General features: G+C 69.2%; 49 protein-coding genes (2 of these 49 only partly in view). 23 read left to right on the top strand and 26 right to left on the bottom strand.

The features are described 5' to 3' along the window. Window positions 1-313: the end of a sulfite exporter TauE/SafE family protein gene (locus M2351_RS41270; RefSeq protein ID WP_264661753.1), read on the top strand. It extends 437 nt beyond the left edge of the window; only the last 313 of its 750 coding nucleotides appear in the window; its start codon lies beyond the left edge, outside the window; the stop codon is at window positions 311-313. Window positions 314-328: 15 nt separating this feature from the next. On the opposite strand, the gene M2351_RS41265 is transcribed toward M2351_RS41270, so the two are convergent. The 3 genes from M2351_RS41265 to M2351_RS41255 are packed head-to-tail and all read right to left on the bottom strand — an operon-like array spanning window position 329 to window position 5300. Beyond that, window positions 329-3460 carry an efflux RND transporter permease subunit gene (locus M2351_RS41265; protein ID WP_264661752.1) on the bottom strand — a complete coding sequence of 1044 codons (3132 nt, stop codon included), beginning with the start codon at window positions 3458-3460 and terminating at the stop codon, window positions 329-331. Window positions 3461-3466: 6 nt separating this feature from the next. Further along, window positions 3467-4642 (bottom strand): efflux RND transporter periplasmic adaptor subunit, encoded by a 1176-nt coding sequence (locus M2351_RS41260; RefSeq protein ID WP_264661751.1) that lies wholly within the window; start codon window positions 4640-4642, stop codon window positions 3467-3469. After that, window positions 4635-5300 carry a TetR/AcrR family transcriptional regulator gene (locus tag M2351_RS41255; protein ID WP_264661750.1) on the bottom strand — a complete coding sequence of 222 codons (666 nt, stop codon included), beginning with the start codon at window positions 5298-5300 and terminating at the stop codon, window positions 4635-4637. The genes M2351_RS41260 and M2351_RS41255 overlap by 8 nt, the downstream gene beginning before the upstream one ends. A 442-nt stretch (window positions 5301-5742) precedes the next feature. On the opposite strand from M2351_RS41255, the gene M2351_RS41250 reads away from it, so the two are divergent. Continuing rightward, a complete protein-coding gene (locus M2351_RS41250; protein WP_264661749.1) occupies window positions 5743-6708 on the top strand; it encodes a lytic transglycosylase domain-containing protein in 966 nt (321 codons plus the stop codon). Between the two features lie 26 nt (window positions 6709-6734). Then, window positions 6735-7727: a small ribosomal subunit Rsm22 family protein gene (locus tag M2351_RS41245; protein ID WP_264661748.1), complete on the top strand. Its 993-nt coding sequence runs from the start codon at window positions 6735-6737 to the stop codon at window positions 7725-7727. Window position 7728: 1 nt separating this feature from the next. Here M2351_RS41245 and M2351_RS41240 read toward each other — a convergent pair whose 3' ends face one another. After that, complete coding sequence (locus tag M2351_RS41240) at window positions 7729-9630, bottom strand: alpha-amylase family glycosyl hydrolase (RefSeq protein ID WP_264661747.1); 1902 nt, start codon at window positions 9628-9630, stop codon at window positions 7729-7731. Between the two features lie 196 nt (window positions 9631-9826). Between M2351_RS41240 and fbaA the strand changes: the two genes are divergently transcribed. Next, the gene (gene fbaA / locus M2351_RS41235) at window positions 9827-10918 is read left to right on the top strand and encodes a class II fructose-bisphosphate aldolase (protein WP_264661746.1); all 1092 of its coding nucleotides are present in this window, start codon (window positions 9827-9829) and stop codon (window positions 10916-10918) included. 74 nt (window positions 10919-10992) lie between these two features. Further along, window positions 10993-11433, top strand: a complete 441-nt coding sequence (locus M2351_RS41230) for a DUF1772 domain-containing protein (RefSeq protein ID WP_264661745.1) — start codon at window positions 10993-10995, stop codon at window positions 11431-11433. A gap of 10 nt (window positions 11434-11443) precedes the next feature. On the opposite strand, the gene M2351_RS41225 is transcribed toward M2351_RS41230, so the two are convergent. Together M2351_RS41225 and M2351_RS41220 are read right to left on the bottom strand one after the other, a co-directional pair. Continuing rightward, the gene (locus tag M2351_RS41225; RefSeq protein ID WP_264661744.1) at window positions 11444-11827 is read right to left on the bottom strand and encodes a hypothetical protein; all 384 of its coding nucleotides are present in this window, start codon (window positions 11825-11827) and stop codon (window positions 11444-11446) included. 96 nt (window positions 11828-11923) lie between these two features. Then, window positions 11924-14089 (bottom strand): putative bifunctional diguanylate cyclase/phosphodiesterase, encoded by a 2166-nt coding sequence (locus tag M2351_RS41220; RefSeq protein ID WP_264661743.1) that lies wholly within the window; start codon window positions 14087-14089, stop codon window positions 11924-11926. 219 nt (window positions 14090-14308) lie between these two features. Between M2351_RS41220 and recO the strand changes: the two genes are divergently transcribed. The 3 genes from recO to M2351_RS41205 all read left to right on the top strand — a co-directional run bounded on the left by recO (window position 14309) and on the right by M2351_RS41205 (window position 18827). Beyond that, entirely contained in the window at window positions 14309-15031 is a 723-nt protein-coding gene (recO, locus tag M2351_RS41215) for a DNA repair protein RecO (protein WP_264661742.1), read from the top strand. A gap of 18 nt (window positions 15032-15049) precedes the next feature. Then, a complete protein-coding gene (gene parC, locus M2351_RS41210) occupies window positions 15050-17308 on the top strand; it encodes a DNA topoisomerase IV subunit A (protein ID WP_264661741.1) in 2259 nt (752 codons plus the stop codon). Between the two features lie 421 nt (window positions 17309-17729). Beyond that, window positions 17730-18827 carry a TRAP transporter substrate-binding protein gene (locus tag M2351_RS41205; protein ID WP_264661740.1) on the top strand — a complete coding sequence of 366 codons (1098 nt, stop codon included), beginning with the start codon at window positions 17730-17732 and terminating at the stop codon, window positions 18825-18827. Between the two features lie 105 nt (window positions 18828-18932). On the opposite strand, the gene M2351_RS41200 is transcribed toward M2351_RS41205, so the two are convergent. The 6 genes from M2351_RS41200 to M2351_RS41175 form a co-directional block, all read right to left on the bottom strand. Beyond that, window positions 18933-20444: a TRAP transporter large permease gene (locus tag M2351_RS41200; protein WP_264661739.1), complete on the bottom strand. Its 1512-nt coding sequence runs from the start codon at window positions 20442-20444 to the stop codon at window positions 18933-18935. 18 nt (window positions 20445-20462) lie between these two features. Next, window positions 20463-20999 carry a TRAP transporter small permease subunit gene (locus M2351_RS41195; protein WP_264661738.1) on the bottom strand — a complete coding sequence of 179 codons (537 nt, stop codon included), beginning with the start codon at window positions 20997-20999 and terminating at the stop codon, window positions 20463-20465. A 255-nt stretch (window positions 21000-21254) separates the two neighbouring features. Continuing rightward, the gene (locus tag M2351_RS41190; protein WP_264661737.1) at window positions 21255-21995 is read right to left on the bottom strand and encodes an arginyltransferase; all 741 of its coding nucleotides are present in this window, start codon (window positions 21993-21995) and stop codon (window positions 21255-21257) included. 40 nt (window positions 21996-22035) lie between these two features. After that, the gene (locus M2351_RS41185) at window positions 22036-23013 is read right to left on the bottom strand and encodes an alpha-E domain-containing protein (RefSeq protein ID WP_264661736.1); all 978 of its coding nucleotides are present in this window, start codon (window positions 23011-23013) and stop codon (window positions 22036-22038) included. Beyond that, window positions 23010-24509 carry a circularly permuted type 2 ATP-grasp protein gene (locus M2351_RS41180; RefSeq protein ID WP_264661735.1) on the bottom strand — a complete coding sequence of 500 codons (1500 nt, stop codon included), beginning with the start codon at window positions 24507-24509 and terminating at the stop codon, window positions 23010-23012. The genes M2351_RS41185 and M2351_RS41180 overlap by 4 nt, the downstream gene beginning before the upstream one ends. 162 nt (window positions 24510-24671) lie before the next feature. Further along, window positions 24672-25790 carry a flagellar motor protein MotB gene (locus tag M2351_RS41175; protein ID WP_264661734.1) on the bottom strand — a complete coding sequence of 373 codons (1119 nt, stop codon included), beginning with the start codon at window positions 25788-25790 and terminating at the stop codon, window positions 24672-24674. 193 nt (window positions 25791-25983) lie between these two features. Between M2351_RS41175 and M2351_RS41170 the strand changes: the two genes are divergently transcribed. Continuing rightward, the gene (locus tag M2351_RS41170) at window positions 25984-26463 is read left to right on the top strand and encodes a flavin reductase family protein (RefSeq protein WP_264661733.1); all 480 of its coding nucleotides are present in this window, start codon (window positions 25984-25986) and stop codon (window positions 26461-26463) included. Window positions 26464-26646: 183 nt separating this feature from the next. On the opposite strand, the gene M2351_RS41165 is transcribed toward M2351_RS41170, so the two are convergent. The 3 genes from M2351_RS41165 to M2351_RS41155 all read right to left on the bottom strand — a co-directional run bounded on the left by M2351_RS41165 (window position 26647) and on the right by M2351_RS41155 (window position 32755). Next, the gene (locus tag M2351_RS41165; RefSeq protein ID WP_264661732.1) at window positions 26647-27900 is read right to left on the bottom strand and encodes a threonine ammonia-lyase; all 1254 of its coding nucleotides are present in this window, start codon (window positions 27898-27900) and stop codon (window positions 26647-26649) included. After that, window positions 27897-30296 (bottom strand): penicillin acylase family protein, encoded by a 2400-nt coding sequence (locus M2351_RS41160; RefSeq protein ID WP_264661731.1) that lies wholly within the window; start codon window positions 30294-30296, stop codon window positions 27897-27899. The genes M2351_RS41165 and M2351_RS41160 overlap by 4 nt, the downstream gene beginning before the upstream one ends. Before the next feature lie 209 nt (window positions 30297-30505). Then, entirely contained in the window at window positions 30506-32755 is a 2250-nt protein-coding gene (locus M2351_RS41155) for a hybrid sensor histidine kinase/response regulator (protein ID WP_264661730.1), read from the bottom strand. Window positions 32756-32916: 161 nt separating this feature from the next. On the opposite strand from M2351_RS41155, the gene M2351_RS41150 reads away from it, so the two are divergent. The 4 genes from M2351_RS41150 (at window position 32917) to rsmA (ending at window position 36172) form a co-directional block, all read left to right on the top strand. Continuing rightward, complete coding sequence (locus M2351_RS41150) at window positions 32917-33453, top strand: hypothetical protein (RefSeq protein ID WP_264661729.1); 537 nt, start codon at window positions 32917-32919, stop codon at window positions 33451-33453. A gap of 75 nt (window positions 33454-33528) precedes the next feature. Beyond that, window positions 33529-34371: a lytic transglycosylase domain-containing protein gene (locus M2351_RS41145; protein ID WP_264661728.1), complete on the top strand. Its 843-nt coding sequence runs from the start codon at window positions 33529-33531 to the stop codon at window positions 34369-34371. 54 nt (window positions 34372-34425) lie between these two features. After that, window positions 34426-35277 (top strand): alpha/beta fold hydrolase, encoded by an 852-nt coding sequence (locus tag M2351_RS41140; RefSeq protein ID WP_454464607.1) that lies wholly within the window; start codon window positions 34426-34428, stop codon window positions 35275-35277. 31 nt (window positions 35278-35308) lie between these two features. Then, entirely contained in the window at window positions 35309-36172 is an 864-nt protein-coding gene (gene rsmA, locus M2351_RS41135; RefSeq protein WP_264661727.1) for a 16S rRNA (adenine(1518)-N(6)/adenine(1519)-N(6))-dimethyltransferase RsmA, read from the top strand. A 198-nt stretch (window positions 36173-36370) separates the two neighbouring features. On the opposite strand, the gene gmk is transcribed toward rsmA, so the two are convergent. Together gmk and M2351_RS41125 are read right to left on the bottom strand one after the other, a co-directional pair. Continuing rightward, a complete protein-coding gene (gmk, locus tag M2351_RS41130) occupies window positions 36371-37009 on the bottom strand; it encodes a guanylate kinase (protein ID WP_264661726.1) in 639 nt (212 codons plus the stop codon). A gap of 21 nt (window positions 37010-37030) precedes the next feature. After that, window positions 37031-37897, bottom strand: coding sequence for a YicC/YloC family endoribonuclease (locus tag M2351_RS41125; RefSeq protein WP_264661725.1), 867 nt, complete (start codon window positions 37895-37897; stop codon window positions 37031-37033). A 119-nt stretch (window positions 37898-38016) separates the two neighbouring features. Here M2351_RS41125 and M2351_RS41120 point away from each other — a divergent pair, with 119 nt between their 5' ends. Further along, entirely contained in the window at window positions 38017-38778 is a 762-nt protein-coding gene (locus tag M2351_RS41120; RefSeq protein ID WP_264661724.1) for an SDR family NAD(P)-dependent oxidoreductase, read from the top strand. Window positions 38779-38932: 154 nt separating this feature from the next. Here the strand turns inward: M2351_RS41120 and M2351_RS41115 are convergent, their stop codons facing one another. The 3 genes from M2351_RS41115 to M2351_RS41105 all read right to left on the bottom strand — a co-directional run bounded on the left by M2351_RS41115 (window position 38933) and on the right by M2351_RS41105 (window position 42234). Then, window positions 38933-39400: a class I SAM-dependent methyltransferase gene (locus M2351_RS41115; RefSeq protein WP_264661723.1), complete on the bottom strand. Its 468-nt coding sequence runs from the start codon at window positions 39398-39400 to the stop codon at window positions 38933-38935. Between the two features lie 300 nt (window positions 39401-39700). Continuing rightward, entirely contained in the window at window positions 39701-40345 is a 645-nt protein-coding gene (locus tag M2351_RS41110; protein WP_264661722.1) for an exopolysaccharide biosynthesis protein, read from the bottom strand. After that, the gene (locus tag M2351_RS41105; RefSeq protein WP_264662438.1) at window positions 40342-42234 is read right to left on the bottom strand and encodes an ABC-F family ATP-binding cassette domain-containing protein; all 1893 of its coding nucleotides are present in this window, start codon (window positions 42232-42234) and stop codon (window positions 40342-40344) included. Before M2351_RS41105 ends, M2351_RS41110 begins: the two co-directional genes overlap by 4 nt. 182 nt (window positions 42235-42416) lie before the next feature. On the opposite strand from M2351_RS41105, the gene ndk reads away from it, so the two are divergent. Together ndk and M2351_RS41095 are read left to right on the top strand one after the other, a co-directional pair. Beyond that, window positions 42417-42839: a nucleoside-diphosphate kinase gene (ndk, locus tag M2351_RS41100; RefSeq protein ID WP_014197473.1), complete on the top strand. Its 423-nt coding sequence runs from the start codon at window positions 42417-42419 to the stop codon at window positions 42837-42839. A gap of 173 nt (window positions 42840-43012) precedes the next feature. Then, window positions 43013-43489, top strand: coding sequence for a hypothetical protein (locus tag M2351_RS41095; protein WP_264661721.1), 477 nt, complete (start codon window positions 43013-43015; stop codon window positions 43487-43489). Window positions 43490-43540: 51 nt separating this feature from the next. Here M2351_RS41095 and M2351_RS41090 read toward each other — a convergent pair whose 3' ends face one another. From M2351_RS41090 to purM, 3 genes are all read right to left on the bottom strand, one after another. Beyond that, window positions 43541-43690, bottom strand: coding sequence for an aa3-type cytochrome c oxidase subunit IV (locus M2351_RS41090; protein ID WP_264661720.1), 150 nt, complete (start codon window positions 43688-43690; stop codon window positions 43541-43543). A 107-nt stretch (window positions 43691-43797) separates the two neighbouring features. Beyond that, entirely contained in the window at window positions 43798-44451 is a 654-nt protein-coding gene (gene purN / locus M2351_RS41085; protein ID WP_264661719.1) for a phosphoribosylglycinamide formyltransferase, read from the bottom strand. Continuing rightward, a complete protein-coding gene (gene purM, locus M2351_RS41080; RefSeq protein WP_406567498.1) occupies window positions 44439-45473 on the bottom strand; it encodes a phosphoribosylformylglycinamidine cyclo-ligase in 1035 nt (344 codons plus the stop codon). Before purM ends, purN begins: the two co-directional genes overlap by 13 nt. Before the next feature lie 139 nt (window positions 45474-45612). On the opposite strand from purM, the gene M2351_RS41075 reads away from it, so the two are divergent. Genes M2351_RS41075 through M2351_RS41055 form a run of 5 tightly spaced genes read left to right on the top strand, consistent with a single transcriptional unit; the run spans window position 45613 to window position 50267 of the window. Continuing rightward, entirely contained in the window at window positions 45613-47067 is a 1455-nt protein-coding gene (locus tag M2351_RS41075; protein WP_264661718.1) for a DUF2066 domain-containing protein, read from the top strand. Window positions 47068-47110: 43 nt separating this feature from the next. Beyond that, window positions 47111-47671, top strand: a complete 561-nt coding sequence (locus M2351_RS41070; RefSeq protein WP_264661717.1) for a CDP-alcohol phosphatidyltransferase family protein — start codon at window positions 47111-47113, stop codon at window positions 47669-47671. Beyond that, window positions 47671-48774 carry an AI-2E family transporter gene (locus M2351_RS41065; RefSeq protein ID WP_264661716.1) on the top strand — a complete coding sequence of 368 codons (1104 nt, stop codon included), beginning with the start codon at window positions 47671-47673 and terminating at the stop codon, window positions 48772-48774. The genes M2351_RS41070 and M2351_RS41065 overlap by 1 nt, the downstream gene beginning before the upstream one ends. Window positions 48775-48784: 10 nt before the next feature. Further along, entirely contained in the window at window positions 48785-49549 is a 765-nt protein-coding gene (locus tag M2351_RS41060; RefSeq protein WP_264661715.1) for an HdaA/DnaA family protein, read from the top strand. Beyond that, window positions 49488-50267 carry an SDR family oxidoreductase gene (locus M2351_RS41055; protein WP_264661714.1) on the top strand — a complete coding sequence of 260 codons (780 nt, stop codon included), beginning with the start codon at window positions 49488-49490 and terminating at the stop codon, window positions 50265-50267. Before M2351_RS41060 ends, M2351_RS41055 begins: the two co-directional genes overlap by 62 nt. A gap of 52 nt (window positions 50268-50319) precedes the next feature. Here the strand turns inward: M2351_RS41055 and M2351_RS41050 are convergent, their stop codons facing one another. The 3 genes from M2351_RS41050 to M2351_RS41040 all read right to left on the bottom strand — a co-directional run bounded on the left by M2351_RS41050 (window position 50320) and on the right by M2351_RS41040 (window position 53479). Beyond that, window positions 50320-51048 carry a substrate-binding periplasmic protein gene (locus M2351_RS41050; protein WP_264661713.1) on the bottom strand — a complete coding sequence of 243 codons (729 nt, stop codon included), beginning with the start codon at window positions 51046-51048 and terminating at the stop codon, window positions 50320-50322. 181 nt (window positions 51049-51229) lie between these two features. Next, window positions 51230-52768, bottom strand: coding sequence for a CYTH and CHAD domain-containing protein (locus tag M2351_RS41045; RefSeq protein WP_264661712.1), 1539 nt, complete (start codon window positions 52766-52768; stop codon window positions 51230-51232). A 192-nt stretch (window positions 52769-52960) separates the two neighbouring features. Continuing rightward, window positions 52961-53479 (bottom strand): SixA phosphatase family protein, encoded by a 519-nt coding sequence (locus tag M2351_RS41040; protein WP_264661711.1) that lies wholly within the window; start codon window positions 53477-53479, stop codon window positions 52961-52963. Window positions 53480-53656: 177 nt separating this feature from the next. Between M2351_RS41040 and M2351_RS41035 the strand changes: the two genes are divergently transcribed. Beyond that, window positions 53657-55804: an RNA degradosome polyphosphate kinase gene (locus M2351_RS41035; RefSeq protein WP_264661710.1), complete on the top strand. Its 2148-nt coding sequence runs from the start codon at window positions 53657-53659 to the stop codon at window positions 55802-55804. Between the two features lie 21 nt (window positions 55805-55825). Then, on the top strand, window positions 55826-57279 hold the 5' portion of the coding sequence (locus M2351_RS41030) for a Ppx/GppA family phosphatase (RefSeq protein ID WP_264661709.1). 61 nt of this gene lie beyond the right edge of the window; 1454 of the gene's 1515 nt are visible here — the first part of the coding sequence; its start codon is at window positions 55826-55828; its stop codon lies beyond the right edge, outside the window.

Below are 57279 nucleotides of genomic sequence, written 5' to 3'. Positions count from 1 at the left end.
CGCGACGGGCGTCTTCGTGGTCCCCGCCGTGCCCTACCTCCAGGCGCTCGGCCTCGACCGCGACGGGCTGATCCAGGCGCTCGGCCTGTCCTTCACGGTCTCCACCCTGGCGCTGGCCGCCGGCCTCGCCCAGCAAGGCCTTCTCCAGGGTGGGATTGCCGGCGCCTCCGCGGCCGCGTTGGTCCCGGCGCTGGCCGGCATGTTCTTGGGCCAATGGCTGCGCCGGCGCGTCCACGCGGAAACCTTCCGGCGCTGCTTCTTCCTGGGCCTGCTGGCGCTCGGGACGGTCCTGGCCGTGGGGCACGGCGAGTGACCGTCGTTGCACCCTTCACTCCGCCGCCACCCCATGCGCCACCGCGTCCGGATCCTTCCGTCCGAACCAGTGCTTGAAGCGCCGGGAGACGGCGTCGAGGTAGGTCAGGATCACCGGCACCACCAGCAGGGTCAGCAGCGTGGAGCTGATCAGCCCGCCGATGACCGCGTGGGCCATGGGCGCTCGCTGCTGCGCGCCCTCGCCAAGGCCGAGCGCCAGCGGGATCATGCCGAAGATCATCGCCATGGTGGTCATGACGATGGGACGCAGGCGGATGACGCCGGCCTCGACGACCGCGTCGCGCAGTTCCACGCCGCGGGCGCGGGCTTGGTTGGCGAAGTCGACCAGCAGGATGGCGTTCTTGGTCACCAGGCCCATCAGCATGATGAAGCCGATGGCGCTGAAGATATTCAGGGTTGATCCCGCGACCAGCAGGCCCAGGAACACGCCGACCAGCGACAGCGGCAGGGAGACCATGATGGCGATGGGCTGGAGGAAGCTGCCGAACTGCGAGGCCAGGATCAGGTAGATCAGGATGACCGCCAGCAGCAGCGCCTGGGTAGCGTAGCCGGTCGTCTCCGCGATGTCCTTGGTGGAGCCGCCGAAGACGATGCGGTAGCCGGGCGGCAGCTTGATGTCGGCAATCGCCGCCTGCAACTCCTTGCCGGCGTCGCCGGCCGCGCGGCCCTGGACGTTGGCCTGGACGTTGACCTCGCGCGACAGGTCACGGCGGTTGATCTGCGAGGCGCCGAGCGTGGTGGAGACGCGGCTGACCTGCGACAGCGGCACCATGCGCGGCATGCCGTTGGCGTCGTCGCGGCCGGTCAGATAGATGCGGTCCAGGTCGGCGCGCCCGACCCGGTCGCCCTCCGGCAGGCGGACCAGCACGTCGTAGCTCTCGCCGTCCGGCGCCTTCCAGGTGGATACGGTGTCGCCGGCGAAGAGGGGACGCAGCGTGTTGGCGACCTGCGCTGTGCCGACGCCCAGGTCGCTGGCGATTTCCCGCTCCAGCCGGACCGACAGGGTCGGCTTGGCGGCCTTCAGGCTGCTGTCCACGTCGACGAAGCCGCGGATGCGGCCCATGGCGGCGGTGACCTGCTGGGCGATGCGGTCCAGTTCCGCGATGTCGCGGCCCTGGACGGAGACCTGAATCTGCTTCTGCACGCCGCCCACGCCGGGGATGCCGATGCCGACGCTGATGCCGGGGATGGCCGCCAGCCGCTCGCGGATCGCCGGGGCGAGGTCGTTGGGGGAGCGCTTGCGCTGGTTGATCGGCACCAGCCGGACATAGACGCTGCCGCGGTTCTTGCCGACGGCGGCCCCGGTGTTGACCGTGCCGTAGGTGTAGGCGACCTCCGGGAACTCGCGGATGGCCGCCTCGGCCTGCCGCAGCTTCGCCGCCGTGTAGTCGAGGGAGGATCCGACCGGCGTCTCCACCTCCACGACCGATTCGCCCAGATCCGCGGCCGGCACGAACTCCACGCCGATGCGCGGCACCAGGAAGAAGCTGCCGACGAAGATGCCCAGCGCCAAAAGCAACACCAGCCAGCGCCACCTCAGCGCCCAGCCCAGCAGCCGGCCATAGACCCGCGCGATGGCGTCGAAGGCGCGCTGGAAGCCGCCGGCGAAGCGGCCGAAGACGCCGCGCCCGTGCCGCCCGTGCGCCGCCGGATCGTACCACAGGCTGGACAGCATGGGGTCCAGCGTGAAGGACACGAACAGGGAGATCAGCACCGCTGCGGAAACGGTGATCCCGAACTGCAGGAAGAAGCGCCCGATGATGCCGCCCATGAAGGCGACGGGCAGGAACACGGCCACGATGGTCAGCGTGGTGGCCAGCACCGCCAGCCCGATCTCCTTGGTGCCGTCCAACGCCGCCTGCCGGTGCCCTTGGCCCTTGCCCAGGTGGCGCATGATGTTCTCGCGCACCACGATGGCGTCGTCGATCAGGATGCCGATCGCCAGCGACAGCGCCATCAGCGTCATGACGTTCAGCGTGAAGCCGAAGGCCGCCAGCACGCCGAAGGTGCCCATCACCGCCACCGGCAGGGTCAGCGCCGTGATCACCGTGCTGCGCCAGGAGCCCAGGAAGATCATGACGATGAAGACAGTCAGCACGCCGCCCTCGACCAGCGTCCGCTGCACGTTGCTGAGCGAGTTGGTAATCCCGCGCGAGGTGTCGCGGACCACCTCCAGCGCCACGTCGCTGGGCAGGGAGCCGTCGCGGCGCAGCTCGTCCAGCGCCTTGTACAGGCCGCGGGCGACCTCCACCGTGTTGGAGCCCTGGATCTTGACCACGTCCACGGCCAGCGCCGGGGCGCCGTTGAAGAGGGCGACGGACTCCTGCTCCTCCTGCCCGTCCAGCACCTCGGCGACCTGCCGCAGCCGCACCGGCTCGCCACCGCGCCGGGCGACGATCAGGTCGAGCAGCTGGCGCGGGTCGATCACACGCCCGTCCACCTGGACGACGCGCTCCGCCCCGCCGCCCGACACGGTGCCGGCCGGCAGGTCCTGGTTCTCGTCCTTGATCGCCTTGATGACCTGGTCGACGCCGACGTTCAGCGCCTCCAGCCGTTCCGGCCGTAGCCGCACCTGGATCTGGCGCTTGACGCCGCCGGCAATGGTCGCCCGGCCGACGCCGCGGACGTTCTGCAATCGCTTCAGCACGATCTGGTCGGTCATCGTCGTCAGGTCGCGCAGCGTGCGGATGTCCGACTTGACGGCGATGGACAGGATGGGCTGGTCGTCCGGGTTGAAGCGGGTGATCTGCGGGTCCTTCACCTCGTCCCGGAAGGACGGGCGGAGCGCGGAGACCTTCTCGCGCACGTCCTGGAGCGCTTGGGTGGAGGCGGTCTTCAGGTCGAATTCGGCGATCACCACCGACCGGCTCTCGTAGGAGCGGGAGGTCAGCGTCTTGATGCCGGCGATGGTGTTGACCGCGTCCTCGATGGGGCGGGTCACGTCGGTTTCAACGGACTCCGGGCTGGCGCCGGGATACTCGGTCGAGACGACGACCAGCGGGAAGTCCACGTCGGGAAACTGGTCGACGCCCAGCCGCTGGTAGGAGAACAGGCCCAGCACCATCAGCGCCACCATCATCATGGTGGCGAAGACGGGGTTGTCGACGCTGATGCGGGTGATGGGCATGAGCCGTCAGCTCCCCACGACCTTCACCGCCCGCCCGGCGGCGAGGCCGGGCAGGGGGGCGGTCACCACGACGTCGCCTTCGGCAACGCCGTCCACCTGCACGAGGTCGCCACGCGACCACGTCCCCAGCACCTGCACCTTGCGGCGCTCCACCCGGTCTCCGGCGACGACCAGCGCGAAGTCGCCCTCGGCGTCGTGGCGGACGGCGGCGGGGGGCAGGGCGAAGGCGCGATCGGCCTGGGCGACCACCGCGTCGCCGGCCGCGAACATGCCGCCGCGCAAACTGCCGTCGGCATTGTCGAGGCTGACATAGACCGGGATGGCGCGGGTGCCGGCGCGGGCCATGGGGTTGATGCGCGCGATCTCGCCCACGAACTCCCGCGCGCCGAATCCCTCGACGCGCAGCCGCACGGTCTGGCCGGGCTTCAGCCGGGCCACGTCGTCAGCCGGCACGGTCGCCTCGACCTCCACGCGGCTGAGGTCGACGACCGAGAACATCTTGGCGTTCACCGCCAGCGTCTCGCCGGGGTTGATCGCGCGCTCCGCCACGGTGCCGTCGATCGGGCTGAGCACGGTGGCGTCGCGCAGCGCCTTGCGGCTCAGCTCCACCTGCGCCTCCAGCGCCGACACGGCGGCCTGCTGGAAGCGGAATGTGCTCTGCGCCTGGTCCATGTTGGTCTCGGACACGATGTCCTTCTGCCGCAGGGCGAGGTTCTTCGCCCGCGTCTTCTCGGCCAGCACCAGCTGCGCCTTGGCGCCTTCCAGGTTGCTCAGCTTCTCGTTCAGCTTGGCGGTCAGTTCCACCGTGTCGAAGCGGGCGAGCAGCTGTCCCTTGCGCACCGCCTGCCCCTCGCGCACCGGCACCTCGACCAGCCGCGCCGCGACCTCCGACTTCACGAGCGACTGCTCCAGTGGCTGCACCGAACCGCTGAGCCGCACGGTCTCCACCAGTGTGCGGGCGGCGGCGCGGGTGATTTCGACCGCCGCCAGTTCGACCGGCCGTTCCGCCGGCAGTGGGGCGTGGGTCGGCACGGCCGCGGCCTCCCCGGCGGTGCGGACCTTCCAGGCGGCCCCGCCCGCCGCCAGTGCGGCGACGATCAGGACCGGCAGCGCCATCCGGCGCACGAGGCTGCGGCGCTGGCCCACGGGGTGGTCGAGAGTGCCGGGGTTGGCGTCAATCATGGCGCGGTGCGTCCTTGGGTGCGGCCCTCAGCCCATGCAGCATGAGGTCGAGGTAGGCGTCAATGTAGGGTTCTCCGGCGGCCAGGGCCGGGTCGGGCTCGTAGGGCCGCAAGGAGCGGTTCCATAGGGAAAGCATCGTCAGCGGGGCTGCCGCGACGCGTGCCATCTGCTCCACGTCCATCGGGCGGAACTCCCCGCGGTCGATCCCGCGCTGGAGGATGCGCGCGAAGAAGCGGCGGCCGCGCAGCACGACCTCCTCCATGTAGAAGCGGGCGATGTCGGGGAAGTTTCCGGCCTCTGCGATCACCAGCTTGGACAGGCCGGCGTTGGGGCTCTGCTCCATTTCCCAGAACTTGTGGGCCAGGAAACGGAGAAACTCCTCGCTGCTGCCGGTGAAGCTGTCCAGCATCTCTTCCCCCATGCGGAACTGGGGAAGGATCGATTCGCGGACGACGGCTTTGAACAGCCCTTCCTTGTTCTCGAAATAGAGGTAAGGCAGGCCGACGCTGACCCCGGCCTTGCGGGCGACATCCTCCAGCTTCGTCGCGGCGTATCCGCGCGACATGAACAGGTCGCGCGCGGCCTCGATGACCTCGGCCGGGCGGGCTTCCTTGCGGCGGGATCGGCGCTGCGTCGGCGGTGGGGCGGTATCGGGCATGTCGGCTCGAAACTAAATGAACGCTCATTCAATAAGCACGGGTCGTATATTCGTCAAGGCTTTGTCGGTCTTTTTCCGTCCGAGCGCCACGCGCGGAAGGCGTGACAAAACAGCGCGTTTCTCGTCGATGGGCCTCGGCAAATCCGACTACGCCCTTCGCCAGGGAAGGCCGAAAGTGGATGAACGGCTTTTGCGTCGAATCCATTCCGTAAGCAGATGAAAAAAGCTAAATGCCGTCGAATCGGTCCATTACACCCGCGTTGATGCTTGACAGCGGCCATCTATACACCGCAAAGAGGGGGTAACGCCTTCGACTTTGCGCCACCAGCACGGACCCTTCCTTGTGGCTTATCGAGACCTCAAAGCGGCCCGTGCCGCCGGTGTTGCCCTGATCGTCGCACTCGGCTTGGCGGGATGCGCCTCGAACGCTCCGGATACAGCGATGGCTCCCACCGCGCCGGTGGATGTGGCGGCAAAACCCATCGACCCGAACGATCCGCTGGCCCCCTGGGTGCCGCACATTCGCGAGGCGTCGGAACGGTTCGACGTGCCGGAGAAGTGGATCCGCGCCGTGATGATGCGGGAAAGCGGCGGGCGCTCGCTGGTCAACGGACGCACCATCACCAGCTCGGCCGGCGCCATCGGCCTGATGCAGGTGATGCCGGGCACCTACGACATGATGCGCTGGCAATACGGGCTGGGCGCCGACCCGTCGAACCCGCGGGACAACATCCTGGCCGGGACCGCCTATCTGCGCGAGATGTATGACCTGTTCGGCGCGCCGGGCTTCCTGGCGGCCTACAACTGCGGCCCGGCCTGCTACGCGGCGGTCCTTGCCAAGAAGCAGAAGATGCCGCGCGAGACCAGGATGTATCTGGCGGCGCTGACGCCGGTGCTCCGCGGCGTCGAGCCGCGCACGGCCTCGCAGTCGGCGGGCGCCACCGCCATCGAGGTCGCCGTCGTTCCGGCCACCGCGCCGCAGCCCGCTCCGCAGGCGGCCCCCGGCGTGGTGGTTGCGGAGGCTCCCAAGCCGGAGCCGCGGCTTGAGCCGGGCACGCCGGCCCCTGCCGCTCCGCCGGTTGCCGTCGCCGCCCTGGAGCCGCCGCCCCCACCGCGGTCGGTTGAGCCGAAGGGACGGTCCAGCGCGAAGCCCGTCCTGGAGTTCGTCGCCGCCGCTGACCGCAGCAACTCGGCGACCGCGCGGGCCGTGGCGGCCAAGCCCGATAAGGCGCCGGAGCATTCCGTGGAGACGATGGTCGCCGAAGCGCTCCTGCCGCCGAACGCCGCCGCCAAGGGCGAGCGGGTGGTCATCCGCTTCGTGTCCCAGCGCAGCGGCGGCTGCGGCAGCCTGGAAGGCAAGGACCGCGTCTGCGTGGCCCTGGCCGGCGGCGGCGCGGCCGGCCTGTAAGGCTCAACTCCCTCGGTTCTGCAGTCATGGAACTTCCCCCCACGCTCCGCCACGCGGTGGACCGCGCGCTGGATGGCATCGCGCTGTCCGATCTGAAGCGGGCCGCGGACAGGCTTTCGCAGCGGTACCGGGCGGAGGTGAGGGATGGGCGCTTCCATCTGTCGGACGATCTGGCCGCGCGGGCCTATCTGGCGACCCGGCTGCCGGCAACCTACGCGGCAGTCCGAGCCAGTATGGGTGTGGTGGCGGAGGCGCGGCCGGACTTCGCGCCGGTGACGGGGCTGGACGTCGGCGCGGGGCCGGGCACGGCGCTGTGGGCGGCGGCCGACTGCTGGCCGAGCCTCGACGATGTCCTGCTGGTCGAGGGAAGTCCGGCGATCCGGGCGGTGGGCGAGGCCCTGGCGCGGGAGGCGGTTCCGGCCCGCATCCAGTGGCGGGCGGGGGACGTGGCCTCTGGCTTGCCGGAGGGGGAGCCGCGGGATCTGGTGACGCTGGCCTATGTCCTGGACGAGCTGTCGGAGGAGGCGCGGGACCGGCTGGTCGACCGGCTGTGGGCGCTGACCGCGGACACGCTGCTGGTCGTGGAGCCCGGCACCCCGGCGGGGTGGGGCCGCATTCTGCGGGCGCGGCGGCGGCTGGCGGAGGCCGGCGCCCACATCCTGGCGCCTTGCGTCCACAGCGCGGCCTGCCCGCTGGCGGCGCCGGACTGGTGCCATTTCTCCCGCCGGGTGGCGCGGTCCCGGCTGCACCGGCTGGCCAAGGGGGGCGAGGTGCCGTGGGAGGACGAGAAATACGCCTACGTGGCCGTTTCCCGTCACCCCGGCGCCCGGCCGGAGGCCCGGATCATCGCCCCGCCCTGGTCGGCTGGGAACGGTCGCGTCGGCTTCAAGCTCTGCGGCCGGGACGGCGGCGCGTCGGAGCGGGTGCTGGGCAAGCGCGACGGCGCGCTCTTCAAGGCGGCACGCCGCCTGGACTGGGGCGACGTGCTGGAGGGCCCGGTCGACTCGCCCGCTCCGTGAGTCACATCTGCGTGTTAGCAGGCTTCAGCACCCAGGCGGTGGTGGGCGGGAGCGTCGCGCCGGGTGGCAGGACGGTGCCGGTCAGCAGGTCGCGCATCGGGCCGGCGAAGCGGGGCGGCTCGGCCGGACCCGCGCCGAAGTTCAGCACGACGGTGACCGGCTCCGGACCGGGACGGCGGTAGGCCAGCACGGTGTCGGGGCTGGCGGTGTACAGCCATTCCAGCGTCGGCCCCTGCAAGGCGGGTTCGTTGCGACGGAGTTCGCTCAGCCGGGTGTAGATGGGGCGCAACCCTTGCGGGTCATCCCAGGCGATCGGCTTTGGCTCCCCGTAAGGTTCATAGGCGGCGCCGACCTCATCGCCGGTGTAGAGGCCGGGAATGCCGGGCAGGGTCATCAGCAGGGCGGCGGCGACCTTGGTGCGGGCCAAGCCATGGCGCGTGATGAAGCGGGCGCCGGTGTCGTTGTTGTTGAGGAAGCGGAATACCGGCGTGCCGGGCGCCGAGGCGGACAGTGCCGCGCGCAGGCGTGCCGCGGTCGGCGCGCCGTCGTCGAACGCGTCGTGCCAAGCCCACTGGCCGAGCTGGTCGGTCCAGTCGTAGGCGGCGTCGAAGCCGTTCTCCACGTACCAGGGATCGCGGGACGAGGCTTCGGCCAGCAATAGAAGGTCGGGGTTGATGCGGCGAAGCTCCGCGCGGAGGCCCGGCCAGAACTCCGGCGCGCGCTCCTTCACCGCCCAGCTGGCGTCCACGCGGAACCCGTCGATGCCCAGGTCGCGCACCCAATGGGCGAAGGCGGCGGTCATGTAGCGTCGCACCTCCGGGTTGTCGTAGTTGAGATTCTTCAGGTTGGTCCAGGCGAAGTAGCTGGAGACAGCGCCATCCGGCTTGCGGTCGAAGAAGCGGTAATAGGGCGAGGCCGGACCGTGCGCCGCAGCGTCGGCGTGGTAGGGGTGATGCTCGTCCAGATGGTTGGGGACGAAATCCATCAGCACGCGCAGGCCGCGGGCGTGGGCCGCGGCGACCAACGCCTTCAGGTCGTCCTCGCTGCCGAAACGGGCGCGGACGCGGAAATGGTCGATCACTGCGTAGCCGAAGTCGAGCCCCGGCGCCTCCGTCAGCGGCGACAGCCAGAGGGCCGTTGCGCCCAGCGCGGCGATGTCGTCCAGGCGCGCGGTGACGTCGGCGAGGCCGCGCGGGCCGAACAGGTGCGGGACGACGCCGTAGACGACAGCGCCGGCCATCCAGATGGGGTGGTGGCGCTGCGGATCGACCGCTTCGGCGCGGCCGTTGCGGACCCGGAACAAGGCCATGCTCTCGTCGGTGCGGCCTAGCGCGTCGGTCACCCGCAACGTGACGCGGTACTCGCCGTCGGCCGGAGGCGTGGGCAGGGTGAGGCGCTTTTCGGCGCTGGGCAGGGACGGGATGGGGGCCGGGTTGCCGGGGGCGGCGCGCCATTCCGTCTTTGCAATGACGCTCGGGTCGCCTTCGGCGGGCTCGCTGCGGCCGGCATCGAGGACCAAACCGTCGGCGGTGGCGACGGCGCGCACCCAGGCCTTCGGCGTGTCGGGAAGGCGGACCGTCCAGCGCTGCGAGTCGGAGGTTTTGGCCTGCGTTTCGTGCAGGCAGACGGCGCGGAGGTCGGTGTCGCCGGAGGCCAGCGGAACGGTCGCGGTGAAACGGGTGCCGTCGACCTCCGCCACCGCGGAGCCGAGCGGCGACGTGACCTCCACGCGGTCGCAGGCGCCTGACGCGACGGTGCCCTCGACGGTCTTGCGGAAGGTCCAGGCCTCCCCGCCATCGTTGCGGAAGGCCAACGGTCCGTCCGCCTGCGCGATTCCGGGCAGCGTGAGGACGGGCAGGGTGGCGAGTGCGATGGCCAGGAAGAGGCGGGGAAGGGCGGTCATCGTCCGGCGGTCCGCTGGTGAAGGGGCGCCGGCAGGGTGGGCTGTTATGGTTAACGAAAGGTTTTTCGCGCGGAAGGCGCTGCGTCCACGCTGGCGCATCCGGGGGTGGGGGCGTGGCGCGGGGCCGTCACGCTCGACAGGTCCGGACGGTCCGGGGCATTCTGCGCCCGCGATCCATGAAGGTTGGGAGGAACGAATGTCTGATCAGGAACTCCGGCAGCGCCTGAAGCTGGCGCCGGGCGTCGTCACGGGGGCGGATTACCTGGCCCTGCTGGACGCCTGCCGGACCGGCGGCTACGCCCTGCCGGCGGTGAACGTGATCGGCACCAACAGCATCAACGCGGTGCTGGAAGCGGCGGCGCGCAACAAGTCGGACGTGATCATCCAGCTGTCCAACGGCGGTGCGCGATTCTTCGCCGGCGAGGGCTGCCCGGACGCCCACACCGCTCGCGTTCTCGGCGCCGTGTCGGCTGCGCAGCACGTCCATCTGCTCGCCGAGGCCTACGGCGTCTGCGTCATCATGCACACCGACCACGCGGACCGGTCCCTGCTGCCGTGGGTGAACGGCATGATCGACCACGGCGAGGCCTTCATGGCCCGCACCGGGAAGCCGCTCTTCTCCTCCCACATGATCGACCTGTCGGCCGAGCCGCTGGAGACCAACATCGCCGAATGCGCCAAGGTGCTGGAACGGCTGGCGCCGCTGGGGATGAGCCTGGAGATCGAGCTGGGCGTGACCGGCGGTGAGGAGGACGGCATCGGCCACGACCTGGAGGAGTCCGCGGACAATGCACACCTCTACACCCAGCCGGAGGACGTGCTGCGCGCCTATGACGCGCTGTCGCCCATCGGCCACGTGACCATCGCCGCGTCCTTCGGCAACGTCCACGGCGTCTATGCGCCCGGCAACGTGAAGCTGCGCCCGGAGATCCTGAAGGCCTCGCAGGAGGCGGTCGCGGCACGGACGGGCGGCGACAAGCCGCTCAGCCTCGTTTTCCACGGCGGGTCCGGCTCGGAAAAGGACAAGATCCGCGAGGCGGTGTCCTACGGCGTGTTCAAGATGAACATCGACACAGACACCCAGTTCGCCTTCGCCTCCGCCATCGGCGGCTATGTGAACGCGAACCCCGTCGCCTTCACGCACCAGATCGACCCGGCGACCGGCGCCCCGCAGAAGAAGCTGTACGATCCGCGCAAGTGGCTGCGGGTCGGCGAGAAGGGCGTCGCCAGCCGCCTCGACGAGGCGTTTGCTGACCTTGGGTCGGCCGGGCGTAGCTTGGCGCAGTAAGGGGAAGCCTATCCCCCTCTCCCGCCGGGGGCGGGAGAGGGGGATAGACCACGGCATAACGGCGGGGGCATGCGATGACCATGCTGCGGCTGTTCACCATCGCCTTCATGGCGATCATCCTCGTCCCGAGTGGTGCTCACCTGTCCGAGTTGCCGGCGAAGATCGGGATGGAGCGGGATGCCTACTTCGTGGTCCAGGGCATTTACGCCGGCTGGGCCCTGTTCGGTATCCCGATCATCGTGGCGTTCTTCGCGAACGGCGCCTTGGCGGCTCTGGAGCGTCGCCGTGATCGTGCGGCGGCGCGTTGGGCCGGAATCTCAGCCCTGCTGGTTCTGCTGAGCCTCGCCGTCTTCTTTGTCTGGATTTTCCCGGCCAACCAGGAAACGGCGAACTGGACCCGGTCGCCGGAGAATTGGAACGCGTTGCGGCGCCAATGGGAATGGGCGCACGCCGCGAACGCGCTGATCGTGTTCGGCGCGTTCCTGGCCACGTGCATGGCGGTGGTTCGGCGGTAGGTTGGTCCCGTCAGCGTTGGATCAGGGCGCTTTCCTTGCCGGAGAGGATGAAGACCTTCTTGTAGGCCTTCAGCAGGGCGTCGATCAGGGCGTTGACTTCCGGGCTGGACATGGCGCGGGGCTTGGCCGGATCGACGTGCAGGACGCAGCTGTCCTTGACGTCGTTGAAGGCGGCCAGCGCGTGGATGCGGTCGGGGCGGAACTCGTCGGGGAAGTTCTCGTCCATCAGCCAGAAGCACTGGAAGTTCCGGCAGGAGGGCGGGCGCTCCTCATAGACCGTGCAGCCCTTGCCCTGGTCGCAGGACACGCACCATTTGGCCGACGGCTTCTTCAGTTCGGGCACGCCCATCAGTTTGCAGCACAGCGTGCACTCTCCGCAGGTGCGGTCGGCCATAACCCAAGTTCCTTTTAACTCGACGGGGAGCGCGGACACTCGCACAGAGCGGGGGCCGGGGGAAAGTCCCCGTTGGGTCAAGGATTGCCTTTCGGGTCAGAAGATGCCGTCGACCAGCGGTTCGGTCAGTTCCTTGACCAGCAGCCGCTCGATGTCCTCCGACGGAGCGGGGCGGGCGTAGAGATAGCCTTGCGCGTATTTGCACATGATGTCGCGCAGGAATTCGGCCTCCGCCTCCGTCTCCACGCCCTCGGCCACGGCGTCCATGCCCAGGATGGTGGCCAGCGTGGTGATGACCTGGACGATGGCGGCGTTGCCCTCGCCTGATGACACCGCCTGGACGAAGCTGCGGTCGATCTTCAGCGTGTCGGCCGGGAACTTGTGCAGGTAGGACAGCGACGAATAGCCGGTGCCGAAATCGTCGATGGACAGGCGCACGTCCATGTCGCGGATCATCTGCATCAGCTCCCGGCATTTGGCCGGATCCTGCATCAGCAGGCTTTCCGTGATCTCCAGCTTCAGCGTCGCGGGCGGGACGCGGTATTCGTCCAGCACTTCCTGCACCAGCCCGACGAGGTCGTCGTCGCGGAACTGGCGGGAGGAGACGTTGACGCTCATGAACAGCGGCGTCCGGCGCGGGAAGCTGCGCTGCCACAGGCTGAGCTGCCGCGTCGCCTCGCGCAGAGCCCAGCGGCCCATGGGGACGATCAGGCCCGAGTCCTCGGCCAGCGGGATGAACTCGCCGGGCGGGACCAGCCCGCGTTCCGGGTGGCGCCAGCGCATCAGCGCCTCGAAACCGGCGATGCGCCCGGCCGACACCCCGATGATCGGCTGGTAGAAGAGGCAGAGCTGGTTCTGCTCCAGCGCCGTGCGCAGGTCGGTTTCCGTGCGGATCCGCGTCATCGCCTGCCGGCGCAGGTTGCTGTCGAACACGTCGATGCGCGCCCGGCCGCCCGACTTCGCCCGGTACATGGCGAGTCCGGCGTCGCGCAGCATGTCCTCCGCCCGGTCATAGCCGGTGGCGCTGAGCGCGATGCCGATGGAGGCGGTCAGGGCCAGCTCGTGCCCGTCCAGCGCCAACGGGCGGCCGATGGTCGCGGCCATCCGCTCCGCCGCCGCAAGGGCGCTGCCCACGTCGGCGACGTCGTCCAGCAGCATGGCGAACTCGTCCACCGACAGCCGGGCCAGCGTGTCGCCCATGCGGCGGATTGAATTGAGCCGGTCCGCGATGATCTTCAGCAGCGTGTCGCCGGCCGCCGGCCCCAGCGCGTCGTTGATCGACTTGAAGCGGTCGAGGTCAATGAGCAGCACAGCGAAGGGCTTGCCGCCGGCGCGGCGGTTGCGGTCCAGCGCCTGCCCGACGCGGTCGAGCAGGAGCGTGCGGTTCGGCAGGCCGGTCATGCCATCGTGGAAGGCGTCGAACAGCACCTGCTGCTCCGCCTTTTTGCGCGCGGTGATGTCGGTCATCGAGCCGGCGATGCGCACCGCCCGCCCGGCCTCCCGCACGGCGAGGCCGCGCACGAGCAGCCAGGGCGTGCCGCCATCGGCGGCGTGGATGCGGAATTCGTGCTCCACGTGGTCGCGCTCGCCCGCCAGATGCAGGTCGATGGCGCTCTTCAGCCCCTCCCGGTCGTCGGGGAGGACGCGGTTGAACCAAGCCGCCGTGGTGTTGGGCGCCGTGGTGTCGGCCGCCTTTGCATTGGCCGGGGTGGCGGCGTCCAGCCCCAGCAGGGCCGCGCAGCGCGGGGAGTAGTAGACCTCGCCCGTGTCGATCCGCCAGTCCCACAGGCCGTCATTGGCGCCGGCGGCGGCCAGGGCGTAGCGCTCCTCGCTGCGGCGCAGGTCCCGCTCGGCGTTCTTGCGGTCGGTGATGTCGGCGACCGACCCGACGAGGCGGGCCGGGTCGCCCGATTCGTCCATGACAGCCATGCCCCGGCAGACCAGCCAGCGCCAGCGTCCGTTGTTGGCGGCGCCATCCTCCCCCGCGGGATCCGATTCGGTGCGCAGCACGCGGTGTTCGATCTGGAAAGGGACCGAAACACCCACCATTTGACCTTCGAAGGAGGCGTAGAGCCAGTCGATGTCCTCGGGGTGGACACGGTCGAGCCAATCCTCCGGGCGGTTCGAGTCGCCCGGCGGCAGTCCGAGAAAGTCCTTGAAGCGCGGGGACAGGAACATCGAGTCGTTGCGAAGGTCCCAGTCCCAAACGCCCTCGGAGCCGGCTTTCTCGGCCAACAGGTATCGGTCGATCGTGCTGCTCAAGACCCCCCTCATGAACCAGCGGTGACCGTGCGCCGCCTGACCGCCGCAATGCTGACACGCCGGCCGCCACCATATTGCCGGAATGGTGAAGGAGAAGTGAAGTTCGTGCCCGTACGAACTTTCTTTCGCGCTTGCGAAACGTCTTTGACGCGCAGGCCGCTGCCACCGGGGATCGTCGGACGAATTGCGGGCCCGCGGACAACTTGGTAGAGCATGGGCATGGAATGGTCCGATCAGGGCATCGTGCTGTCGACGCGCCCCCATGGCGAGACGTCGGCGGTCGCCAGCCTGCTGACGCGGGAGCATGGGCGCCACGCCGGCATGGTGATGGGCGGCCGGTCGAGCCGGCAGCGCGGCAGTCTGGAACCCGGCACGCTGGTCGCGGCGCGCTGGCGCGGGCGGCTGCCCGAGCATCTCGGCAACTTCTCGCTGGAGACGGCGCACGGCTACGCCGCGGCCTTCCTCGATGACCCGCCGCGGCTGGCCGCGCTGACCGCCGCCTGCGCCCTGGTCGAAGCGGCGATCCCGGAGCATGAGCCGAACAGCGCCCTGTTCGACGGCCTGCTGGCGCTGTTTGGCCTGCTGGGAACCGACGCCTGGGCCGAGACCTACGTGCGGTGGGAAGTCGGGCTGCTGGGCGAGTTGGGATTCGGGTTGGATCTGGACCGCTGCGCGGTGACGGGCACCAACGACTACCTCGCCTATGTCAGCCCGCGGACCGGCCGCGCCGTGTCCGCCGCGGTGGGCGAACCCTACCGCGACCGGCTGCTGCCCCTGCCGGGCTTTCTGATCGGCCTGGGCGGCGGCGGTCCGCGCGAGGTGGAGGAAGGGTTGCGGCTGACCGAACACTTCCTGGAACGCCACGTGCTGAGCGGCCCCGTGCCGCCGGCGCGTGAACGATTAAGAGAACGTTACGCGAACGCGGTGGCGCGCCGCAGCTAGATTTGGTATCCAAAAGGCATGACGTCCCAAGACCCCGTCCTCGACATTTCGGACAAGCCGCTTCGCGAGGCCCTCAGCGAGCGGTACCTGAGCTACGCCCTGTCCACCATCATGGCGCGGTCGCTGCCCGACGTGCGCGACGGCCTGAAGCCGGTGCACCGGCGGCTGCTCTACGCCATGAGCCAACTGCGGCTGGACCCGTCGACGCCGCCGAAGAAGTCGGCCCGCGTCGTCGGCGACGTGATCGGCAAATTCCACCCGCACGGCGACACCGCGGTCTACGACGCGCTGGTCCGCCTGGCGCAGGACTTCGCCGTGCGCTACCGGCTGATCGACGGCCAGGGCAACTTCGGCAACATCGACGGCGACAACGCCGCGGCCATGCGGTACACGGAAGCCCGCCTGACCGAGGTCGCCAAGGCCCTGCTGGAGGGCATCGACGAGGACGCCGTCGACTTCCGACCGACCTACGACGGCGACGGGGAAGAGCCGGCGGTGCTGCCGGCCAACTTCCCCAACCTGCTGGCCAACGGGTCCAGCGGCATCGCCGTGGGCATGGCGACCAACATCCCGCCGCACAACGTCGCCCAGATCTGCTCCGCCCTGCGGCTGGTCCTGAAATACAAGCAGGACTGCGTGAAGGCGGCGTTGGCCGGAAAGGAACTGCCGGCGCCGACGAGGATCGAGGATCTGGTCACGCTGATCTCCGGCCCCGACTTCCCCACGGGGGGCGTGCTGGTGGAGCCGCGGGCGAACGTTGTTGAAGCGTATCGAACCGGCCGCGGATCGTTCCGTCTGCGTGCCAAGTGGGAGGTGGAGAAGCTCGGCCAGGGGACTTGGCAGGTCGTCGTCACCGAGATGCCCTACCAGGTGCAGAAGGCCCGGCTGGTCGAGAAGATCGCGGAGCTGCTGGCCAACCGGAAGCTGCTTCTGCTGGAGGACGTGCGCGACGAGTCGGCGGAGGACGTCCGGCTGGTGCTGGTGCCCAAGAGCCGCAACGTCGACCCCGAGGTCCTGATGGCCTCGCTGTTCCAGGCGACCGACCTGGAGATCCGCTTCGCCATGAACATGAACGTGCTGGACAAGGACAACGTCCCGCGCGTGATGAACCTGTTCGAGGTGCTGGACGCCTTCCTCGACCACCGGCACGAGGTGCTGGTCCGCCGCTCCAACCACCGGCTGGCGCAGATCGACCACCGGCTGGAGGTGCTGGGCGGCTACCTTATCGCCTTCCTGAACCTGGACGAGGTCATCCGCATCATCCGCGAGGAGGACGAGCCCAAGCAGGACCTGATGCGCGCCTTCGCCCTGACCGAGGTGCAGGCGGAGGCCATCCTGAACATGCGGCTGCGCAACCTGCGCCGGCTGGAGGAGATGGAAATCCGCAAGGAGAACGAGAAGCTCAGCGCCGAGAAGGCGGGGCTGGTCGAACTGCTGGCAGACGAGGGCCTGCGCTGGAAGTCCATCGGCAAGGAGACGGAGGAGACGCGCAAGCGCTTCGGCGAGGACCGCCGCACCCAGGTGGCCGAGGCCGCCGCGGTGATCGACATCCCCGTCGACGCCATGGTGGAGCGCGAGGCGCTGACCGTGCTGTGCTCCAAGAAGGGCTGGATCCGCGCGGTGCGCAACCACCTGAACGACGTCGAGCGCGCCGACGTGAAGTACAAGGACGGCGACGCGGAGGGCTTCTGGGTCCACTGCGAGACGACCGACAAGCTGCTGGTCTTCGGCACCAACGGCAAGTTCTACACGCTGTCCGCCGACAAGCTGCCGCGCGGGCGCGGCTTCGGCGAGCCGGTGCGGCTGATGATCGAGCTTGGCAACGACGTGGACATCCTGGCGCTATTCAAGCACCAGCCCGGCCGCAAGCTGCTGGTTGCGTCGGAGGACGGCCGCGGCTTCCAGGTCGAGGAGACGGAGGTCGTCGCCCAGACCCGCGCCGGCAAGCAGGTGCTGAACCCGGATGACAACAAGGAAGCCAAGATCTGCATCCCGGTGGAGGGCGACCATGTGGCCGTGATCGGCAACAACCGCCTGCTGCTGGTCTTCCCGCTGGACCAGGTGCCGGAGATGACGCGCGGCAAGGGCGTGCAGCTGCAGAAGTACAAGGACGGCAGCCTGTCCGACCTGAAGGTCTTCACCCTGGCCGAGGGGCTGAGCTGGAAGCACGGCGAGCGGCAGTTCAACGTGACGAACCTGACCGGCTGGCTCGGCAACCGGGCCGGGGTCGGCAAGATGCCGCCCAACGGCTTTCCCAAGGTGAACCGCTTCACCTGACGCGCAACGGAACGGGAGGCTTCGGCCTCCCGTTTCGCTTTCAGCGCTTGTTCGCGCACAAATTTTCGATTCCGCGGCTGGCAAGCCATGCTTGGCCTTGAACTCTGCCCCGCGTTTCCGGCATAGTCTTCCCGTCAAAAGGAGTCGGAGCGGTTCGCCCCAGGGTTTGCCCCAGGCCAGCCAAGCTCCGGACCGCAGGGAGGCAAACGCATGGGCTCCACCATTCCGTGTGACCGCACACCGGCACCCGACACACCCGCAGCCCGGGTGAACCGCCGACCGTAGCGCACACGGTGATGGCCGCCCCGGCGTTGCCATTCACTCACGCAACACCTTCCCGCCTTGCAGGCCGGGCTCCCGTTCGGGGGCCGGAACGACGGCGTGCATCGGCGACGCAAGGAAGGGATTCAGGGAGACTTTGATGAAACGCCGTGCATTCCTGACCACCGCCGGTGTCGGTGTGGCCGCCAGCACCCTCGCCGCGCCGGCCATCGCGCAGAGCAACCCCGAGATCAAGTGGCGTTGCGCCTCCAGCTTCCCGAAGAGCCTGGACACCATCTATGGTGGTGCCGAGTTCGTGGCCAAGCGCGTCGCCGAAATGACGGAAGGTAAGTTCCAGATCCGGACCTTCGCCGCCGGCGAGCTGGTCCCCGGCCTGCAGGTGCTGGACGCCGTCAAGGACGGCACCGTGGAGTGCGGCCACACCGTCTCCTACTACTATGTCGGCAAGGACCCGACCTTCGCCTTTGATTCAGCCATGCCCTTTGGCCTGAACGCCCGCCAGCAGAACGCCTGGATGACCTACGGCGGCGGCATGGACCTGATGCGGGAGTTCTACAAGGGCTACAACATCATCCAGTTCGGCGCCGGCAACACCGGCACGCAGATGGGCGGCTGGTTCCGCAAGGAACTGAAGACCATCGACGACCTGAAGGGCCTGAAGTTCCGCATCGGCGGCTACGCCGGCACCATCCTCACCAAGCTGGGCGTCGTGCCGCAGCAGATCGCCGGCGGCGACATCTACCCGGCGCTGGAAAAGGGCACCATCGACGCCGCGGAGTTCGTCGGCCCCTACGACGACGAGAAGCTGGGCTTCAACAAGGTCGCCAAGTACTACTACTATCCCGGCTGGTGGGAAGGTGGCCCGCAGGTGTCGATGCTGGTCAGCCTGCCGCAGTGGGAACAGCTGCCCAAGCACTACAAGGCGATCTACGAGGCGGCCTGCTCCGACGCCACGCTGGACATGCTGGGCAAGTACGACGTCCAGAACATGCGCGCCCTGAAGCGGCTGGTCGGCGCCGGCACCATCCTGAAGCCCTTCCCGCGCGAGATGATGCAGGCCTGCTATCAGGCGAGCTTCGAGGTCTACGAGGAAGAGTCGGCCCGGAACGAGAAGTTCAAGAAGGTCTACGAGCAGTGGCGCAAGTTCCGCGACGAGGAATACCTGTGGTTCCGCGTCGCCGAGAACACCTTCGACAACTTCGTCTTCAGCGCCCCGCCGCCCAAGACGAAGGGATAAGGAAAGCCTGAAAAGAAAAAGCCCCGCGGAAGCGGGGTTTTTTTTGTTGCGGTGCCTGTTTGCCCCTCTCCCGCCGGGGGCGGGAGAGGGGGAGGTTGCGGGGCGTTACTTGCCTTGCAACTGCTTCATGATGTCCGCGTTCGGATCGTCGGCCGGCTGGTCCGGCGTGCCGAAGGGCGGGGGCGGTTCGTTGGTGTCGAACTGCGGGATCTCGATCTTCACCTTGTCGAGGTCGATCTTTTCGCCGCGGTCCAGGCCGGAGAAGACCAGGTCGGGGAAGGCGATGACCAGCGCCACCATGATCAGCTGGATGATCACGAAGGGCACGGCGCCCCAGTAGATCTGGCCGGTGGTGATCTTCGCGATGATCCTGCCGGTGATCTTGTCCTTGTAGTCCTCGCGCGGCGCGACGCTGCGCAGGAAGAACAGGGCGAAGCCGAAGGGCGGGTGCATGAAGGAGGTCTGCATGTTCACGCCGAGCAGCACGCCGAACCAGATCAGGTCGATGCCCAGCTTCTCCGCGACCGGCCCGAGCAGCGGCACGATGATGAAGGCCAGCTCGAAGAAGTCGAGGAAGAAGGCCAGCACGAAGACCATCAGGTTGACGACGATCAGGAAGCCCAGCTCGCCGCCCGGCAGGTTGGTCAGCAGATGCTCCACCCACAGGTCGCCGTTGACCGCGCGGAACACCAGGCCGAACACCGTCGAGCCGATCAGGATGAAGATCACGAAGGACGACAGCTTGGCCGTCGTGTCCATCGCCTGCCGGAGCAGCCCCAGCCCGAGCTTGCGCTTGGCCAGCGCCAGCAGGATGGCCCCCGCCGCGCCCATGGCGCCGCCCTCCGTCGGCGTCGCGATGCCGAGGAAGATGGTGCCCAGCACCAGGAAGATCAGCACCAGCGGCGGCACCAGCGAGGTCAGCACGCGCAGCAGCAGCTTGAAGCCGCGCAAGGAGCGCGCCTCCGGCGGCAGGGCCGGGGCGAACTCCGGCCGCACGATGGTCATGATCAGGATGTAGCCGGCGTACAGGCCGGTCAGCACCAGCCCCGGGACCAGGGCGCCGGCGTACATGTCGCCGACCGAGCGGCCGAGCTGGTCGGCCAGCACGATCAGCACCAGCGACGGCGGGATGATCTGGGCCAGCGTGCCCGATGCCGCGATGACGCCCGACGCCAGGCGGCGGTCGTAGCCGTAGCGCAGCATGATCGGCAGCGAGATCAGGCCCATGGAGATGACCGAGGCGGCGACCACGCCGGTGGTGGCGGCGAGCAGGGCGCCGACGAAGATCACCGCGTAGGCCAGACCGCCGCGCAAGGGGCCGAACAGCTGCCCGATGGTGTCGAGCAGGTCCTCGGCCATGCCGGATCGTTCGAGGATCAGGCCCATGAAGGTGAAGAAGGGGATGGCCAGCAGCGTGTCGTTGCGCATGATGCCGAACACGCGTTCCGGCAGGGCCTGGAACAGGGCCGGGGTCAGCAGCCCCAGTTCCACGCCGATCAGGCCGAACATGAGACCGTTGGCGGCCAGCGCGAAGGCGACCGGGAAGCCCAGCAGAAGGAAGAACACCAGCGCCGCGAACATAAACGGCGCCATATTGGCAGCGAGCATTTCAGCCATGGTTCGGGTCCCGGTCCTTTAGTGGCTGTGCATCTTCTCGCCCGGCTGGTCGATGACCCCGGCGAGGAAGGCGATGCGCTTGATCAGCTCCGACAGGCCCTGCGCGCTGAGCAGGAAGAAGCCGACGGGAACCAGGAGCTTGGCCGGCCAGCGGATCAGGCCGCCGGCGTCGCTCGACATCTCGCCGGTGCGGAAGCTGTCCATGAACATGGGCCAGGACAGCCACATGATCAGGATGGCCATGGGGAACAGGAAGACGACGATGCCGAACACGTCGACCGCCGCCTGGGCCCGCCTGGAGAAGCGGCCGAGGATGATGTCGATGCGGATGTGTTCGTTGCGCAGGAACGTGTAGCCCGAGCACAACATGAAGATGGCGGCGAACAGGTACCACTGCAGCTCCAGCCAGGCGTTGGAGCTGTAGTTGATGCTGTAGCGAACCACCGCGTTGACCGAGCTGACCACAACCGCGGCCAACACCAGCCAGTAGACGAGCTTGCCGATGCCGTTGTTGACAGCATCGATGAGCCCGCTGATTCGGAGCAGGAACCTCAACGGAGAGCCTCCCTGTGCAAGAAGCGGGGCGTGCCCCGCTCTGTCCCTTTTTGTTGTCCGTTGACCGAAGCCGCAGGCGGCGCGCCGGCGGCGATGGCCCGTTCTTTAAAGGTTACCCCAAAGGGTAATTGATGGCGGCAATATTCCGCAGCACGCCATCGATTTGCAAGAGCGTGAAAGCTTCTTACGGGATTGCCGCAATAAGTGCGAGCAAAAGGCCGGTCCCGGCAGCATTCAACGGGCGGCCTTCAGCGCTCAGCGTTCCGCGCCTTCGGGCAGCCGGTACCAACCATCGCGGCCAAGAGCCTCCAGCGGACGAAACTTTGCCTTGTAGGCCATTTTGCGGCTCTGCTCGATCCAGTAGCCCAGGTAGACGTAGGGCAGCCCCTCCGCCTGCGCGCGTTCGATCAGGCTCAGGATCATGCAGGTGCCCAGGCTGCGCCGGTCCTGCCGCGCGTCGTAGAAGCTGTAGACGGCCGAGAAGCCGTCGGTGAGCCGGTCCGTCAGCATGCAGCCGACCAGCCGGCCGTGCGCGTCGCGGGCCTCGAACAGGCTGGTGTCGGCCCGCCCCTCGTCGATCATCGCGGCGAAGTCGGCCATGGCCATGCGGGCCATGTCGGACTCGCCGTGGCGGGAGTTCTGGTAGGTGGCGAACAGCCGGTACTGCTCCCCTGTGGCGACGGCTGGCGCCTCGTGGAGGTGAAGATCTTGGTTGATCCGGGCCACGCGCTTCTGCGAGCGGCTCGCCTCGAAGGTCGCCACGGGAATGCGCACCGGCACGCAGGCCTGGCAGTTCGGGCAGACGGGGCGGTAGACGATGTCGTGGCTGCGGCGGAAGCCCGCGCGGGACAGGGTGGAATTGACCTCCGCCGAATAGGGACCCAACAGCCGGGTGAACAGCTTGCGCTCCACCCGCCCCGGCAAATAGGGGCAGGGCATCGGCCCGGACCGGAAGAACTGCTGGAGCGGGCGGTGCTGCGGCTGGATGACCGACATGGATTCCGGCTGTTGGGGGCTGAACTTGTGGGCGTTGGGCCTATTGGCTTTGAACTTGGGCGGTCGCGACGGGTTCCCGGCCGAAGAAGGCGAGCCCGATCTCATTGGTGACGCCGTTCAGCTGGCCCTGCACCCAGTCCAGATATTCGTGCAGGCCGCCGCGGATCACCTCCTCGATCGGGCGCGCCAACAGCGCACCCAGCAGCTCGTCCACCTTCTCCATTGCCTCGCTGCCACCGCGCAAGGTGTAGCGCGATTTCAAGCGGGTCAAGAGGCCGTCGATCTGTCGCACACACATCACAACCGATCGCGGGAAACCCTCGTTGTACATCATGAAGCCGGCGACCGTGGTGGGCGTCATCCCCCGCGGGTAGACACGCCGGAAGGCGTGGTAGCCGGCAGCCGACCGCAGCACGGTGGTCCACTGGCTCATGTCCAGGGTCGAGCCGACCTCGACCGGGGAGGGCAGCAGGGTGTGGTACTTGATGTCGAGCAGCCGAGTCGTCTGGTCGGCCCGCTCGATGTACTTGCCCAGCTGGTAGAAATACCAGCCCTGGTCCCGATAGAAGGTGCCCTCGGTGATGCCGGTGTGGGTCTGGCATTCCTCCTTGATCCAGGTGCAGACCTTGGACAGGTTGGGAATGGGCACGTCCTTGCCGCTCATCTCCACGAGCTTGTTGTGGAACACGTTGATCTGCGTCCACATCTCGGTCGAGATCCAGGGGCGCAGCACGCGCGCGTTCTCACGCGCCATGCGCAGCATCGACACCAGCGAGTTCGCGTGCTGGCTGTCGAACATGTAGTAGCGCACCACGGCTTCGGCGGTCGGCCGGTCGTGGCGGCTGAAGAAGTCCTTCTCGTCGGCGTTCAGTTGGACAATGGAGAACCAGTTCGTCATGCCGCGCGTGTCACGGGCGAAGGTTTCGTGCACGTCCAGGATGCGGGCGAGATTCTCCGCCCGCTCCATGTAGCGGGCCATCCAGAAGATGCATTCGGCGTAACGGGCCAGAAGATTCACGACGCGCCCCCTTCCTGAACCCCATCCTGGAGAATCCCATCCTGGAGAACCCAGGTGTCCTTGGACCCGCCGCCCTGCGACGAGTTCACAATCAGCGTGCCCTTCTTCAGGGCCACGCGGGTCAGGCCGCCGGGCAGGACCCAGGTGTTCTTGCCGGTGATGGCGAAGGGGCGGAGGTCGACGTGGCGGGGATCAATCCCGTCCTCCGTCACGGTGGGGCAGACCGACAGGTCGACGACCGGCTGGCTGATGTAGTTCGCCGGGTCGGCCAGCAGCTTCGCCCGGCAGTCCGCCAACTCCTCCTTGCTGGCGCGCGGGCCGATGGTGATGCCGTAACCGCCGGCCTCGCCGACCGGCTTGACCACCAGCTTGTCCAGGTTGTCCAGCGTGTACTGGAGCGAGTCCGCCTCGCGGCAGATGCGGGTGTCGACGTTGGGGATGATCGCGTCCTGGTCCAGGTAGTATTTGATCATCCGCGGCACGTAGCAGTAGATCGCCTTGTCGTCGGCGACGCCGGTGCCGATGGCGTTGGCGAGCGCCACATTGCCCTTGCGGTAGGCCTCCAGGATGCCCGGCACGCCCAGCATGCTGTCGGGGTTGAAGGCCTTGGGGTCGAGGAAGGCGTCGTCGATGCGGCGGTAGATCGAGTCCACCCGCGCCAGACCATTGGTCGTCTTCATGTAGACGCGGTCGTTCTCGACCACGAGGTCGCGGCCCTCGACCAGCGGCACGCCCATCTCGCGCGCCAAGAAGATGTGCTCGAAATAGGCCGAGTTGTAGGAGCCCGGCGACAGCAGCACGACCTGGGGATCGCCCACGTCCTGCGGCGCGATCTCCATCATCGCGTCCAGCAGCTTGTGGCCGTAGTTGTCCACCGGGCGGATGCCGATGTCCTGCATCAGGTCGGGGAAGACGCGCTGCATCATGTGGCGGTTTTCCACCACGTAGGACACGCCGGACGGCACGCGCCCGTTGTCCTCCAGCACGCGGAAGGTGCCCTCGCGGTCGCGCACCAGATCCACGCCCATGATGTGGATGTAGGTGTCGAAGGGCACGTCCAGCCCGACCATCTGCGGCCGGAAGCAGTTGTTGCCCAGCACCAGATCCGCCGGGATCACCCCGTCCTTCAGGATCTTCTGGTCGTGGTAGATGTCGTGCAGGAACAGGTTCAGCGCGGCGACGCGCTGGTTGATCCCCGCCTCCAGGTGCGCCCATTCCTTGGCCGAAATGACCCGGGGAATGATGTCGAACGGCAGGATGCGGTCCACCGCGTCCTTGTTCGAATACACCAGGAAGGTGATGCCGAGGTTGTACAGTTCCCGTTCGGCGTCCTGGGAGCGCCGCAGCAGCTCCCCGAAATTCAGCCCGGCCAGCCGCTGCCGTATCAGCGCCGCGTGCTCGGCCGGCCGGTCACGGCCGCCGAACAGCTCGTCGTAGTACAGGCCCGGATCGTAGGATGAGAGTAGGTCGGTCGCTTTGCCCTCGGGTACGCTCACAGACTCCCCCGCAGCTTCTGCTCTCAATTGACCGATGCCGAATGGCAATGGTGTCCGAGAGGAAGTATGGACCAACGTTTCGCGTTTTGAACAGGGGCAAACGTTCCGGGCGTTGTGCGACGCAATGACAGAACAAGAAGTGGTATAGCGGAAAGAAAGAAGCTAACGCTTAGGTGCCGGCGCGGGTGCGGCTTTGGTATCGGCCGGTGCGGCGGACGCCCCGCCGGTCGCGGGCGGCGTGCCGCCGGCTTGGGTTTCGCGCATCAGGACCATGCTGATGCGGCGGTTTCGCGGGCTGCCTGGCTGGTCGGGGACCAGCAGGTCGCGGTCGGCGCGGCCGGTCACCTCCTGGATGCGGTCCTCCGCGATGCCGCCCTGGACGAGCGCGCGTCGCGTCGCGTTGGCACGCTCCGCCGAGAGGTCCCAATTGTCGCGCCCTGAGCCGGAGGGGAAGGGCGTGCCATCGGTGTGGCCGCTGATCGACAGCTTGTTGGGCAGCTTGGCCAGCGCCTTGGCCACCTGCATGACCAGTTGCCGGGTCTGCGGGTACATCTGCCCGGAGCCGCCGGGGAACATCGACACGCGATCCTGGTCGACGATCTGGATGCGCAGGCCTTCCGGCGTCTGGTCGATCATCATGTTCTGGGCCAGCGGCTCCAGCTCCGGCACGGACTGGATGGCTTGGCGGATCTCCGTGGCGGCCTGCTGGAACTGCCGAGCCTCCTTCTGGGCCTCCACCAGCTTCTCCCCGCCCTCCTTCACGCGGTCGGCGAAGTCGGACAGCTTCTCCCCCGGCTTTTGGCCGGGGATGCCCACCTGCTTGGCCTGCTCCTCCAGCCGCTTCTGGTAGTCTGTCCGCGACTCGCTGGGCTTCTGCTCCGTCGGGGAGGACGACTGGCTGGAGGAAGCCTCCGTCGGGTCGGCGGACTCGTCGCCGTCCTGGGTCGCGTAGCCGGGCGGGCCGGAGACGGGCACGTCGGCCGACATCGGCGAGGAGGGCGACATCTGCGCGCCCGGCGCGGTGATGGTGCGGCCGCCCAGCATGCCGCCGGAGCCCGACTGCTCCCGGCTGACCGCGGCGGGCGAGAAATAGTCGGCGATGCCCTTGCGCTGGTCCGAGGTGGTGACGTTCAGAAGCCACAACAGCAGGAAGAAGGCCATCATCGCCGTCACGAAGTCGGCGTAGGCCACCTTCCACGCGCCGCCGTGATGGCCGCCGTGCCCGCCCTTCTTCTTCTTGATGATGATCGGCTGTTCGGTGCCGCCGGGGTTCGCGGACATGGCGGGCGGGTCGGACCTTGTGGATTCGTCGAGCGTCCGAAGGTTGGTCCCTCATCCTTAAGATCCATTTAATGGAGCAGGACGTAGACCGGGCAGCCCGGGGCTTTTGCCGCGGCAGTTCCGGCTTGCGCCAGCGGGCCGGCTGGGTTAAGCCCCGGCAACCGCCCTTTCGTCGAGCCGAACAAAGGCCGCCATGACTTTCGAACCTCGGGCTTTCCGCAACGCCCTCGGATGCTTTGCCACCGGCATCGCCGTCGTCACCACCATCGCCCCGGATGGGGAGAAGATCGGCGTGACCGTGAACTCCTTCTCGTCGGTGTCGCTGGATCCGCCGCTGGTGCAGTTCTGCCTGGGCCGCGCGGCCATGTCGTTCGAGGCCTTCACGACGGCCCCGTCCTTCGCCGTGAACATCCTGGCGGAGGATCAGGCGGAGCTGTCGGCGCGATTCTCCCGTCGCGACCTGCAGGAACGCTGGGAAGGGCTGGGCGTGGAGCGCTGGGACACCGGCGTGCCGATCCTCACGGGCTGCCTCGCCAACCTGGAATGCGACCGGGAGCACCTCTACGAGGGCGGCGACCACGTCATCATCGTCGGCCGTGTCCGCCGCCTGGCCGGATCGGAGGAGGGGCGCCCGCTGCTGTACTTCCGCGGCGGATACCAGAAGCTCGCGTAAGGGCGGCTTTAAAGCGAATTTTTATTCGCTTTAAATTCATATGGCCTCATTCGCCGGCTCTCAGCGGATGCCTTTGGCATCCGCTGAGAGCCGGCGAGAACTTCGTTCCCGCGAGAGGCCAAAGCTTCGGCCGCATGTGCGGCCGGGACCGCGGTCGCGGTCCGAAGCGGATCGCAATCCGCTTTACGAAATCTCCGTCATCAGCTCCGTCGGGAAGCCGGAGTCCTGCATCCGGGCGATCAGCTGCTGGACGTGGCTGCGGTCGCGCGTCTCAAGGACGACGTCGATCTCCGCCATGCGCACGGGCACATTGTGGAACAGGCGCTGGTGGTGCACCTCCACGATGTTCGCGCCGGCCTCGCCCAGCAGGCGGGCGACACGGGCGAGCGCGCCGGGGGCGTCGGTGATGCCGATGCGCAGGCGCACCATGCGCCCTTCGTCGACGAGCCCGCGCATCAGCACCTGGGCCAGGATGCGGGCGTCGATGTTGCCGCCGGACACGACGACTCCGACCTTCTTCCCGGAAAAGCGCGCCGGGTCGTCCAGCACGGCGGCGAGCGCCGCGGCACCGGCTCCCTCAGCGACCAGCTTCTGGAGCGTGGCGAGGCGGTAGACGGCCTCCTCCAGGCGCGGCTCCCCCACCATGACCACGTCGTCCACGCAGCGGCGGACCAGCGGCAGGGTGACGGAGCCCGGCGCCTTGACCGCGATGCCCTCCGCGATGGTGGCGCCGCCGCAGGCGATGGCCTGCCCGGCGAGTGCCTGGCGCATCGCCGGGTACATGGCGCACTGCACGCCGATCACCTGGATGCCCGGCTTCACGGCCTTGGCCGCCACCGCCATGCCGCCGATCAGCCCGCCGCCGCCGATGGGGACGACAAGGACGTCGAGGTCGGGTGCGGCCTCCAGCAACTCCAGCGCCGCGGTGCCCTGGCCGGCGGCGATCAGCGGATCGTCGTAGGGGTGCACGAAGGTCAGCCCCTCCTTCGCCGCGAGATCGTGGGCGTAGGCCGCCGCGTCGCTGAGCGTGTCGCCGTGCAGCTCCACGCGGGCGCCGAGCGCCTCCGTCCGTTCCACCTTGGTGAAGGGGGTGAAGCTGGGCATGACGATGGTGGAGCGGACGCCGAGCCGGCTGGCGTGGCAGGCCACGGCCTGGGCGTGGTTGCCGGCCGACATGGCGATCACCCCGGCCTGCCGCTCCGCCTCGCCCAGTGACAGCAGCTTGTTCAGCGCCCCGCGTTCCTTGAAGGAGCCCGTGTAGTGCTGGTTCTCCAGCTTCAGGACGATGGTGCAGCCGGCCAGCTCCGACAGGCGCGGCGCCGCCTCCGTCGGGGTGATGGGAAGCAGGCCGCGGAGGCGGTCGGCGGCGGCGCGTACGTCGTCTATGGTTATGGGGGCGATGGAGATCGGGAGCGGGGTCGTGTCGGACGTGCTCATGACGATTTTCCGGGGTCGCGGGGGATGAGGGTGAGGAGCCGGGCGCCCTCGGCGGCGAGCGCGCCGCGGTCGCCGGACAGCCGCAGCGTACCGCCGTCGCGCCAGCTGCGCACCAGGTCGCCCCAATGGGGCGAGAAGGGGTTGCCCGACTGGCCGGTGGCGATCATGAAGCGGGAGTTGCCGAGGTCGGACAGGTCGTAGACCGCCCGCAGCCCGGCCCCGTGCACGTGGGCGAAGGGATTTTGCGGGTCGCGCACGCGGGTCGTGCCGCGGTTGACGGTGAAGGCGCCGCCGTCCGTCTCGATCGTCAGGTCGAACATCTGGTTCAGCAAAGGGATGCGGCCGAGCAGGCGATGGGTCAGGTCGGCCTTGTGCTCGTCACCCCAGCGCCAGGAGGCGAGGTTCGGCCCGCGCCGCCGCTCGATCTGGGCGAGCGCCGACTTCAGCGCCCCGGCCAGCGCCACGGCGCAGGTTTCCTTGGCGGGCGTTGTGATGTCGTCGCACCACTGCGGCGCCTCCGCCAGGACATGCTGGATGGCACGCGGGCGCAGGTCCCAGTAGGGCAGGAACAGGGTGCCCAGCTTGTCGGCGAACAGGGTCCGCACCAGCTCCCGCAGCCACCAGTCGAAGATCAGCGGTTCCGGCCGGTCGCGGACCATGCGGCCGTCCCAGCCCTTCAGCAGGTCCAGCGCCTCGGCCATTTGCTTGCCGTCCGGCGGAACCGTCAGCATCAGGGGGAGAAGGTCGCGCGCCGGCAGGGACACCGTGTCCATTTGCTGCGAGACGACGTCCTCGACCGAGAATTGCTCCTTCTCCAGCATTTGCCCGATCCGCTGGGCGCGCGCCGGGTCGGGCCAGTCGCTGCCGAGCAGATAGGGGTAATTGGGGCCGACCACAGCGTTGTTGGCGTTGACGAATTGCCCCGCGGGCGGGTCGATGGCCTGGGGCAGCGCGTCGAAGGGGATGTAGCCGACCCAGTCGTATTCGCCGGTCCAGCCCGGCACCGGCACCCGCCCGTCGCCCGCCCGCCGCACCGGCACCAGCGCGGGGGACAGGAAGCCGACCGTTCCGGCGGTGTCGGCGTAGACCACGTTCTGCTGCGGGGCGACGTGCAGGAACAGCGCCTCGCGCACCGCCTCGGCGTCGGCGGCGTGGTTCAGCCGGTAGAGCGCCTCCGGCGAGGTGTCGCGCGCGGTCAGGCCGGGGAAGGCCAGGGCCAGAACGTGCCCCTCCGGCGCCACGCCGGCCACAAGGTCGGGCGAGGTGAGCACGGGGCCGTGGCGCGTCTCCCGCACCGTCAGCGTCTCGTCCGGCTGTCCGGCAACCTTGATCGTCTCGGTCCGGGTGTCGAAGGGCTTCGGTCCGTCCGGGGTGATGTAGCGGGTGGGGTCCTGCGGGTCGATCTTCTCGATGAACAGGTCCTCGGTGTCGCTGTGGGTGGTGGTGAAGCCCCAGGCGACGGTGCGGTTGTGCCCCAGGATGGTCAGCGGCACGCCGGGGATGGTGGCGCCGGCGACGCTGTGGTTCGGCGTGTCGATGCGCGCGAGGTACCAGAGGATCGGCGCCTCCAGCCCCAGGTGGGGGTCGTTGGCGAGGATCGGCTTGCCGGTGGTCGTGCGCTTGCCGGTCAGCGCCCATTCGTTGGAGGCGGTGTCGAAGCCGAGGTTGGGCAGGGCGGCCAGGGCGCGCGTCAGGTCCATCCCGCGCAGCTCCGCCGCCAGGGTGACCGGCGCGCCGGGCGGGTTGGTGGGGAAGAGATCCTGCACCTGCTCCGGCGACAGGCTTTGCAGCGCGCGGGCGCGGAACAGTTCGTCGTACATGTTGCCGGACAGCTGCAAGGCCATCAGCTTGCCCCACACGATGCTGTCGGCGGGGCGCCAGAGCTCCGGCGTGTGGCGGAGCAGCTGGAACTCGATGGGCAGCGCCTCCGTGTGCGTCTCCATCCAGGCGTTCACCCCGGCCGCGTAGGAGTCGAAGGCTCCGCGCACGTCCGGCGGCATGTCCTCGTACACCGCCTCCGCCCGACGATAGACGCCGAGCGTGCGCATGGAGCGGTCGAGCCGCAGCGCCCAGTCGCCGAAGCGGGTCCCGACCAGCTCCGACAGGCGGCCGGCCCCGCCGCGGCGCATGGTCTCCATCTGCCACAGCCGGTCCTGGGCGTGGACGTAGCCCAGCGCGAAATAGGCGTCGCGTTCGGTGGCGGCGAAGATGTGCGGGATGGCGTGGCGGTCGCGCAGGATCTCCACCGGCCGGTCCAGGCCGGGCACGGAGGCGCTGCCGCTGTAGGCCGGCGTCTGCTCCCGCATCCACAGTAGGAAGCCGCCCGCGCCGACGGCGGGAACCAGAACGACGAGGGCCAGCACGGCGAGCACGACGACGAGGACTCGGCGGATCATGCGGGCTCCGGTTCCCGGGGGGGCTGGGTGTTGGTTGTGGGAGTGGTTGCGCTGGGCTCCCACCCTAACCCTCCCCCACCTTCGGCGGGGGAGGGGACTGCCGCCGCTCCGCGGACAAGCCCCTCCCCCCGCGAAGTGGGGGGAGGTTAGGCTGGGGGCCCAGCGCGACCACGCCTCCGCTAACACATGGTGTGCGAAGGGTCCGGTGCCTACGCAGCCGACGACAGCGCGTCGCGCAGGACGGCGGCGGACACCGGCTTGTGCAGGACGCGGTAGCCGCTCTGCTGCACCTCGGCGATGCGGGCGGGGTCGGTGTCGCCGGTCAGCACCACGGCGGGCACGCGGATGCCGCAGACGCCGAAGATGTCGCGGATGGCCTGGAGGCCGGTCCGCCCCTCGCGCAGGCGGTAGTCGGCGACGATCATGCTGGGCGTCTGGCCGAGGCTGGTCAGCGTGCCGATGGCTTCGTCCGCCGACATGGCGGCGACCACCTCGTAGCCCCAGCCCTCCAGCATGGTGCGCATGCTGAGCAGGATGATGGCGTCGTCGTCGACCAGCACCACAAGGCCCTTGCTGTTCGCCGGCTTCCCGTTGGGCCGGCAGGTCTTGGGCACCGGGCGCGACGCCACCGAGGGCACGGCGATGCAGAAGGCGCTGCCGCGTCCGGGCTCCGACCGCAGGGACAGCGGGTGGTCGAGCAAGCCGGCCAAGCGCCGCACGATGGCGAGGCCCAGCCCCAGGCCCTTGCGCCGGTCGCGCTCCGGGTTGGCGAGTTGGGTGAATTCCTCGAAGATGGCCTTCTGCTGGTCCGCGGGGATGCCGATGCCGCTGTCCACCACCTCGATCCGCAGGGCAGCACCCACCCTGCGGCAGCCGATGACGATCCGGCCGCGTTCGGTGTAGCGGACCGCGTTTTCGATGACGTTGCGCAGGATGCGTTCCAGCAGCGCAGGATCGCTGACCGTCCAGCCGCTGGTCGGCAGGTAGCGCAGGTCGATCCCGGCCTCGGCGGCGCGCGGGCGGTATTCGTTGGCCAGCCGTTCCAGCAGGGCGCCGAGCGCAAACTGGGTCACTGCGGGGTTGACCACCCCGGCGTCGAGGCGCGACACGTCCAGGAGGCTGTCGAGCAGGAGGCGCAGGCCGGTCAGGGACTCGCTCATGCTCGCCAGCAGGGGCGAGGCGGGGTGCCCGTGCAGCCGGTCGGACAGAGCGTGGGCGAAGAAGAACAGCGACTGCAGCGGCTGGCGCAGGTCGTGGCTCGCCGCGGCCAGGAACTTGGTCTTGGCGAGGTCGGCGCGCTCCGCGTCCTCCTTGGCGCGCCGCAGCGCGTCCTCGGCGGCCTTGCGGGCGGTGATGTCGCGCATGATGCCGGTGAAGAAGCGCTTGCGCCCGGCCTGCCATTCGGCGATCGACAGTTCCAGGGGGAAGATGGAGCCGTCCTTGCGCCGCCCTTCGACCTCCCGCCCGACGCCGATGACCCGCTTCTGCCCCGTCTCGCGGTAGCGCGCGAGGTAGCCGTCGTGGGCATCGCGGTGCTCGTCCGGCATCAGCAGGCGGACGTTGGCGCCGACCGCCTCCTCCGCCGTGTAGCCGAAGGTCGTCACCGCGGCCCGGTTGAAGGACAGGATGGTGCCCGCCTCGTCGATCACCACGATGGGGTCGACCGCCGTGTCGACGATGGAGCGGCAGCGGGCCTCCTGTTCGGCCGCGCGCTCCGCCTCGCGGCGGCGATCCAGAAGCGCCGAGGCGAGCGCCAGCGAGAGGATCAACAGCGTGGCCGCCCCCGTGCCCACGGCCAGCAGCGGGTCGGACAGCACCGTCCCGCCGGTGGCCGCGAGGGATTCGTGCGGCATGGTAACGTGGGGCTCGGCGGCGTGAGGCTCGGCGAAGCTGGCGGCGGCCATGCCGGTGTAGTGCATGCTGACCACCGCGAAGCCCAGGACCAGCGCGCCGGCTAACCGCTGCCCAAGGCTGGCGGTGCGGAAGGCAAGCCAGAGCGCCGCCGTCGAGGCGGCCAGCGCGAGGAGGACGGACAGCGCCACCAGCGCCGGATCGTAGGTCATGCGCGCCGGCATGCGCATGCCGGCCATCCCGACATAATGCATCGACACGATGCCGAGTCCGGTCAGCGTACCGGCCATCGCCAGGGCGAAGCGGCGCTGCGGGGCGCGGGCGACCGCAAACAGGCCGGTCCCCGACACACCGACGGCCAGCAGGAAGGACAGGGCCGTCAGGGTCAGGTCGTAGGCCACCGGGGCCGGCGCGCGGAAGGCCAGCATGCCGATGAAGTGCATCGACCAGACGCCGGCCCCCAGGGCGACCGCGGCGGCGGCGAGCCACGCGTTGCGCCCGCGCCGGGCTTCCCGCGCGTGAGACGCCAGGTCGAGCGCCACATACCCGCCAAAGGCAGCGACGACGACGGATAGGGCGACGAGAAACAGATCGTAATGGCCAGGCACGATGGGGGAGCACCACCAGGACGGGGAACGACGGCGCGCAAGACTCCGGGGACGCCCGAACGCCGGACTGTTACATAGGAGAAATTCGGAACCGGCCCAATCCGACGAATGGACCGCGGCGGCGGCCGAAGGGTATATTGACTACACTGAATGGAGGAGTGATGCCCCGAACGCCCGGACAATGGGTAAGGCAAGGATTGCTGCGCCCGCTGCTAACCGTGGCGGCCGTGCTGTATTTCCTGATCGACGCCTTGGTCTTCGCGGCGCTGCGCCCCGTCGCCGCCTGGATCGGGCGCTTGCGGATCTTCGCGCGGGTCGCAGCCTGGATCGGGCGCCTCGGCCCCTATCCGACGCTGGCGCTGTTCGTCGTTCCCTTGGTCATTCTGGAGCCGCTGAAGCCCCTGGGGCTCTACCTGATGGGCACCGGGCATGCGCTGGAAGGCGGAGCGATCATCGCGGCGGCGGAGATCATCAAGATCACGCTGGTGGAGCGGCTGTTCCGCATCAGCCGGGACAAGCTGCTGACCATACCGGCCTTTGCTTGGTGCTATGTCCGCGTGGTGCGCTGGCTCGACTGGCTGAACGCGCTGCCGCCCTGGGTGGCGGTGAAGCGCCTTGCCGCGCGGGTGAAGGAGGCGGCGCGCGGCATGCTGCGGAACCTGCGCGGGTGGGCCCTGCGCCTGGCGAATAGGGGGTAGTTGGGTCAAAAGCTTGCCGATTCGGATGACGGCCCGCATATAGCTGCCGGTTCGAACCGACGCTTAGGGGTGGCCGTGCGCGCATTATCGTTGGCCTTGGCTGGGGCGCTGGCCGGTCTCGTCGCCGTCGCGGCCCCCTCTGTCGGGGAGGCCGCGACGAAGGCCAAGTCGGGCGCGGCGCGGGGTGGCCCCGCCCAGCGGGCGGCCTTCTCCGCCGAATGCGAGGCCGCGGAGAAGGGCGACGCCGCGGCCGCCTATCGGGTGGCGCGCCACTTCCTGTTCGGCGTGGGCGTGCGGCGCGACCAGCGCGTCGGCACGGCCTGGCTGCGCGCCGCCGCGTCGCGCGGGCATCCGGACGCGCGCCGGCTGGTGGCCTATGTGCCGGGCCGCATGGGGCATGTCCGCCCTTGGTGCCGGCCGGGCGCCGCGCCGCTGCGCGAGATCGGGCCGCCGCCGGCGGAGATCGTCGCCCTAGTGCGGGAGCAGGCGCCGAAATACGGGCTCGACCCCGCGCTGGTGCTGGCGGTGATCCAGGTGGAGAGCGCCTACCGATCCGACGCCGTGTCGCCGAAGGAGGCGGCCGGGCTGATGCAGCTGATCCCCGACACGGCGGAGCGGTTCGGCGTCGCCGACGTGTTCAGCCCCGCCGAAAACATCAAGGGGGGCATCAAGTACCTGCGCTGGCTCTTGGCCTATTTCCAGGGGGACGTTACGCTGGCGCTGGCCGGCTACAACGCGGGGGAACGGGCCGTGGACCGCTACAAGGGCGTTCCGCCCTACGACGAGACGCGGAACTACGTGCGCGCCATCCGCCGCCTGTACGACGCGCCGCGGCATCCGTTTGACGCGGGTGTGGCGGAGCCGTCGCCGCTGGTGACCCGGCAGGCGGCCGAACTGGTACGGCCGAACAAGGGCTGAAGGCCCACCTGAAGAAGACCCACCTGAAGAAGACGAAAAAGGGAGACGCCCACCGTGCCGATGTCCGAACGCAGCTTTCTCGGCCTCAGCGCGGCCGGTTTCCACAAGGTGGCCTACACCCAGTGGGGCCGTGACGACGCGCCGCGCACGGCGGTCTGCGTGCACGGGCTGACCCGCAACGGGCGCGACTTCGACGCGCTGGCGCTGGATCTCGCCGACGGCTGGCGGGTGGCCTGCCCGGACGTGGTCGGGCGCGGCAAGAGCGGCTGGCTCGGCAACCCGGCGCTTTACGGTTATCCGCAATACTGCGCAGACATGGCGGCGCTGGTCGCGCGGCTGGGCGTGGAGACGGTGGATTGGGTCGGCACCTCCATGGGCGGGCTGATCGGCCTGATGCTGGCGGCCCAGCCGAACAGCCCGATCCGCCGCCTGGTCATCAACGACGTCGGGCCCTTCATCTCCAAGGTCGGGCTGCAGCGGATCGCCGATTACGTCGGCAAGGACCCGGTCTTCGAGGACATCGCCGCGGTCGAGTCCTACCTGCGCTTCGTCCTGATGGGCTTCGGCCGCCTGCCCGACGAGGCGTGGCGTCACATGGCGGAGCACAGCGCGCGGCCGCGGCCGGACGGGCGCTGGGGCCTCGCCTACGATCCCGGCATCGCGGAGGCGTTCAAGGCGCAGCCGATGCAGGACGTCGACCTCTGGGCCTTCTGGGACCGCATCCAGTGCCCGGTGCTGGTGCTGCGCGGGGCGACGTCGGACATCCTGCTGCGCGAGACGGCGGAGGAGATGACCCGGCGCGGCCCCAAGGCGCGCGTCGTGGAATTCGCCAACACCGGCCACGCCCCGGCCCTGATGACCGAGGACCAGATCGCGGCGGTGCGCGGCTTCCTGCTGGAGGGGTGACGGCGGGACCTGGCGGCCTTATAAGGTCGGCATGACCGACGCTGCCCCAACTGACAACTCCGCCGCTCCCTTCGACCCGCAGGCCCTGCCGCCGTTGCGCGAGGTGATCGCCCGCTTCGGGCTCGACGCCCGCAAGGCGTTGGGGCAGAACTTCCTGCTCGACCTCAACCTGACGGGGCGCATCGCGCGCTCCGCCGGGGACATGGCCGGCGTGACGGCGGTGGAGATCGGCCCCGGTCCCGGCGGGCTGACGCGCGCGCTGCTCGCCACCAAGGCGCGGCAGGTGATCGCCATCGAGCGCGACCACCGCTTCATCGAGGCGTTGCAGGACGTGGTGCAGGCGGCCAACGGGCGGCTGGCCATCGTGGAAGGCGACGCGCTGGAGGTCGACCCGATCGCCATCGCCCCCGCGCCGCGGGCCATCGTGGCGAACCTGCCCTACAACGTGGCGACGCCGCTGCTGATCGGTTGGCTGGCGCGGATCGAGGAGTTCGTCAGCCTGACGCTGATGTTCCAGAAGGAGGTCGCCGACCGGCTGGTCGCCAAGCCGGGCAGCAAGGCCTACGGGCGCCTTTCGGTCATCACGCAATGGCGGTCGGACGCCCGGGTGCTGTTCAACCTGCCGGCCAAGGCCTTCACGCCGCCGCCGAAGGTCGCCTCCACCGTCGTCCACCTCACCCCGCGCGCCAACCCGGAGCCGGCGGAGTGGAGGGCGCTGGAGCAGGTGACCGCCGCCGCCTTCGGCCAGCGCCGCAAGATGCTGCGCCAGAGCCTGAAGAGCCTGGGCGACGCCGAGGCCCTGCTGGCCGCGGCCGGCATCGAGCCGACCGCGCGCGCGGAGGAGGTGAGCGTCGCGAAGTTCGCCGCGCTGGCGCGGGCGTACCGGGGGCAGTAACCAGCCCCTCAAGCGGATTTTCATCCGCTTTCGATTCATATGGCCTCATTTGCCGGCTCTCAGCGGATGCCCGTGGCATCCACCTGCCGCCAGCGGGAACTCCGTTCCCGCGAGAGGCCGGGCTTCGGCCGCCAATGTCTGAACAAAAGGCTGGCGGCCGGGACCGCCGTCGCGGTCCAAAGCGGATTGCAATCCGCTTTACAGCGCCGCCTGGATGCTCTGCACGAAGGCCGGCAGGCCGACCTGGCGGGTGCGGCGCAGGCGTTCGGCGCGCAGGATGGCCTGCACGGCGGTCACGCTCTCGTCCACGTCGTTGTTGACGATGACGTAGTCGTACTCCGCCCAGTGGCTGATCTCGTCGGACGCCTTGGCCATGCGCTGGGCGATCACCTCGGCCGAGTCCTGAGCGCGGGTGTGCAGACGGCGTTCCAGCTCTGCGCCCGACGGCGGCAGGACGAAGACGCTGACGAGGTCGGCGCGGGCGTTCGCGGCAAGCTGCTGCGTGCCCTGCCAGTCGATGTCGAACAGGACGTCGCGGCCGGCGCCCAATGCCTGCTCCACCGTGCTGCGCGGCGTGCCGTAGCAGTTGCCGAAGACGCGGGCATGCTCCAGCAGGTCGCCTTCGGCGGCCATGCGGTCGAATTCCGGCATGTCGACGAAGTAGTAGTCGACGCCCGGCTTCTCGCCGGGGCGCATCGGCCGGGTGGTGACCGACACCGACATGGTGATGTTCGGGTCAATGTCCAGAAGGCGTCGGGAGATGGTGGTCTTGCCCGCCCCGGACGGGGAGGACAGGACGAGCATCAGGCCGCGCCTGGAAATGGGCTTGGCGATCATGGGTGCAGTGCCGTGTCTGACTTATTCGATGTTCTGGACCTGCTCGCGCAGCTGTTCGATGGAGGCCTTCAGCGACAGGCCGATGCGCGTCAGTTCCACGTCGGACGACTTGGAGCAGAGCGTGTTGGCCTCGCGGTTGAACTCCTGGCACAGGAAGTCGAAGCGGCGGCCGATGGCGCCGCCCTCCTTCAGTATGTCGCGGGCGGCCTGGATGTGGGCGCGCAGGCGGTCCAACTCCTCCCGCACGTCGGCCTTGGCGATAAGGATGGCGGCCTCCTGGGCCAGCCGTTCCTCCGGCAGAGCAGGGGACGCGTCGAGCAGGGCGGCGACCTGGGCGCGCAGGCGGTCGCGCAAAGCCTCCGGCTGGGTGCTGGCGCAGGCTGATGCGGCGGCGACCAACCGCTCGATCTCGTCCAGGTGGCCGTTCAGGACGGTGACGAGTCGCGCCCCCTCCGACAGGCGGGCGGCGGCGAGCTGGTCGATCAGGCGGCCGAGGTCGGCCTTCAGCGCCGCCTCCACGCGCTCCCGCGCCTCGCCCTCGTCCTCCTCGACCGGTTCGATGATGCCGCGCACGGACAGCAGCGAATCGAGTCGCGGCGGGGCGGCCCCGGCGCCCTCGATCTCGCGCGCCAGTTCCAGCACCTGCGCCAGCAGCTCGCGGTTGATGCGAAGCTGCGCCACGGCCTGGCTGCGGTTCACGGTCAGGTTCACGTTGACGCTGCCGCGGGCCAGCCTTTTCGGGATTTCCGCGCGGGCGGCGGCCTCCAGCGTGTCGAAGCCCGTGGGCTGGCGGCAGCGGATGTCGAGGTTGCGCCCGTTGACGCTCTTCGCCTCGAAGGTCCAGGAATAGCCGTCGGCGTGTCCGTCCACGCGTGCGAAGCCGGTCATGCTGGATACAGCGGGGCGTTGGGCGGACAAAACAGCCTCGACTACAATTTGTGGGATCTCGGGGCTGAAGTTATAGCGTCGTGACGCCGAGGCAACAAGGCTAAGGAGAGGGAGGGACCATGCGCGATCCGCGCGCAATCGTCATCACCGGGGCGTCGAGCGGCATCGGGGAGGCGCTGGCCTGCGCCTACGCCGCGCCGGGCGTCCGGCTGGCGCTCACCGGGCGCGACGCCGGCCGGTTGGGGGCGGTGGCCGACCGGTGCCGGAGTTTGGGCGCGGAGGTCGAAGAGGCGGTGGTCGACGCGGCCGACCGGGCCGCGATGGCGGACTGGTTGGGTGGGCTGGACCGACGGGCGCCGGTGGATTTGGTCATCGCCAACGCTGGCGTTTCCGCCGGGACGGGCGGCGGCACGGAGAGCGAGGAGCAGGCGCGGCGAATCTTCCAGGTGAATGTGGACGGCGTGCTGAACACCGTGCACCCGTTGCTGCCGGGCATGCAGGCGCGGCGGCGGGGGCAGATCGCGCTGATGGCGTCGCTGGCCGGGTTCCGCGGGATGCCCGGCGCGCCAGCCTACTGCGCGAGCAAGGCGGCGGTGCGGGTCTATGGCGAGTCTCTGCGCGGGGACTTGGCCGGGCAGGGGATCGGGGTGTCGGTGATCTGCCCCGGCTTCGTGAAGAGCCGCATGACCGCGGTGAACCGCTTCCCCATGCCGTTCCTGATGGAGACGGACCGGGCGGCGCAGGTCATCCGGCGCGGGCTGGCGCGGAACCGGGGGCGGATTTCCTTCCCCTGGCCGATGGCCGCGGCGGTCTGGCTGTTGGCCGCCCTGCCGGCGGGGTGGACGGACGCGCTGCTGCGGCAGGCGCCGCGGAAGGGGTGAAGGGGGAGCGTGGGGAGTGGTGAGTGGTTGCGTTGGGCCCCCACCCTAACCCTCCCCCATCTTCGACGGGGGAGGGGACTGCCGCCGCGTTCCTGAATGCCCTCCCCCGCGAAGTGGGGGAGGGTTGGGTGGGGGCCCAACTCAAGGACTTATGTTATGCCTTCGAATACCCCCACACCGACGCCGGGGGCACGTTCAGGGGGGTAAAGCCCAGGCGCTTGCCCTTCAGGCCGAGGGCGCGCTGGTTCAGGGGGGAACCGACACCGTAGGTGTAGAGCACGAAGCGTCCACCGTCGGGAAGAATCCGGAAGCAGGCCTCGACGACCTCCTTCTGGACGCGCATCGGCAGGTTCAGCATGGGGATGCCGATCACCACCGTGCCGACCTTGCCGACGAGGTTGGGGCCGAGCAGATCCGCCGCCTTGCGGCAGTCGTCGTGGACGACGTTCACGTCCGGGTAATGGCCGCGCAGGTAATGGCTGAGGTGGTCGTCGATCTCGAAGGTGAAGATGCGCTCGCCGGGGATGCCTGATTGCAGCAGGGCCTTGGTGATCGCGCCGGTGCCGCCGCCGAATTCAACGACGATCTGGTCGGGGCCGCAGACGACATGCTGACGGATCAATTTGCACAAGGCACCGGAGGACGGTGTAACGGAGCCCATAGACAGGGGATTTGCCAACCAACGCTGGAAGAAAAGCCACGCGGCCGGCGGCGTCTTGCCGCTTTTTTGCTTTTCGGCGACGGTGATTTCCGTTGGTGTCATGGTCGGCCTTTCGCCGTTGGCTGTTGAGCGTTTTAACCCCGGGGCTAAACAAGCAAGAGCCGCAGGGGGTCCCGAACGTTATGTTTCCGTTAAGCACTTATGTCCGATCCGCCACCCCCCTGCAACCCGCGGGAAGGCCCGGCCGATATGACGATGGTGCTAGCGCAAAAGCTCCTGCCCTGCGTAGGACAGGCCGCTGGCAACCAGCGCAAAGAACACCAGGGAAGCGATGGTGAGGCCGAGCGCGCCCGCGATCGCCGCACCATCGCGTTCGATCAGGCCGAGCGACAGCAGCACGAGCGCGAAGCCCGGCAGCCAGCCGGTCAGAGGCAGCGGCACGACGCAGGTCAGCGACAGAAGCAGGACCAGCACGCCGAACCAGCGTTCCCCGTCGATGTTGGCGAATCGCGGGAAGCGGGGTTTCAGCATGCGCTCGATCCCCGTCAGGCGCGGCATCGCCGCGTCGATCATGCGCACCGCCATGTTGCGGCTGACCGAACGGCGCAGCAGCCAGTCGGGCAGGGCGGTGCCCGTCCGGCCGAAAGCCATGCGCGCGGAGAACAGCAGGATCGGCAAATCGAACAGGCAGGACACGCCGAGCGGCACCGGCGCCACGGTCGGCAGCGCCAGTGCCAGCAGGATGGTGCCGAGCGAGCGGTCGCCGAGCGCGCGGACGAGGTCGCCGAGCGAGACCCGGCCTTCCGGCAGGTTCGCGCGGAACGCGGCCAGGACGTCGGAGGTTCGCTCCTCGGTGTCTTCGCCGGTGGCCGGTTCGCTGTAGGGCACGCCGCGGGACGCGCTCATACGCCGGCCTCCGCAGCCGCGGACTCGTAAGCTTCCAGGAATTCCAACCAGCTTTCCTCGGCGGTGGCGAGTTTCTTTTCGACAAGGCCCAAGTCGATCTGCAGCTTCTGCAGCTTGTCGCTGGGGCCGCTGTAGAGGCCGGGATCGGCGAGCTTCGCCTCGATCTTCCGCTTCTCCTCGCTCAGCTTGTTGACCAGCGATTCGGCGTCGGTCGCCTTCTTCTTCAAGGGGGCGAGCGTCGCGCGCGCCTCCGCGGCGGCGCGGCGCTGGTCCTTGCGGCTGGGCCCCGCGTCGCCGGCATCGCCCTTGGCGACGGCGCGCTCCGCCTTCGCCCGGTCCAGCAGGAAGCGGCGGTAATCGTCCAGGTCGCCGTCGTAGGCGGAGACGGTGCCGTCGGCGACCAGGAGCAAGCGGTCGGCGGTCAGTTCGATCAGGTGGGGGTCGTGGCTGATGAGGATCACCGCGCCCTCGAAACCGTTGATCGCCTCGATCAGCGCCTCGCGGCTGTCGACGTCCAGGTGGTTGGTCGGCTCGTCGAGCATCAGGATGTGAGGCGTTTCGCGGCTCATCAGCGCCAGCAGAAGGCGCGCCTTCTCGCCGCCGGACAGGTCGGAGATGCGGGTTTCCGCCTTGCTCTGCTGGAAGCCGAAGCGGCCGAGATGGGCGCGCACCTTCTCCTCCGGCGCCAGCGGCATGATGCGCTGGGTCTGCTGGATGGGGGTGAGCGACAGGTCCAGCTCGTCCTGCTGGTGCTGGGCGAAATAGCCGACGCGCAGCTTGTTCGGCCGACGCACGTCGCCGCCCATGGCGTCCAGACGGCCGGCCAGCAGCTTCACCAGCGTGGACTTACCGTTGCCGTTGGCGCCCAGCAGGGCGATGCGGTCGTCCATGTCGATGCGCAGGTTGACCCGGCGCAGCACGGCGCGTTCGCCATAGCCGATGGTGACGTTCTCCAGCGCGATCAGCGGCGGGGCCATTTCGTCCGGCTGGGGGAAGTTGAAGACGACCTCGGCGTCGTCTTCCATCAGCGTGATGGTCTCCAGCTTCTCCAGCGCCTTCAGGCGGCTCTGCGCCTGGCGGGCCTTGGTGGCCTTATAGCGAAAGCGTTCGACGAAGGCCATCATGTGCTTGCGCTTGGCCTCCTGCTTGGTAGCCATGGCTTGCAGCCGCTCCTGGTTGGCGCGGCGCTGCTTTAGGAACTGGTCGTAGTTGCCGGCGTAGGTCACCAGCTTCCCGTGGTCCACATGGATGGTCGTGGTCGGGACCGAGTTCAAGAGGTCGCGGTCATGGCTGACCAGCAGGATGGTGTGCGGGTAGTTCTTAAGGTAGCTCTCCAGCCACAGTGTGGCTTCCAGGTCGAGGTGGTTGGTTGGCTCGTCGAGTAGCAGCAGGTCGGGCCGCGCGAACAGCACGCCGGCCAGCGCCACGCGCATCCGCCAGCCGCCCGAAAAGTCGGAGCAGGGGCGCTGCTGCGCGTCCGCGTCGAAGCCCAGGCCCGACAGCACCTGCGCCGCGCGCGACGGCGCGGAGTGCGCCTCGATGTCGGCAAGGCGGGCGTGGATCTCGCCAATGCGCATGGGGTCGGTGGCGGTTTCCGCCTCCGCCAGCAGGGCGGTGCGCTCCGTGTCGGCGGCCAGCACCGTGTCCAGCAGGCTGGTGGCGCCGCTCGGCGCCTCCTGCGCGACCATGCCGATCTTCGTGCCGGTGGGCACGGAGATTGCCCCAGCGTCCGTCTGGAGCTGGCCGGCGATGAGCTTCAGCAGGGTGGACTTTCCGGTGCCGTTGCGGCCGACCAGGGCCACGCGGTGGCCCTTCGACACGACCGCGGTCGCGCGGTCGAACAGCACCCGTCCGCCGAAGCGGAACGTCAGATCGTTGATGTGCAGCATGGCCGGGTCGGTGTACCACGAGGCCGCCCCCGATTTGAAGCGGAACGGGTGACAAGCGTTCGTCATGGCAGCCACCACGAAGCGGTTGCCGTGATCGAAAAGCGCCTATATAACCCCGCGCAACCGGCGCCCCGGGCAACAGGTGGCGCCCCATAACGCTTTTCCAGCAGGAGCCCACCGCCATGGCCGTCGAACGGACCCTCTCGATCATCAAGCCCGATGCCACCCGCCGCAACCTGACCGGCAAGATCAACGCCAAGTTCGAGGACGGTGGCCTGCGCATCGTCGCGCAGAAGCGCGTCCAGCTGTCGAAGGCCCAGGCCGAGCAGTTCTACGGTGTGCACCGCGAGCGTCCGTTCTTCAACGACCTCGTCTCTTTCATGATCTCCGGCCCGGTCGTCCTGCAGGTGCTGGAAGGCGAGAACGCCATCGCCCGCAACCGCGAGATCATGGGTGCCACCAACCCGGCCAACGCCGCCGAGGGCACCATCCGCAAGGAGTTCGCCGAGTCGATCGAGGCCAACTCGGTGCACGGCTCCGACGCTCCGGAGACCGCCGCGCAGGAGATCGCCTTCTTCTTCGCCGGCATCGAGCTGGTCGGCTGATTTCAGCCGCCGGTTCGTGAGGGCCGGGTTGCAAGAATTGCCGAAGGGCCGCCCCATCCGGGCGGCCTTTTTGCGTTCCCCGTCCCGAACTTGTCTCGCGGCACAGGCAAAGCCCCGTGGACAGCCGAGGCGAGTTCGAGTATTCGGGGAACCAACCGCCAGGAGTACCCCCGATGGAAAGCCAGGACAGCAAGCCGATCGTCGCCTCCCTTCTGGAGCCGCTGCCCCAGCTCGTGACGGGGCGAAACGACCTGAGCGAGCCTGGCGTGGTCGAGTTGCTGGTGCGCGGCTATGTGGACCAGTGCCTGTCGGCCTTCCAGCAGGTGCTGGGCAACGAGCTGGACATGGACACCGCCATCGACGCCATCAACGGCCAGGCGACGGCGCTGAACGCGGTGTTCCTGGGGGCGAGCGGATTCAACACGGTGGTGGTGCATCCCTGGAACTCCGCCGACCAGCTCGGCGTGTTCCTGCGCGACGCGCTGGACCTGGACTTCGCGCCGGAGGACAGCGTCCGGGCCGGGCTGATCCATCTGGCGACCCACGTCATGCACGCGATCCAGGGCGGTCAGGACGCCTGGGAACAGCAGGTGGACGCGCTGGTCGGCGAAATGCGCGACCTGCTGCTGGGCCGGCTACCGGGGCAGTGATCGATTGTCTCCGTCATTCCCGCGAAGGCGGGAATGACGGGAAGAAAACGCCTACAGCAGGAAAATCGCCATCAGGATCAGCAGGACCACCACGGCGCCGGTGCCGATGGTGAGGAAGCGCGTGAAGGCGTGCCAGCCGGCCGCGTGCTCGCGGACCAATTCGTCGCTGACCTCGTTGTGGGTGTGTTCGGTAACCGCCATGTCGTCCCCCCTTTGATTGCGCCTTATTCGGCGGAAAATGTAAGGGGTGCCGACGATTCCGGCAAGGGTTCCGCTGGCGTGGCCAACAATCGGCTCAGGTCGGCCGTTCAGGCCGTCGGGTTGATCAGCGCGGGCAGGGCGGGAATGTCGCCGCTCAGCAGGACGCGGTCGCCCTCCACCCGGGTGCGCCCCTCGGCGATCAGGCGGACGGCCTGCGGGTAGATGCGGTGTTCCGACTCCAGGACCCGGTCGGCGAGCGTGTGGGCGTCGTCGCCGGGCAGCACGGGGACCGCGGCCTGGGCGATGATGGGGCCCTCGTCCATCTCCGGACGGACGTAATGGACGGTGCAACCGTGGAAGCGGACGCCGGCGGCCAGCGCGCGCCCGTGCGTGTCCAGCCCCTTGAAGGAGGGCAGCAGCGACGGGTGGATGTTGATCAGCCGGTCGCGCCAGGTGTCCACGAACCAGGGCGACAGCAGGCGCATGAAGCCGGCGAGGCAGACCAGCTCGACGCCGGCCGCGCGCAGGCGCGCGTCCATCGCCTCCTCGAAGGCCTGCTTGTCGCCGGGGTGGTCGCGATGGCTGACCACCGCGGTGGGAACGCCGGCGGATGCCGCGCGCTCCAACCCATAGGCGTCGGCCTTGTTGGACAGGACCAGCGCGATCTCGGCCGGGAAATCCGGGGCGGCGCAGGCGTCGAGCAACGCCTGCAGGTTGCTGCCGCGCCCGGAAATCAGAACGCCAACCTTCAGGCGCGCCATTCCGTGTCCATCCCGCTGACGGTCACGCGGGCCTCGCCGTCCTTGATGGCGTGGACCGTGCCGACGGTGAAGACCGTCTCGCCCCCCTCAGCCAGGATCTCGGCCGCCTGCTGCGCCTTCTCCGCCGGGACCGCGATGACCATGCCGAGGCCGGTGTTGAAGGTGCGCGCCATGTCCAGCGGAGTCAGCCCGCCCGTCTTCATCAGCCAGGAGAAGACCGGCGGCAGCGGCCACTTGGTCGCGTCCAGCGTCACGCCCAGCCCGTCCGGCAGGACGCGCGGGATGTTCTCGATCAGGCCGCCGCCGGTGATGTGCGCCATGGCGTTCACCGTGCCGGCGCGGATGGCGGCCAGCGTGCTCTTCACATAGATGCGCGTCGGGACCAGCAGCGCCTCGCCCAGAGTCTTCCCGGCGTCCCAGGGGCAGGGCGAATCGTAGCCGAGGCCGGACTTCTCCACCAGCTTGCGCACCAGCGAGTAGCCGTTGGAGTGCACGCCCGAGGAGGCGAGGCCAAGCAGCACATCGCCCGCCTGCACCTTCGACCCGGTCAGCGCGTTCTGGCGCTCCACGGCGCCGACGGAGAAGCCGGCGAGGTCGTAGTCGTCGGCCGCGTACATGCCGGGCATCTCGGCCGTCTCGCCGCCGACCAGCGCGCAGCCCGCCTGACGGCAGCCCTCGGCGATGCCGGCGACGATGGCGCGGCCGGCGGCCACGTCCAGCTTGCCCATGGCGTAGTAGTCGAGGAACAGCAGAGGCTCAGCACCCTGCACGACGAGGTCGTTGACGCACATCGCCACGAGGTCGATGCCGACCGTGTCGTGCTTCTTCGCCAGGATGGCGACCTTCAGCTTCGTGCCGACACCGTCCGTGGTGGCGACCAGGAGCGGATCCTGGTACCCGGCCGCGCGGAGGTCGAACAGCGCACCGAAGCCGCCCAGCCCGGCGTCGGAGCCCGGGCGCGCGGTGGATCGTGCGAGCGGCTTGATCGCGTCAACGAGCGCGTTGCCCGCGTCAATGTCCACGCCGGCCTGCTTGTAGGCGTCGGACGTGTTATTAGACTGGGTGCTGATGGTATCCTCGCTTGGGCTGAGCTATATACCTGGGCCGAACTGGCCGGGTCGCCGGAACGGGCCGAACATACTCGAATCGGAAGGCATTGCAATGCTCCACCGCCGCCACGCGCCGCTGTTTGCGGGCTTCGCCCCCGTCATCGTGGCCGCCGCCCTCCTGACGCTGGCCGTTCCCGGCGGTTCCGCCCGGGCGCAAGCCACGGGCGCCGCCCCGCCCGCCGCACCCGCCGCCGCTCCGGTGGCAGTTCCGGCGGCGACGGGCGTGGCGCCGTCCGCGGCGCTGGCGGCGGACGGCTACACGGTCCAGGGGGTCAAGGTGGACGTCAGCGCGGCCAACGCCAACGCCGCGCGCGACCAGGCGATCCGCGAGGCGCAGCTGAAGGCCTGGGCCGAGATGTACAAGCGCCTCGTCCCCAACGCCGCCAACGCTCCGAAGGTGTCGGACAACGACCTCGCCCGGCTGGTGCAGGGCTTCGAGATCGACGACGAGAAGGTGTCGGCCACCCGCTACCTGGGCAGCATCACCGTGCGATTCCGCCCCAACGCAGTGCGCGAGATGCTGGGCGGTGCCGCGCAGCAGTATGTGGAGCCGCCGGCCCGGCCCTTCGTCGTGCTGCCGGTCACCGTGACCGACGGGCGCCCGGTCCTGTGGGAGGACCGCACCGCCTGGCGCGAGGCGTGGGAGGGCCGTCCGGCCGGCGGGACGCTGGTGCCGCTGGTGGTGCCGGACGGGGAGCTGTCGGACATCTCCGCCATCGGCGTGAACGAGGCGCTGGCCGGCACGCCGGAGGCGCTGGCCCGCATCGCCCAGCGCTACAACGCCGCCGGGGTGATCGTCGCCAAGACGGACCTGCCGAGCGGCGGTCCGGACCTCGGCCGGCCGCTGGCGGTGGAGGTCACGCGCTATGCGCCGGACGGGTCGAAGGACCAGCAGGCGGTCAACGTGAAGGCCGACCCGTCGGACCGCACCGCCGACTTCCTGGGCCGCGCCGTCACCTTCGTCACCGCGGCGGTGGACGAATCCTGGCGCCGCGAGAATACCATGCCGACCGGGCCGGAGCAGTCCACCCTGGTGCGCGTGCCGCTGTCGAGCCTGACCGACTGGGTGGAAACCCGCAAGCGGCTGGGCGGTGTGCAGGGCATCACCCGCACCGACGTGGTGTCGCTGAGCCGGTACGAGGCGGTGGTCGCCCTGACCCACCGCGGCGACGTGGAGCGGCTGCGCCAGCAGATGGCGCGCCGTGACCTTGGCCTGTCCCGCACCAGCGCGGTCGCGGTGCCCGCACCGATGCCGCCCGCGCAGCCGGGGATGCCGCCGGTGGCGCAGCCGGTCGCCGACTGGCAATTGCAGGTGCTGCCGCGCGGCGCCGGGGCTGACCTCCTGTCGACCGCGCCGGCCCAAACAGCGCCGGCCCAAACAGCGCCAGTCCAGCCGGCGGCGTCCGCCGTGCCCGCGCCGGTGGGCGGCGCAACCAGCGGCGTGGCGCCGGGGGCGCCGCCGCGCGTGCTGGGGACCTTGCCCGCGACCGGGCCTACTCGTTATTGAGCCTGGCCCGTTTCAAAGTGTCGCAACGGCGAAAGAGTCCGCGGTGAGCATTCCGAACATAATCACCTTTCTCCGCATCCTGGCCGTTCCCGTCGCCGTCTACTTCATTCTGGCGGGCGAGCTGGGCGTGGCCTTCTGGCTGTTCGTCGGCGCCGCCGTGTCGGACGGGCTGGACGGGGCGGTCGCGCGCATGTTCCGCGCCCGCACGGTGCTGGGCGCCTACCTGGACCCCATCGCCGACAAGGCGCTGCTGGTCAGCGTCTACGTCTCGCTGGGGCACATGGACGTGCTGCCGTTGTGGCTGGTGATCCTGGTGGTGTTCCGCGACGTGATGATCGTCGGCGGCGTGATGCTGCTGTACACGCTGAAGGAGTCGCTGGCGATGCAGCCGCTCTACATCAGCAAGATCAACACGGCGGTGCAGTTGGCGCTGGCCGCGGCGGCGCTCGCCCCGGCCGGGCTGGGGCTGCCGGACTTCCAACTCTTCGGCATGGGGCTGCTGCCGCTTCTGATCTGGGCTTGCGCGGCGACGACGGTGCTGTCGGGGTTGGCCTACGTCTACCGGGGCGGTCTGCTGTTCAACCGGCACGGGGGCGTGCCCTGATGCCGGACCAGCGCGTGCCAGGTGCGCGGCCGGATCCGCGGACATCCACCCGTCAGCTGCGGTTCTGGCTGATCGGGGCGGGGCTGTTCGTCCTGGCCCTGTGGCTGCTGTCCGGCATGCTGCTGCCCTTCGTGGTCGGGCTGGCCGTCGCCTATCTGCTCGACCCCGTGGTGGACCGGCTGGAGGGCTGGCGCCTGCCGCGCTGGCTGGCCACGACGCTGGTCCTGCTGTCCTTCGTGGTCGTCCTGGTCGTGGTGACCCTGCTTCTGCTGCCGCTGGTGCAGGCGCAGGTCGCGCACTTGATCGAGGTTTTGCCGAATTACGCCACCGCGCTGCGCGCGCGCGTGCTGCCGATGGTCGAGCGGCTGGTGCACCGCCTGTCGCCCGAGGATGTGGAGCGGCTGCGCGGGGCGGCCGGGAACTACGCGGGGGAGATGGTCGGCTGGGTCGGCCGGGTGCTGTCCGGCATCCTGTCCGGCGGGCTGGCGCTGTTCGACGTGCTGTCGGTCCTGTTCATCACCCCGGTCGTCGCCTTCTACCTGATGCGCGACTGGGACCTGCTGGTCGCCAAGGTGAACGGCTGGCTGCCGTTGGACCACGCGGCGACGATCCGGCAGCAGGCGCGTCAGGTGGACGCGACGCTGGCCGGATTCGTGCGCGGGCAGGCGCTGGTCTGCCTGGTGTTGGGGCTGTTCTACGCGGTGGCGCTGTCGGCGGCCGGCCTCGACTTCGGGCTGGTCATCGGGCTGCTGGCGGGGTTGCTGTCCTTCATTCCCTACGTCGGCACGCTGTTCGGATTCGTGTCGAGCACCGGGCTTGCCCTGTTGCAGTTCGACGACCTGTGGCGCGTCGGCATCGTGGTGGGGATCTTCCTGTTCGGCCAGGCGGTGGAGGGCAACGTCCTGACGCCGAAGCTGGTCGGGGAAAAGGTCGGCCTGCACGCGGTGTGGGTCATCTTCGCCCTGCTGGCGGGCGGAACGCTGTTCGGCTTCGTGGGCGTGCTGCTGGCCGTGCCGGTGGCGGCGGTGATCGGCGTCCTGACGCGCTTCGCGCTGGGCCGCTACCTGGAAAGCCCCTATTACCGGGGCGACGCGGCGCCATGAAGAGGCGGCCATGACCATAGCCGCGCAGCTTCCGCTCGACCTCGGCCACCGCGTCGCCATCGGCAGCGAGGACTTCCTGGTCGCGCCCAGCAACGCCGACGCCGTGGCGTGGCTCGACCGCTGGCCGTCCTGGCCGGCGCCCGCCCTGGCTGTCTACGGGCCGGCCGGCTGCGGCAAGACGCATCTGGGCCATGTCTGGCGGGCGCGCAGCCACGCGCCGATCGTCAGTGGGGACACGCTGGATTCGGCCGACCTGCCGGCCCTGCTCGGCCGCGCCAACGCCGTGGTGGTGGAGGACGCCGACCGAGTGGCCGGCATGCCGGCGCGGGAGGAGGCGCTGTTCCACCTCTACAACCTTGCGCGCGACTCGGGCGGCCATCTGCTGCTGCTGTCGCGCAAGCCGCCAGCGCGCTGGCGCGTGAAGCTGCCGGACCTGCGGTCCCGCATCAAGGCGGCGCCCGCGGTGGGGGTGGAGGCGCCGGACGACGCCCTGCTGGCCGCTGTGCTGGTGAAGCTGTTCGCCGACCGCCAGTTGCGGCCGGGCATGGATCTCCTCACCTACCTGCTGACGCGGATGGAGCGTTCGCTCGACGCCGCGCGGCGGGTGGTCGCCGCCCTTGACCGGGCGTCGCTGGCCGCGCACCGTCCGTTGACCGTCCCGCTCGCCCGCGAGGTGCTGGCCGAGTTGGACCACGAAACGGGAGGTAAGGACGATGGATCTGGGAATCGCCGGCCGCCGCGCCATCGTGTGCGCAGCCAGCAAGGGGCTGGGTAAGGCCTGCGCGCTGGCCCTGGCGCAGGAAGGCGTTCACGTCACCGTCACCGCGCGCAGCCGCGACGTGCTGGAAGCGACGGCGGAGGAGATCCGCAAGGCGACCGGCGTCACCGTGACCACCGCCGTGGGCGACATCGCGACGGAGGAAGGGCGCGCCGCGGCGCTGGCCGCCTGTCCGGAGCCGGACATCCTGGTGAACAACGCCGGCGGCCCGCCGCCGGGCGACTTCCGCGAGTGGGAGCGCGAGCATTGGATCCGCGCGGTGGAGGCCAACATGCTGGCCCCGATCTTCCTGATCAAGGCGACGGTGGACGGCATGATCGCCCGCAAGTTCGGGCGGATCGTCAACGTCACCTCGGGCGCGGTGAAGGCGCCGATCTCCAACCTGGGCCTGTCGAACGGCGCGCGCGCCGGCCTGACCGGCTTCGTCGCCGGCCTGTCGCGGCAGACGGTCCGGCACAACGTGACCATCAACAACCTGCTGCCCGGCCCCTTCGAAACCGACCGCCTGCGCACTACCATGGAAGGGGCGGCCAAGGCCAACAACCGCAGCGTGGACGACGAGATGGCCGCGCGCCGCGCCACCAATCCGTCCGGCCGCTTCGGCGATCCGGCGGAGTTCGGGGCGATGTGCGCCTTCCTGTGTTCCGCCCAAGCCGGCTTCATGACTGGCCAGAACGTGCTGCTGGACGGCGGGGCCTATCCGGGAACGCTGTGATGGTGTGAGGGCTGGGGGCGCCGCCCTGGCGGCTGCCCCCAGGACTTACCGCTCACTGGTACTTGGCGAGGACGGCCGTGTAGGCCGGGGTCTTCAGGAAGTTCTCGAAAGCGGCCTGGACCAGAGCGACATGGTCCGGCGGGGTCGACTTGGAGGTCGCCACCCACAGCGGCAGGTCGCGCAGTTCAAACTTGCGCTCGATCTGGCCGGCCGGGACTTCCGCCTCGCGCATGCCGGCGGTCGCCATGTAGCCCTGCGACATCCAGGCGTTGAGGCGGCCGGCGACCAGCTTCTTGGCGTTCATGGACTCGGCGGCCACACCCTGCATCACGCTTTCCAGGTTCAGCTCCTTCGCCACGCTTTCCGGCGCGCCGCCGGACAGCACGCCGAGCGACAGGACCTGGAGCAGATCGTCCTTGTTGGCGGGCTTGGCGGCGCCGGCCGGGACATAGACGTACATCTTCTCTTCCAGGATCTTCGCCACCCAGGTCCAGTCGGGCTCGCGCACGGGGGTGCGGGCGAAGGGCGACACCAGGCTGTCCGGCTCGCCGATGGCGTCGGACTGGGCGCGCTTCCACGGAACGGCGCTGACGATCTCGTAGTTCAGGTTCGCGGCCGACAGGGCGCCCGTCATGATCTCCAGGATCACGCCGCTGCCTTTGCCCCCTTCCGCCTCGTTGATGTAGGGCGGAATGATCCCGGTGTGGATCTTGAAGGTCTGCGCGGAGGCAGCGCCGGTCAGCGCGAACACCATCGACAGGCCGAGTAGAATCTTTCGCATCGCGTAGCCCCCAGAGTTCTCGTTCTTGTGCGGGGCGGCGCCGGGCCGCTTCACTGGGGCACAATGTTTCCGCGATCGGAGATGGAATGTGAACCTGAGTTCAAGGGGTGCGGCGAAAAGTTACACGCCGGGGTTGGTTGAGTACAAAGAAATTTCGTCTGGAGACGGACCCGTCCGGCGGTCACGCCTGCCAGAAGGCGGGCATGTCGCGGAAGGCCCGCCATAGGTCGGCCGACTGCTTGCGCCGCTTTCCGGTGCGCTTCGCCAGCCATTTGGCCGCTGCGTCGGCGGCGGAACGGTGGGAAGGAACCTCGTCAGCCAGCTGGCGCAGCAGGTTCCGCGCGACGGCCGCATCGTGGTCGGCGTCCAGGGCGTCCAGCATCGCCTCCAGCGCGCCGATGAACGGGAGCGTCGCGGATTCGGCGTAGAGGCCGCGGAAGAACTCCACCGTGTAGCGCAGCTTGCGCAGGCGTCGGCGCAGCCGGTCGCGCGCAGCGCCGGCCTCGTCGCCGTCCCGATCGGACAAGTCCTTTCCGGCCTTCACCGCCTTCGCGTGCTGGACGGCCAGCCACGCGCCGGACAGGCTGGCCATCGGCCGGTCGAGCTGCGCGCGCAACGCCGGGTCGGCCCCGCTGTGCCAGCGTCCGTCCTCCAGCCAAGCGCCGAGCGCCAGGATCAGCCCGGTGCAGCGCGGAGACTGGATGGCCCGCACCGCGTCCTCCGCGGGGGCGCGACGCGCTTGGCGCACGGCGTCCGCAAGGGCGGGCAGGCCGTCGGGGGCCTTGTCCGACGCCGCCAACGGCGCGATCACATTGGACAGCAGCACGTCCCATTCCCGCGCCGGGCCGAGCTGGCCGATGAACCAGCGGATGCCGTCACCGGCGTGACAAGCCTCCGGCTTGCCGACCAGGGGGCGGAACAGGCGAATCGCGGTGCGCAAGCGGCGCAGGGCGACGCGCATCTGGTGCAGGCCCTCCACGTCGCCGCCGGCAAGTGCGCAGGCCTCGTTGGCGAGAAGCTGGCGCAGGCAGTGGCGGACGATGTGCCGGTACGCCTCCGCCACCGTGGTGACGGGGGACAGGCCCAGCGGTTCCGGCAGGACGGGGGTGGGCAGGCGGCCGGTGACGAGGCGGTAGCCGACCTCCGCCTTGCTCTCCGTCCCGATGCGGGCGGGCACGCTGCGTTGGAGCGCCAACGCGGCGTCGAACAGGCGGCCGACGCGTCCGGCCTTGAGTTCCAGCTCCACTTCGCTGATCGGGGCACAGGCGTTGCCGGCGGTGATCCGACCTTCGTCGACGGCGAGTTCGATCGCGGTCAGCGTGTCGGGGCGGAAGAGGAGGGTGGTGCGCTGGAATTCCGTGGTGAAGAGGGGAACCAGCGCGCCGCGCGCGTCCGCCGGGACGAGGACGGCCACGCCCTCCGCCTCCAGCGGGGTGAGGTCCGGTTCGGCGCCGGCGATGGTCCAGTCCCACTCCTTGCGGACGGCGACGGCGGCCGAATCGCCGGAGGTGGCGGAATTGACCGTCTTCAGCGTCTGGATGAAGCGGCCGTCCTCCCGCCGCACGCGCAGGGCCACGCCGTTGGCGTAGAGTCGCAGGTCGGGCGTGTCGAAATAGACCGTGTGCAGATGGCGGACGACCGGATCGCCGTCCGCATGCTCCCGCAGCGCGGGAAGCGCCGGCACGCGGCCGAGGTCGCGTGGGTCGAGAAGGAGCTTCATCTCCACCTCGCGCACGGCGGACGGCCCAGCGGACGGCGCGCCAGACGGCACGGGGGCGGCGGTTGGGGGCACGGTCGGCAAAAGGCGGACTCCCGAGTGGAGCTGGCGAGTGGAGTTGGCCCGAGTGGAGCTGGCCGGAGTGGGGCAGGCCGGAGTGGGGCAGGCCTGAAATACTCCAACCGGAGAAGGGCGTTAAGAGAGTTTGCGCGGCAGGATGAAATCGGCGAGCCGCCCGGCGCCGAGGTCGAGGTCGCGCCAATGGACGGTTTCGAACAGCAGGACCGCGCAGGCTCCGGTCGGGAATTTCTCCTCCAGCGCCCGGCGGTGCCCGTCGTCGCCGGAACCGGTCAGCTCCCGCGCGAGGTCGTGGAGGTCGGGGTTGTGGGCGACCAGCATCAGCGACGCCGCCGATTCCGGCGCATCGCGCAGCCGCTCCAGCAGGACCCGCGCACCGCAAAGGTACAGGCCGCGCTCGTACTCCACGGGCAGGTTGGGGAGGTCCATGGCGGCGAGGACCCGGCGCAGCGTGTCCTCCGCCCGCGCGGCCGTGGAGCACAGGGCGAGGTCGAAGTGCGCCTTGCGCTCCTTCAGGTAGGCGCCGACGCGCCGGCTGGCCTTCTGCCCGCGCGGCGCCAGGGGGCGGTCGTGGTCGTCGAGATCCGGATCATCCCACGCGGACTTGCCGTGGCGCAAAAGGTATAGGGTTTTCATGGTGGATTGCCCCTCCCGGCGTGATCGGCCGCTCTTGAACCTGTTTTACGCGCGGGTCTATCGTTGAATGGCGTTGACTGACCCGAAACCGTAACCGACATGGGGTAGACTGCCCGCCCCGACCGTACCCGCCGGACTCTACCGGCGCTGTGATCCACGCGAAAGCCCGAGGCTGCTGTGACGAACCTTCAGGACCTGGAAGCGTATTGCATCGAAGCGAACGCGCCGGAACGCTTCATCAACCGCGAGCTGTCGTGGCTGGCTTTCAACCAGCGGGTCCTGGAGGAGGCGTCGAACCCCAACCACCCGCTGCTGGAGCGTTTGCGGTTCCTGTCGATCTCCGCCAGCAACCTGGACGAATTCTACATGGTCCGTGTCGCCGGCCTGAAGGGGCAGGTGGCCGCCGGCGTGAAGGCGCCGAGCCCGGAGAACCTGACCCCCGCCCAGCAGCTGGCCGCGACCAACCAGCGCATCATCGAGCTGATGAACGCCCAGCAGGCCATGTGGCGGAGCCTGAAGACGGATCTGCGCGACGCCGGGATCACCGTGGTCGACGCCGACGAGCTGACCGACGGCGAGAAGGACTGGCTGGAAGCGAAGTTCCTGGACGACATCTTCCCCATCCTGACCCCCATCGCGGTGGACCCGGCGCACCCCTTCCCGTTTCTGCCGAACCTGGGCTTCTCGCTGGCGTTGCAGCTGCACGATTCGGCCAAGGGGCGGCACCTGGACGCGCTGGTGCCGCTGCCGACCCAGCTCGACCGCTTCATCCGCCTGCCGGGGTCGGACATCCGCTTCATCCAGCTGGAAAAGGTGGTGATGCTGTTCATCGACCGCCTGTTCCCCCCGTTCCAGGTGAAGGCGCACGGCGTTTTCCGCGTGCTGCGCGACAGCGAGATCGAAATCGAGGAAGAGGCGGAAGACCTGGTCCGCACCTTCGAAAGCGCGCTGAAGCGCCGCCGCCGCGGCAGCGTCATTCGCCTCGCCACCGACGCGGGCATGGCCGCCGACCTGCGCGAGTTCCTGCGCCACGAGCTGAACGTGTCGAACGACGACGTGTTCATCCTGGACGGGCTGATCGGCCTGACCGACACCAAGCACCTGATCGTGGACGAGCGGCCGGATCTGGTCTTCCGGCCCTTCAACGCGCGCTTCCCGGAACGCATCCGCGACTTCGGCGGCGACTGCTTCGCGGCGATCCGCGACAAGGACATCGTCGTCCATCACCCCTACGAGTCCTTCGACGTGGTGGTGCAGTTCATCCGGCAGGCCGCCCGCGACCCGCAGGTAGTCGCCATCAAGCAGACGCTCTACCGCACCAGCAAGGACAGCCCCATCGTCGCGGCGCTGATCGAGGCGGCGGAGGCCGGCAAGTCGGTCACCGCCCTGGTCGAGCTGAAGGCCCGCTTCGACGAGGAGGCCAACATCCGCTGGGCCCGCGACCTGGAGCGCGCCGGCGCGCAGGTGGTCTACGGCTTCGTGGACCTGAAGACGCACGCCAAGGTGTCGCTGGTGGTGCGGCGCGAGAACAAGGCGTTGCGCAGCTACGTGCATTTCGGGACCGGCAACTACCACCCGATCACGGCAAAGATCTACACCGACCTGTCCTTCTTCACCTGCGACCCGGCGCTGTGCCACGACGCGGCGGTGATGTTCAACTTCATGACCGGTTACGCCACGCCGAAGGTGCTGGAGAAGATCGCCATCGCGCCGATCACGCTGCGCCAGCGGCTGGGCGAGCTGATCGACGCGGAGATCGCCCACGCCGCCGCCGGGAAGCCGGCGCACATCTGGGTGAAGCTGAACTCGCTGGTCGATTCGGAGATCATCGACAAGCTGTACAAGGCCTCGCAGAAGGGCGTGCAGATCGACATGGTCATCCGCGGCATCTGCTGCCTGCGGCCGGGCGTGAAGGGCCTGTCGGAGAACATCCGCGTGCGCAGCATCGTCGGCCGCTTCCTGGAGCACGGGCGCGTCATCGGATTCGGCAACGGCCATGCGTTGCCGAGCCCGCAGGCCAAGCTGTACATCTCCTCGGCCGACTGGATGCCGCGCAACCTGGACCGCCGCATCGAGACGCTGGTGCCCATCGAGAACCCGACCGTGCACGAACAGGTGCTGGACCAGATCATGGTCGCCAACCTGAAGGACGAGGCGAACAGCTGGACGCTCGGCCCCGACGGGGTTTATCACCGGGTGGAGGCGGGGCCGGACGGCTTCAGCGCGCACAACTACTTCATGACCAACCCCAGCCTGTCGGGCCGGGGCAGCGCGCTGAGCAGCAAACGGACGCCGCCGCGGTTGAAACTCCGTACGGTGTCCTGAAGCAAGGAGTGACGGGTTCCCATGACGTCTGCCCAGGAAAGCGGCGCTCTCGAAAACGGCGAGCGTATCGCGGTGATCGACATCGGGTCCAACTCCATCCGGCTCGTTGTCTATGACGCGCTGAAGCGGTCGCCGATGCCGGTCTTCAACGAAAAGGTCCTGTGCGGGCTGGGGCGCGGAGTGGAGAAGTCCGGGCGGCTCAACCCCGACGGCGTGGCCCAGGCGTTGGACGCGCTGGAGCGGTTCAGCGTGCTGGCCGCTGGCATGCGCGTCGGCCGGCTGGACATCATCGCCACCGCCGCCGTGCGCGACGCCAGCGACGGGGAGGCCTTCGTCGACGCCGTGAAGGCGCGCACGGGGCTGGAGGTCCGCGTCATCAGCGGCGAGGAGGAGGCGCGGCTGTCCGCGCTCGGCGTGCTGTCCGGCACGCCCGCCGCCGACGGGCTGGTCGGCGACCTGGGCGGCGGCAGCCTGGAGCTGGTGCGGCTTGACCGCGGCGTGATCGGCGAGCATGTGACCATGCCGCTCGGACCCCTGCGGCTGATGGAATCGGCCAGCGGCAAACAGAACGGGCTGAACCGGGTCATCGACCAGCATCTGGAAAAGCTGGACTGGCTGCCGCGCGTGAAGGGAAAGCCGTTCTATCCCGTGGGCGGCGGCTGGCGCGCGCTCGCCAAGCTGCACATGGAGCAGGTCAAGCACCCGCTGCACATTATCCACCACTACGCCGTGCCCTGCGCCGAAGCCCGCGACTTCGCCGGGCTGATCGCCAAGCAGAGCCGGTCGTCGCTGGAGAAGATGTCGGGCTCCCGCCGCCGGGTCGACACGCTGCCCTACGCCGCCCTGGTGTTCGAACGCCTGCTGCGGGCGGCCCAGCCCTCGGTGGTGGTGTTCTCGGCCTTCGGCCTGCGCGAGGGGCACCTGTTCTCGCTGCTGCGGCCGGAGGTGCAACGCCAAGACCCGCTGATCGCGGCGGCCAACGACTGGGCTCAGCGCTTCGGCCGGCTGGGCGACCCGGCCCTGCTGATGTCCTGGACCGGCGGCCTGTTCGCCGGCGAAGACGACGCGGCGCACCGGCTGCGGCAGGTAGCCTGCGTGCTGAGCGACGTGTGCTGGGGGGAACACCCGGACTACCGCGCCGAACACGCCTGCCTGCGCATTTTGCGCTATCCCTTCCCCGGCGTGGACCACGACGAGCGGGCGTTCCTGGCACTGGCCGTCTACGCCCGCTACGCCGGCACCATCGACGGGCCGGCCACGGTCGGCCCGCGCGCGCTGCTGAGCGAGGCGCAGGCGCTGAAGGCGACGGTGCTGGGCTTGGCGCTGCGGCTGGCGCACACGCTGACCGGGGGAGCGACGGCGCTGTTGCAGCGCACGACCCTGAAGGTGGCGGGCGAACGGCTGACGCTGACCCTGCCGGACGACAACAGCGTTCCCGCCGGGGAGGCCGTGCAGCGGCGCCTGGACGCGCTGGC

The sequence above is a fragment of the Azospirillum canadense genome, assembly GCF_025961225.1.
GTDB lineage: Bacteria > Pseudomonadota > Alphaproteobacteria > Azospirillales > Azospirillaceae > Azospirillum > Azospirillum canadense.
The sequence above is the reverse complement of the archived record's forward strand: the minus strand, read 5'-3'. Positions and strand labels throughout refer to the sequence as shown.

Coding starts and splice junctions, on each gene's coding strand:
- M2351_RS41265 (WP_264661752.1), bottom strand. CDS start 3,460: ATGCCCATCACCCGCATCAGCGTCGACAACCCCGTCTTCGCCACCATG.
- M2351_RS41260 (WP_264661751.1), bottom strand. CDS start 4,642: ATGATTGACGCCAACCCCGGCACTCTCGACCACCCCGTGGGCCAGCGC.
- M2351_RS41255 (WP_264661750.1), bottom strand. CDS start 5,300: ATGCCCGATACCGCCCCACCGCCGACGCAGCGCCGATCCCGCCGCAAG.
- M2351_RS41250 (WP_264661749.1), top strand. CDS start 5,743: ATGGCTCCCACCGCGCCGGTGGATGTGGCGGCAAAACCCATCGACCCG.
- M2351_RS41245 (WP_264661748.1), top strand. CDS start 6,735: ATGGAACTTCCCCCCACGCTCCGCCACGCGGTGGACCGCGCGCTGGAT.
- M2351_RS41240 (WP_264661747.1), bottom strand. CDS start 9,630: ATGACCGCCCTTCCCCGCCTCTTCCTGGCCATCGCACTCGCCACCCTG.
- fbaA (WP_264661746.1), top strand. CDS start 9,827: ATGTCTGATCAGGAACTCCGGCAGCGCCTGAAGCTGGCGCCGGGCGTC.
- M2351_RS41230 (WP_264661745.1), top strand. CDS start 10,993: ATGACCATGCTGCGGCTGTTCACCATCGCCTTCATGGCGATCATCCTC.
- M2351_RS41225 (WP_264661744.1), bottom strand. CDS start 11,827: ATGGCCGACCGCACCTGCGGAGAGTGCACGCTGTGCTGCAAACTGATG.
- recO (WP_264661742.1), top strand. CDS start 14,309: ATGGAATGGTCCGATCAGGGCATCGTGCTGTCGACGCGCCCCCATGGC.
- parC (WP_264661741.1), top strand. CDS start 15,050: ATGACGTCCCAAGACCCCGTCCTCGACATTTCGGACAAGCCGCTTCGC.
- M2351_RS41205 (WP_264661740.1), top strand. CDS start 17,730: ATGAAACGCCGTGCATTCCTGACCACCGCCGGTGTCGGTGTGGCCGCC.
- M2351_RS41200 (WP_264661739.1), bottom strand. CDS start 20,444: ATGGCTGAAATGCTCGCTGCCAATATGGCGCCGTTTATGTTCGCGGCG.
- M2351_RS41190 (WP_264661737.1), bottom strand. CDS start 21,995: ATGTCGGTCATCCAGCCGCAGCACCGCCCGCTCCAGCAGTTCTTCCGG.
- M2351_RS41175 (WP_264661734.1), bottom strand. CDS start 25,790: ATGTCCGCGAACCCCGGCGGCACCGAACAGCCGATCATCATCAAGAAG.
- M2351_RS41170 (WP_264661733.1), top strand. CDS start 25,984: ATGACTTTCGAACCTCGGGCTTTCCGCAACGCCCTCGGATGCTTTGCC.
- M2351_RS41165 (WP_264661732.1), bottom strand. CDS start 27,900: ATGAGCACGTCCGACACGACCCCGCTCCCGATCTCCATCGCCCCCATA.
- M2351_RS41160 (WP_264661731.1), bottom strand. CDS start 30,296: ATGATCCGCCGAGTCCTCGTCGTCGTGCTCGCCGTGCTGGCCCTCGTC.
- M2351_RS41150 (WP_264661729.1), top strand. CDS start 32,917: ATGCCCCGAACGCCCGGACAATGGGTAAGGCAAGGATTGCTGCGCCCG.
- rsmA (WP_264661727.1), top strand. CDS start 35,309: ATGACCGACGCTGCCCCAACTGACAACTCCGCCGCTCCCTTCGACCCG.
- gmk (WP_264661726.1), bottom strand. CDS start 37,009: ATGATCGCCAAGCCCATTTCCAGGCGCGGCCTGATGCTCGTCCTGTCC.
- M2351_RS41125 (WP_264661725.1), bottom strand. CDS start 37,897: ATGACCGGCTTCGCACGCGTGGACGGACACGCCGACGGCTATTCCTGG.
- M2351_RS41120 (WP_264661724.1), top strand. CDS start 38,017: ATGCGCGATCCGCGCGCAATCGTCATCACCGGGGCGTCGAGCGGCATC.
- M2351_RS41110 (WP_264661722.1), bottom strand. CDS start 40,345: ATGAGCGCGTCCCGCGGCGTGCCCTACAGCGAACCGGCCACCGGCGAA.
- M2351_RS41105 (WP_264662438.1), bottom strand. CDS start 42,234: ATGCTGCACATCAACGATCTGACGTTCCGCTTCGGCGGACGGGTGCTG.
- ndk (WP_014197473.1), top strand. CDS start 42,417: ATGGCCGTCGAACGGACCCTCTCGATCATCAAGCCCGATGCCACCCGC.
- M2351_RS41095 (WP_264661721.1), top strand. CDS start 43,013: ATGGAAAGCCAGGACAGCAAGCCGATCGTCGCCTCCCTTCTGGAGCCG.
- M2351_RS41090 (WP_264661720.1), bottom strand. CDS start 43,690: ATGGCGGTTACCGAACACACCCACAACGAGGTCAGCGACGAATTGGTC.
- purN (WP_264661719.1), bottom strand. CDS start 44,451: ATGGCGCGCCTGAAGGTTGGCGTTCTGATTTCCGGGCGCGGCAGCAAC.
- M2351_RS41075 (WP_264661718.1), top strand. CDS start 45,613: ATGCTCCACCGCCGCCACGCGCCGCTGTTTGCGGGCTTCGCCCCCGTC.
- M2351_RS41065 (WP_264661716.1), top strand. CDS start 47,671: ATGCCGGACCAGCGCGTGCCAGGTGCGCGGCCGGATCCGCGGACATCC.
- M2351_RS41060 (WP_264661715.1), top strand. CDS start 48,785: ATGACCATAGCCGCGCAGCTTCCGCTCGACCTCGGCCACCGCGTCGCC.
- M2351_RS41055 (WP_264661714.1), top strand. CDS start 49,488: ATGGATCTGGGAATCGCCGGCCGCCGCGCCATCGTGTGCGCAGCCAGC.
- M2351_RS41050 (WP_264661713.1), bottom strand. CDS start 51,048: ATGCGAAAGATTCTACTCGGCCTGTCGATGGTGTTCGCGCTGACCGGC.
- M2351_RS41045 (WP_264661712.1), bottom strand. CDS start 52,768: ATGAAGCTCCTTCTCGACCCACGCGACCTCGGCCGCGTGCCGGCGCTT.
- M2351_RS41040 (WP_264661711.1), bottom strand. CDS start 53,479: ATGAAAACCCTATACCTTTTGCGCCACGGCAAGTCCGCGTGGGATGAT.